The organism is Dechloromonas denitrificans (genome assembly GCF_001551835.1).
GTDB lineage: Bacteria > Pseudomonadota > Gammaproteobacteria > Burkholderiales > Rhodocyclaceae > Azonexus > Azonexus denitrificans.
The window spans coordinates 54,681-109,803 of sequence record NZ_LODL01000013.1 but is presented as its reverse complement, the minus strand read 5'-3'; the positions used below and the strand labels follow the sequence as shown (position 1 = coordinate 109,803).

The 55,123-nt window shown below is 59.3% G+C and carries 61 protein-coding genes and 1 tRNA gene (2 of these 62 only partly in view); 23 read left to right on the top strand and 39 right to left on the bottom strand.

Features of this window, described 5'->3' with window-relative positions; all coding sequences use genetic code 11:
* The 6 genes in view from prsK to AT959_RS06770 are tightly spaced (at most 29 nt apart) and all read left to right on the top strand, a layout consistent with a single transcriptional unit that may run on beyond the window.
* Positions 1–1,771, top strand: partial view of an XrtA/PEP-CTERM system histidine kinase PrsK gene (gene prsK, locus AT959_RS06795; protein WP_066881969.1) — the 3' portion only. 347 nt of this gene lie to the left of the window's left edge; only the last 1,771 of its 2,118 coding nucleotides appear in the window; its start codon lies beyond the left edge, outside the window; the stop codon is at positions 1,769–1,771.
* Positions 1,768–3,126: a PEP-CTERM-box response regulator transcription factor gene (gene prsR / locus AT959_RS06790; RefSeq protein ID WP_066881967.1), complete on the top strand. Its 1,359-nt coding sequence runs from the start codon at positions 1,768–1,770 to the stop codon at positions 3,124–3,126. The genes prsK and prsR overlap by 4 nt, the downstream gene beginning before the upstream one ends.
* A 23-nt stretch (positions 3,127–3,149) precedes the next feature.
* Positions 3,150–5,921: an XrtA/PEP-CTERM system TPR-repeat protein PrsT gene (prsT, locus tag AT959_RS06785; RefSeq protein WP_066881965.1), complete on the top strand. Its 2,772-nt coding sequence runs from the start codon at positions 3,150–3,152 to the stop codon at positions 5,919–5,921.
* Between the two features lie 29 nt (positions 5,922–5,950).
* Positions 5,951–7,231, top strand: coding sequence for a nucleotide sugar dehydrogenase (locus AT959_RS06780; protein ID WP_066881963.1), 1,281 nt, complete (start codon positions 5,951–5,953; stop codon positions 7,229–7,231).
* An 11-nt stretch (positions 7,232–7,242) separates the two neighbouring features.
* Entirely contained in the window at positions 7,243–8,133 is an 891-nt protein-coding gene (locus AT959_RS20410; RefSeq protein WP_083518254.1) for a transglycosylase SLT domain-containing protein, read from the top strand.
* Entirely contained in the window at positions 8,133–8,897 is a 765-nt protein-coding gene (locus AT959_RS06770; protein WP_066881959.1) for a S1 family peptidase, read from the top strand. Before AT959_RS20410 ends, AT959_RS06770 begins: the two co-directional genes overlap by 1 nt.
* A 1-nt stretch (position 8,898) precedes the next feature.
* Here AT959_RS06770 and AT959_RS20405 read toward each other — a convergent pair whose 3' ends face one another.
* The 6 genes from AT959_RS20405 to AT959_RS06740 form a co-directional block, all read right to left on the bottom strand.
* A complete protein-coding gene (locus tag AT959_RS20405) occupies positions 8,899–10,038 on the bottom strand; it encodes a nucleotidyltransferase domain-containing protein (protein ID WP_083518253.1) in 1,140 nt (379 codons plus the stop codon).
* Positions 10,007–10,858: an HprK-related kinase A gene (locus AT959_RS06760; RefSeq protein WP_088178951.1), complete on the bottom strand. Its 852-nt coding sequence runs from the start codon at positions 10,856–10,858 to the stop codon at positions 10,007–10,009. The genes AT959_RS20405 and AT959_RS06760 overlap by 32 nt, the downstream gene beginning before the upstream one ends.
* Positions 10,859–10,923: 65 nt before the next feature.
* Positions 10,924–11,214: an HPr-rel-A system PqqD family peptide chaperone gene (locus AT959_RS06755; protein WP_066881953.1), complete on the bottom strand. Its 291-nt coding sequence runs from the start codon at positions 11,212–11,214 to the stop codon at positions 10,924–10,926.
* A 35-nt stretch (positions 11,215–11,249) separates the two neighbouring features.
* The gene (locus AT959_RS21055; protein ID WP_157651233.1) at positions 11,250–11,960 is read right to left on the bottom strand and encodes a hypothetical protein; all 711 of its coding nucleotides are present in this window, start codon (positions 11,958–11,960) and stop codon (positions 11,250–11,252) included.
* Between the two features lie 340 nt (positions 11,961–12,300).
* Positions 12,301–13,311 (bottom strand): UDP-glucose 4-epimerase GalE, encoded by a 1,011-nt coding sequence (gene galE / locus AT959_RS06745; protein ID WP_066881949.1) that lies wholly within the window; start codon positions 13,309–13,311, stop codon positions 12,301–12,303.
* A gap of 176 nt (positions 13,312–13,487) precedes the next feature.
* Positions 13,488–13,564, bottom strand: a tRNA-Arg gene (locus tag AT959_RS06740).
* 6 nt (positions 13,565–13,570) lie between these two features.
* On the opposite strand from AT959_RS06740, the gene AT959_RS21050 reads away from it, so the two are divergent.
* Entirely contained in the window at positions 13,571–13,780 is a 210-nt protein-coding gene (locus AT959_RS21050; protein WP_157651232.1) for a hypothetical protein, read from the top strand.
* A 74-nt stretch (positions 13,781–13,854) separates the two neighbouring features.
* On the opposite strand, the gene nifS is transcribed toward AT959_RS21050, so the two are convergent.
* The 12 genes from nifS to nifE all read right to left on the bottom strand — a co-directional run bounded on the left by nifS (position 13,855) and on the right by nifE (position 22,111).
* Positions 13,855–15,063: a cysteine desulfurase NifS gene (gene nifS / locus AT959_RS06735; RefSeq protein ID WP_066881947.1), complete on the bottom strand. Its 1,209-nt coding sequence runs from the start codon at positions 15,061–15,063 to the stop codon at positions 13,855–13,857.
* 44 nt (positions 15,064–15,107) lie between these two features.
* Positions 15,108–16,004, bottom strand: coding sequence for a Fe-S cluster assembly protein NifU (gene nifU / locus AT959_RS06730; protein ID WP_066881945.1), 897 nt, complete (start codon positions 16,002–16,004; stop codon positions 15,108–15,110).
* Positions 16,005–16,016: 12 nt separating this feature from the next.
* Positions 16,017–16,340 (bottom strand): HesB/IscA family protein, encoded by a 324-nt coding sequence (locus AT959_RS06725; RefSeq protein WP_066881943.1) that lies wholly within the window; start codon positions 16,338–16,340, stop codon positions 16,017–16,019.
* Between the two features lie 121 nt (positions 16,341–16,461).
* Positions 16,462–16,878 carry a hypothetical protein gene (locus tag AT959_RS06720; protein WP_066881941.1) on the bottom strand — a complete coding sequence of 139 codons (417 nt, stop codon included), beginning with the start codon at positions 16,876–16,878 and terminating at the stop codon, positions 16,462–16,464.
* 3 nt (positions 16,879–16,881) lie between these two features.
* The gene (locus AT959_RS06715; RefSeq protein WP_157651231.1) at positions 16,882–17,229 is read right to left on the bottom strand and encodes a hypothetical protein; all 348 of its coding nucleotides are present in this window, start codon (positions 17,227–17,229) and stop codon (positions 16,882–16,884) included.
* Positions 17,230–17,334: 105 nt separating this feature from the next.
* Complete coding sequence (fdxB, locus tag AT959_RS06710) at positions 17,335–17,604, bottom strand: ferredoxin III, nif-specific (RefSeq protein WP_066881937.1); 270 nt, start codon at positions 17,602–17,604, stop codon at positions 17,335–17,337.
* The gene (locus AT959_RS06705) at positions 17,601–17,819 is read right to left on the bottom strand and encodes a CCE_0567 family metalloprotein (RefSeq protein WP_066881935.1); all 219 of its coding nucleotides are present in this window, start codon (positions 17,817–17,819) and stop codon (positions 17,601–17,603) included. The genes fdxB and AT959_RS06705 overlap by 4 nt, the downstream gene beginning before the upstream one ends.
* A 12-nt stretch (positions 17,820–17,831) precedes the next feature.
* Entirely contained in the window at positions 17,832–18,281 is a 450-nt protein-coding gene (locus AT959_RS06700; RefSeq protein ID WP_205629847.1) for a NifX-associated nitrogen fixation protein, read from the bottom strand.
* Positions 18,271–18,741, bottom strand: a complete 471-nt coding sequence (locus AT959_RS20400; RefSeq protein ID WP_083518281.1) for a SoxR reducing system RseC family protein — start codon at positions 18,739–18,741, stop codon at positions 18,271–18,273. The genes AT959_RS06700 and AT959_RS20400 overlap by 11 nt, the downstream gene beginning before the upstream one ends.
* A complete protein-coding gene (locus tag AT959_RS06695) occupies positions 18,738–19,223 on the bottom strand; it encodes a NifB/NifX family molybdenum-iron cluster-binding protein (RefSeq protein ID WP_066881931.1) in 486 nt (161 codons plus the stop codon). Before AT959_RS06695 ends, AT959_RS20400 begins: the two co-directional genes overlap by 4 nt.
* Positions 19,186–20,595: a nitrogenase iron-molybdenum cofactor biosynthesis protein NifN gene (gene nifN, locus AT959_RS06690; RefSeq protein ID WP_066881929.1), complete on the bottom strand. Its 1,410-nt coding sequence runs from the start codon at positions 20,593–20,595 to the stop codon at positions 19,186–19,188. The genes AT959_RS06695 and nifN overlap by 38 nt, the downstream gene beginning before the upstream one ends.
* Before the next feature lie 115 nt (positions 20,596–20,710).
* Positions 20,711–22,111, bottom strand: coding sequence for a nitrogenase iron-molybdenum cofactor biosynthesis protein NifE (nifE, locus tag AT959_RS06685; protein WP_066881927.1), 1,401 nt, complete (start codon positions 22,109–22,111; stop codon positions 20,711–20,713).
* 226 nt (positions 22,112–22,337) lie between these two features.
* Between nifE and AT959_RS06680 the strand changes: the two genes are divergently transcribed.
* Positions 22,338–22,772 (top strand): universal stress protein, encoded by a 435-nt coding sequence (locus AT959_RS06680; protein ID WP_066881925.1) that lies wholly within the window; start codon positions 22,338–22,340, stop codon positions 22,770–22,772.
* Positions 22,773–22,824: 52 nt separating this feature from the next.
* Here AT959_RS06680 and AT959_RS06675 read toward each other — a convergent pair whose 3' ends face one another.
* From AT959_RS06675 to rsxA, 12 genes are all read right to left on the bottom strand, one after another.
* Positions 22,825–23,898: a ComEA family DNA-binding protein gene (locus tag AT959_RS06675; RefSeq protein ID WP_157651230.1), complete on the bottom strand. Its 1,074-nt coding sequence runs from the start codon at positions 23,896–23,898 to the stop codon at positions 22,825–22,827.
* Between the two features lie 187 nt (positions 23,899–24,085).
* A complete protein-coding gene (locus AT959_RS06670; RefSeq protein ID WP_240481768.1) occupies positions 24,086–25,399 on the bottom strand; it encodes a citrate transporter in 1,314 nt (437 codons plus the stop codon).
* Between the two features lie 69 nt (positions 25,400–25,468).
* Positions 25,469–26,839: an NAD(P)(+) transhydrogenase (Re/Si-specific) subunit beta gene (locus AT959_RS06665; RefSeq protein ID WP_066881919.1), complete on the bottom strand. Its 1,371-nt coding sequence runs from the start codon at positions 26,837–26,839 to the stop codon at positions 25,469–25,471.
* Positions 26,840–26,841: 2 nt separating this feature from the next.
* The gene (locus AT959_RS06660) at positions 26,842–27,123 is read right to left on the bottom strand and encodes an NAD(P) transhydrogenase subunit alpha part 2 (RefSeq protein WP_205629859.1); all 282 of its coding nucleotides are present in this window, start codon (positions 27,121–27,123) and stop codon (positions 26,842–26,844) included.
* The gene (locus AT959_RS06655; protein WP_066881915.1) at positions 27,123–28,250 is read right to left on the bottom strand and encodes an NAD(P) transhydrogenase subunit alpha; all 1,128 of its coding nucleotides are present in this window, start codon (positions 28,248–28,250) and stop codon (positions 27,123–27,125) included. The genes AT959_RS06660 and AT959_RS06655 overlap by 1 nt, the downstream gene beginning before the upstream one ends.
* Positions 28,251–28,255: 5 nt before the next feature.
* Positions 28,256–28,528: an RnfH family protein gene (locus AT959_RS06650; protein WP_066882325.1), complete on the bottom strand. Its 273-nt coding sequence runs from the start codon at positions 28,526–28,528 to the stop codon at positions 28,256–28,258.
* Positions 28,529–28,538: 10 nt separating this feature from the next.
* Positions 28,539–29,273: an electron transport complex subunit E gene (locus AT959_RS06645; RefSeq protein ID WP_083518252.1), complete on the bottom strand. Its 735-nt coding sequence runs from the start codon at positions 29,271–29,273 to the stop codon at positions 28,539–28,541.
* Positions 29,270–29,884, bottom strand: a complete 615-nt coding sequence (locus AT959_RS06640; RefSeq protein ID WP_066881913.1) for an RnfABCDGE type electron transport complex subunit G — start codon at positions 29,882–29,884, stop codon at positions 29,270–29,272. The genes AT959_RS06645 and AT959_RS06640 overlap by 4 nt, the downstream gene beginning before the upstream one ends.
* A gap of 1 nt (position 29,885) precedes the next feature.
* Positions 29,886–30,983 carry an RnfABCDGE type electron transport complex subunit D gene (locus AT959_RS06635; RefSeq protein WP_066881911.1) on the bottom strand — a complete coding sequence of 366 codons (1,098 nt, stop codon included), beginning with the start codon at positions 30,981–30,983 and terminating at the stop codon, positions 29,886–29,888.
* A complete protein-coding gene (gene rsxC / locus AT959_RS06630; protein WP_066881910.1) occupies positions 30,980–32,515 on the bottom strand; it encodes an electron transport complex subunit RsxC in 1,536 nt (511 codons plus the stop codon). Before rsxC ends, AT959_RS06635 begins: the two co-directional genes overlap by 4 nt.
* A 7-nt stretch (positions 32,516–32,522) precedes the next feature.
* On the bottom strand, positions 32,523–33,050 hold the full coding sequence (locus AT959_RS06625) for an RnfABCDGE type electron transport complex subunit B (protein WP_066881908.1): 528 nt from the start codon (positions 33,048–33,050) through the stop codon (positions 32,523–32,525).
* An 11-nt stretch (positions 33,051–33,061) separates the two neighbouring features.
* Positions 33,062–33,640, bottom strand: coding sequence for an electron transport complex subunit RsxA (gene rsxA, locus AT959_RS06620; protein ID WP_066882323.1), 579 nt, complete (start codon positions 33,638–33,640; stop codon positions 33,062–33,064).
* Between the two features lie 293 nt (positions 33,641–33,933).
* Between rsxA and nifL the strand changes: the two genes are divergently transcribed.
* From nifL to AT959_RS06595, 5 genes are all read left to right on the top strand, one after another.
* Positions 33,934–35,463, top strand: a complete 1,530-nt coding sequence (gene nifL / locus AT959_RS06615; protein ID WP_066881906.1) for a nitrogen fixation negative regulator NifL — start codon at positions 33,934–33,936, stop codon at positions 35,461–35,463.
* 18 nt (positions 35,464–35,481) lie between these two features.
* A complete protein-coding gene (gene nifA, locus AT959_RS06610) occupies positions 35,482–37,122 on the top strand; it encodes a nif-specific transcriptional activator NifA (RefSeq protein WP_083518251.1) in 1,641 nt (546 codons plus the stop codon).
* 96 nt (positions 37,123–37,218) lie between these two features.
* Complete coding sequence (locus AT959_RS06605) at positions 37,219–38,697, top strand: methyl-accepting chemotaxis protein (protein WP_066881904.1); 1,479 nt, start codon at positions 37,219–37,221, stop codon at positions 38,695–38,697.
* A gap of 175 nt (positions 38,698–38,872) precedes the next feature.
* On the top strand, positions 38,873–39,988 hold the full coding sequence (locus AT959_RS06600; RefSeq protein WP_066881902.1) for an acyltransferase family protein: 1,116 nt from the start codon (positions 38,873–38,875) through the stop codon (positions 39,986–39,988).
* A 130-nt stretch (positions 39,989–40,118) separates the two neighbouring features.
* Positions 40,119–40,571 (top strand): bacteriohemerythrin, encoded by a 453-nt coding sequence (locus tag AT959_RS06595; protein WP_066881901.1) that lies wholly within the window; start codon positions 40,119–40,121, stop codon positions 40,569–40,571.
* On the opposite strand, the gene AT959_RS06590 is transcribed toward AT959_RS06595, so the two are convergent.
* Positions 40,543–41,883 carry a (Fe-S)-binding protein gene (locus tag AT959_RS06590; RefSeq protein ID WP_066881899.1) on the bottom strand — a complete coding sequence of 447 codons (1,341 nt, stop codon included), beginning with the start codon at positions 41,881–41,883 and terminating at the stop codon, positions 40,543–40,545. The two genes, AT959_RS06595 and AT959_RS06590, sit on opposite strands and share 29 nt — an antisense overlap.
* A 105-nt stretch (positions 41,884–41,988) precedes the next feature.
* Complete coding sequence (locus AT959_RS06585; protein WP_205629846.1) at positions 41,989–42,807, bottom strand: response regulator; 819 nt, start codon at positions 42,805–42,807, stop codon at positions 41,989–41,991.
* Between the two features lie 204 nt (positions 42,808–43,011).
* On the opposite strand from AT959_RS06585, the gene nifB reads away from it, so the two are divergent.
* From nifB to AT959_RS20395, 10 genes are all read left to right on the top strand, one after another.
* Positions 43,012–44,520, top strand: coding sequence for a nitrogenase cofactor biosynthesis protein NifB (gene nifB / locus AT959_RS06580; RefSeq protein WP_066881897.1), 1,509 nt, complete (start codon positions 43,012–43,014; stop codon positions 44,518–44,520).
* Entirely contained in the window at positions 44,521–44,799 is a 279-nt protein-coding gene (locus tag AT959_RS06575) for a 4Fe-4S binding protein (protein ID WP_066881895.1), read from the top strand.
* Between the two features lie 97 nt (positions 44,800–44,896).
* Entirely contained in the window at positions 44,897–45,376 is a 480-nt protein-coding gene (locus tag AT959_RS06570; RefSeq protein WP_066881893.1) for an ArsC/Spx/MgsR family protein, read from the top strand.
* Positions 45,354–46,625: an FprA family A-type flavoprotein gene (locus AT959_RS06565; RefSeq protein ID WP_066881891.1), complete on the top strand. Its 1,272-nt coding sequence runs from the start codon at positions 45,354–45,356 to the stop codon at positions 46,623–46,625. The genes AT959_RS06570 and AT959_RS06565 overlap by 23 nt, the downstream gene beginning before the upstream one ends.
* 15 nt (positions 46,626–46,640) lie before the next feature.
* A complete protein-coding gene (locus tag AT959_RS06560) occupies positions 46,641–46,928 on the top strand; it encodes a 2Fe-2S iron-sulfur cluster-binding protein (RefSeq protein WP_066881889.1) in 288 nt (95 codons plus the stop codon).
* Between the two features lie 162 nt (positions 46,929–47,090).
* Positions 47,091–47,453, top strand: coding sequence for a 2Fe-2S iron-sulfur cluster-binding protein (locus AT959_RS06555; protein WP_066881887.1), 363 nt, complete (start codon positions 47,091–47,093; stop codon positions 47,451–47,453).
* Positions 47,454–47,460: 7 nt separating this feature from the next.
* The gene (locus AT959_RS06550; RefSeq protein WP_066881885.1) at positions 47,461–48,033 is read left to right on the top strand and encodes a nitrogen fixation protein NifQ; all 573 of its coding nucleotides are present in this window, start codon (positions 47,461–47,463) and stop codon (positions 48,031–48,033) included.
* Complete coding sequence (draG, locus tag AT959_RS06545; protein WP_083518249.1) at positions 48,012–48,992, top strand: ADP-ribosyl-[dinitrogen reductase] hydrolase; 981 nt, start codon at positions 48,012–48,014, stop codon at positions 48,990–48,992. The genes AT959_RS06550 and draG overlap by 22 nt, the downstream gene beginning before the upstream one ends.
* Positions 48,993–49,336: 344 nt before the next feature.
* Positions 49,337–49,780 carry a hypothetical protein gene (locus AT959_RS06540; RefSeq protein WP_066881881.1) on the top strand — a complete coding sequence of 148 codons (444 nt, stop codon included), beginning with the start codon at positions 49,337–49,339 and terminating at the stop codon, positions 49,778–49,780.
* A gap of 49 nt (positions 49,781–49,829) precedes the next feature.
* Positions 49,830–50,705 (top strand): GIY-YIG nuclease family protein, encoded by an 876-nt coding sequence (locus AT959_RS20395; RefSeq protein ID WP_205629845.1) that lies wholly within the window; start codon positions 49,830–49,832, stop codon positions 50,703–50,705.
* 199 nt (positions 50,706–50,904) lie between these two features.
* Here the strand turns inward: AT959_RS20395 and AT959_RS06530 are convergent, their stop codons facing one another.
* The 7 genes from AT959_RS06530 to ureC form a co-directional block, all read right to left on the bottom strand.
* Positions 50,905–51,288 carry a bacteriohemerythrin gene (locus AT959_RS06530; protein ID WP_066881877.1) on the bottom strand — a complete coding sequence of 128 codons (384 nt, stop codon included), beginning with the start codon at positions 51,286–51,288 and terminating at the stop codon, positions 50,905–50,907.
* Entirely contained in the window at positions 51,288–51,845 is a 558-nt protein-coding gene (locus AT959_RS06525; RefSeq protein WP_066881875.1) for a hypothetical protein, read from the bottom strand. The genes AT959_RS06530 and AT959_RS06525 overlap by 1 nt, the downstream gene beginning before the upstream one ends.
* 27 nt (positions 51,846–51,872) lie before the next feature.
* On the bottom strand, positions 51,873–52,709 hold the full coding sequence (locus AT959_RS06520) for an SIR2 family protein (RefSeq protein WP_066881873.1): 837 nt from the start codon (positions 52,707–52,709) through the stop codon (positions 51,873–51,875).
* A 152-nt stretch (positions 52,710–52,861) separates the two neighbouring features.
* Positions 52,862–53,479: an urease accessory protein UreG gene (gene ureG, locus AT959_RS06515; protein ID WP_066881871.1), complete on the bottom strand. Its 618-nt coding sequence runs from the start codon at positions 53,477–53,479 to the stop codon at positions 52,862–52,864.
* Between the two features lie 4 nt (positions 53,480–53,483).
* The gene (locus AT959_RS06510) at positions 53,484–54,170 is read right to left on the bottom strand and encodes an urease accessory protein UreF (RefSeq protein WP_066881868.1); all 687 of its coding nucleotides are present in this window, start codon (positions 54,168–54,170) and stop codon (positions 53,484–53,486) included.
* Positions 54,167–54,697 (bottom strand): urease accessory protein UreE, encoded by a 531-nt coding sequence (gene ureE, locus AT959_RS06505; RefSeq protein ID WP_066881866.1) that lies wholly within the window; start codon positions 54,695–54,697, stop codon positions 54,167–54,169. The genes AT959_RS06510 and ureE overlap by 4 nt, the downstream gene beginning before the upstream one ends.
* Position 54,698: 1 nt before the next feature.
* On the bottom strand, positions 54,699–55,123 hold the 3' portion of the coding sequence (ureC, locus tag AT959_RS06500) for an urease subunit alpha (RefSeq protein ID WP_066881864.1). The gene runs 1,282 nt beyond the window's last position; only the last 425 of its 1,707 coding nucleotides appear in the window; the start codon falls outside the window, past its right edge; the stop codon is at positions 54,699–54,701.

Below are 55,123 nucleotides of genomic sequence, written 5' to 3'. Positions count from 1 at the left end.
CGTCATCAGCGGCATTGCATTGCATCTGGCGATAGGTTTTGGCCTGATCTCGATAGAACATTGGGCCAGGACAGTACTTTTCCAAGCATTGTTGATGATACTTCTCGGCCTGATCCTGGTTGAGCAATTGTTCCGCAACGTATCGGAAGACTCTCGATGGAACGTAAAACCGCTCTGCCTTGGTCTTGGCGGTCTTTTCATCTTCGACTTGTATCTTTATTCCGACGCATTGATGTTCAACCGGATTGATGCTGATGCTTTAGCCGTCCGTGGCTTTGTCAATACACTAGTCATTCCACTTTTCATAGCCTCCACACTACGAAGCCGCGACTGGACCTCAAAAATCCGCCTCTCACAAAAAGCCGCCTTTCATTCAGCAACACTGCTAATCGCCGGTCTGTATTTGTTATTCATGTCCGGCATTGGTTACTACGTTCGCTATTTTGGCGGAGACTGGGGCCGGGCACTTCAATTGGGTTTGCTGTTCGCCGGACTGTTAGGCCTAGGTTATTTAGTAGTTTCCGGATCGATGCGCGCCAAATTGCGCGTATTGGTCGGCAAGCACTTTTTCAGCTATCGCTATGATTACAGAGAGGAATGGCTACGCTTCACACAAACGCTATCCACCCAGGACTCGCCGCAAGCCATGGGACAGCAAGTCGTTCGCGGCTTGGCCAACATGGTTGAAAGCCCTGGTGGCGGACTCTGGTTACTCGATTCCGGACGCACCATTTTTTGCCAAGCTGCTCGCTGGAACATTCCTGTTGAAAGCAGCAGAGAAGGCTTCGAGTCTCCTCTAGTCCAATTTCTTTTGACCAGTGGCTGGGTCATCAATCTAGAAGAGTACCGTTGTTTTCCTGGCCGCTACGGTCAGCTCGATATTCCGGCTTGGGTGTCAAACATTCCGAACGCGTGGCTTATTGTTCCGTTAATGGTGGGCACCGAGATCAATGGCTTTGTGATCCTGACAAGTTCTCGAACCCGAATCGACATCAATTGGGAAGTCAACGATTTGCTACGCACGGCCGGCTGTCAAGCAGCGGGCTTCCTCGCCAAGATGCAAGCAACCGAAGCACTGCTGGAATCAAAGAAATTTGATGCGTTCAACAAGATGTCAGCCTTCGTTGTACATGACCTGAAAAATATCGTCACCCAGTTGTCCTTGATGCTGCGTAATGCTGAGCGCCATCGAGACAATCCCGAGTTCCAACAGGATATGCTGATGACGGTGGAGCACTCGGTCGAGCGTATGCGTCAACTTATGATGCAATTAAGAGAAGGGGCAACGCCACCGGGTACTCCATGTGGCGTAAACCTTCCAGATGTCATTGAACGTATACAACGCGGTAAAATCAACCAAGGTCGACTATTGGAAATACGCCTCCATGAGCGGCTAACCACTCGCGGCCACGAAGAGCGCCTCGAAAGGGTCATCGGCCATCTAGTTCAAAATGCGCTGGATGCCACCGATCCGAGTGGTCGGGTTTGGATATCCCTGGAAAAACGAGGAGACCGGGCTGCCATAGAAGTTGGTGATACAGGTCACGGCATGAGTCAGGAGTTCATCCGAAATCGTCTCTTCAAACCATTTCAAAGCACTAAACAATCGGGAATGGGAATTGGTGCCTTTGAAAGTGCGCAGTACATTAAAGAACTAGGTGGGGAAATGCTGGTTGATAGTGAAGAAAACCGTGGGACAAGAATCACAATGATTTTGCCCCTCTTCGATCTGCGAACCGAGTCCGACTTGAAAGAAGGGGATGCTTCGTGAGCACCGAAAAGCGCCGCCCTTTACTTATCGTCGAAGACGACCCGGCCCTTCAAAAACAATTGCGCTGGTCTTTTGATCAATTTGAAACGTTGACCGCAGATGACCGTGAAAGTGCGCTACTGCAGATTCACCGACACAGTCCACCTGTCGTAACCATGGATCTTGGGCTCCCACCTGATGCAGACTCAGTCTCCGAGGGATTTCGTCTACTGGAACAGATCGTATCCACTGCGCCCGAAACTAAAGTAATTGTACTAACCGGACAAAATGACCGGGCCAATGCATTGCGTGCAATAGCCCTCGGTGCCTATGATTTTTTTGCAAAACCATTCGAACCCGAATTACTTACGCTAACGATTGAGCGCGCATTCCGCCTATTTGACCTTCAGCAGGAAAACCGGCGTCTGCAGGAAATGCAACATCCTGCTGCTCTTGCCGGGTTGATTACTCGTGATGCTGAAATGCTGCGTGTGTGCCGTACCATTGAAAAAGTGGCGAACAGCAATGCAACTGTCCTCTTACTAGGCGAAAGTGGGACCGGCAAAGAAGTTCTGGCGCGAGGCTTGCATGATAGTTCGCCACGAAGAAAAGAGCGCTTTGTAGCCATAAATTGCGCAGCCATTCCTGACAATTTGCTTGAAAGCGAACTTTTTGGTTACGAAAAGGGGGCATTTACCGGAGCCGCCAAGACCACGCCAGGGAAAATCGAAACAGCCCATACCGGCACCCTGTTTCTGGATGAAATCGGTGATTTGCCACTCCCCTTGCAATCCAAATTGTTACGATTCCTTCAGGAGCGGGTCATTGAACGTATCGGTGGACGCCAGGAAATTCCTGTCGACGTCCGCATTGTCTGCGCTACCCATCAAGACCTTGACACCCTAATAAAAGAAGGTCGCTTCCGCGAAGATCTCTACTACCGGCTTGCGGAAATAATTATTACTATCCCCCCGCTCCGGCTACGCAAGGGTGACCCTGCATTACTCGCACATGCCTTTGTCAGGCGTTTTGCCGCAGAGCAAAATTGCGGCAACATGGCACTTACTGAAGATGCTGTTCGGGCAATAGAGGCTCATCCATGGCCAGGCAATGTACGAGAGCTTGAAAACTGCATAAAACGTTCAGTTATTATGGCTGATGGCTCCCAAATTACGCGCGAAGACATTGGCCTCAATCAAGCAGCAGAAGACGACAGTGAGTTTATTGACCTACGCCGTGTACGCGATGAGGCAGAAAGACGCGCCATTGTTACAGCGCTTGGGCGAGCTAATGGCAACCTCATGCGAGCATCAGAAATCCTAGGGATCAGCCGCCCTACTCTGTATGACCTGATGCATAGACTAGGCCTGAAATAATCACCTTTAGCGAGACCACGATTATGAGTAAAAGAAACCTTTTTCGGTCTGCAGCAATCTCGACGGTCTTGCTGACAGCCTTAGCTGGCTGTAGTGGCGACAAGCCGGAAACGCTTATTGCATCCGGGCGAGACTATCTTTCCAAGAACGATAGCAAAGCAGCTGCAATCCAATTTAAAAATGCTCTTCAACAAAATCCGAATCTCGGTGAGGCTCGCTTCCTATTGGGTAAAGCCCTGCTTGAAAGCGGCGATGCAGCAGGAGCCGAAGTCGAACTTAGAAAAGCTTTGGAACTCAAGTTCTCGCAAGAAGAAACCGTACCCTTGCTTGCTAGAGCCTTGCTCGGCACCGGGCAAGCAAAAAAAATCACCGATGAATTCTCAAAGCTAGAACTTTCCTCAACGGAACCATCCGCCAACCTAAAGACTACATTGAGCGCAGCTTATCTAGTCCAGGGAAATCGAGAGGCCGCTCTTGCAGCATTGAAGGCTGCATTAACAGCTCAACCAGATTACGCACCAGCGTTGTTGGCAGAAGCCCGGTTAAAAGCTGCGAACAGCGATTACGCAGGCGCTCAAGCCATCGTCGACAGTGTTCTGGCCAAAGCATCCAATAATCACGAGGCGCTTTTTCTCAATGCCTCGCTCGCTACGGTTCAGGGTAATCAGGAAAAATCGCTTGAGCTGTATCGCAAGGCAACGGAAGTCAAAAATGACTTTCTGCCAGCTCACGCCGCGATTATCTCGATACTCATGCAGCAAGGGAAAGTAGATGATGCAAACAAGCAACTTGATGCACTAAAGAAAATAGCTGCGAAACATCCGCAGACTATCTATTTGGACACTCAACTCACCTATCAGCGGAAGGACTACAAAGCCGCTCGTGAGTTGGCTCAACAACTCTTGAGGCTCACCCCGAACAATCCGAATGCTCTACAAATTGCAGGGGCCATCGAATATCAACTTCGCTCCTACATACAAGCTGAGTCATATTTGAACAAGGCACTGCAACAGGCGCCGGACATGCTTCTTGCTCGTCGCCTCCTTGTCTCGAATTACTTGCGGACAGGACAAGCTGCCAAAGCCATGACCACACTCTCGCCGGCACTCGGACGAATCGATAAAGATCCCGCCTTGCTTACACTGGCTGGACAAACATTCCTCCAGAACGGTGACGCCAAGAAGGCAGAAGAGTTTTTTGCCAAAGCAAACCAGCTTGATCCTAGCGACCCAGCGAAGAGAACATCGCTAGCCATTGCCCATATGGCTCTTGGCGACATAAATACCGGTTACACCGAACTGGAAAAAATATCGGCATCAGACAAAGGCATAACTGCGGACCTGGCGTTAATTGCAACCTACTTGCGACGTAATGAACTGGACAAGGCTCTCAAGGCCATCGACAGTTTGGAACGCAAGCAACCTGACAATCCAGCCACCTACAATTTGCGAGCCCGCACGCAATTGGCTAAGAATGATCCCGCTGGAGCGCGCATTAGTTTTGAAAAATCGCTATCAATCAATCCAGCATTCCTTCCTGCAGCGGTCAGTCTTGCAGCAATGGATATGGCGGACAAAAAACCTGATGATGCCCGTAAGCGCTTTGAGAGAGTGCTTGCTACGGATCCCAATAACCTTGGAGCGCTAATCGCTCTGGCTGATCTTAAAAATGCATCAGGGGGCAAACCAGAAGAAGTTGTTGCCCTAATTAACAAGGCGATTGAAACCAATCCGGCAGAACTAGCCCCCCGTTTAGCCTTAATCGAGTTTTATCTGCGCAGCAAGGAAACAAAAAAAGCGCAGACAGCAGCTCAGGATGCGCTGGCAGCGATGCCCGACAAACCCGAGTTGCTTGACGCTGTAGGCCGCACGCAAAGAGCTGCAGGCGATTCCAATCAAGCATTGGTAACCTACGGAAAGCTGGCGGCCCTGCAGCCAGCTTCGCCAGTTGCGTATATGCGCATGGCTGAAATTCACATCGCCAACGCCAACAAGGATGATGCATCAAAAAGTCTGCGCAAGGCTCTTGAAGTCAAGCCAGATCTTCTTGAAGCTCAGCGAGGCCTGATCCTGTTGGCTCTGGACAACAAAAAACCTGAAGATGCCTTAGCGCTAGCGCGAGAAGTGCAAAAGCAGCGCCCCAAGGAGCCGAGCGGTTTCATTCTGGAAGGTGATATTCATGCATCAAACAAGCACTGGCCGGAAGCCATCGCAGCCTATCGTGCAGGAATAAAGCAAGGAGCAGCGCCAGAACTCGCTGTAAAACTTCACTCAGTACTGTTAGCTTCTGGCAACACCATTGAACAAGAAAAATTCTCAAATACTTGGGTAAAAGAGCATCCGAAAGATACTATCTTCCGTTCCCATTTAGGTGATGTAGCGACTGCGAGGAAAGACTACCCAAGCGCAGTTCAGCACTATCGCGCTGTACTTGAGATACAACCCAACAACCCTTTCGTACTGAACAATCTGGCCTGGGTTTCGGGACAAATAAAATCTCCAAAAGCATTGGAGTATGCGGAAAAAGCCAATCAATTGGCCCCCAACCAACCGCCATTCATGGACACCTTGGCGATGCTTCTGGCGGAAAAAGGCGAAACAGCCAAAGCCATCGAAATTCTGCGCAAGGCGTTGGTCATTTCCCCTAATGCGGCTGCGATACAGCTTAATTTAGCAAAGATACTGATCAGTTCAGGACGAAAAGAGGAGGCACGTGCTGAACTAAACGCGCTAGCCAAACTCGGTGAAAAATTCCAAGGGCAAGCTGATGTAGCCCGCCTTCAAAAAGAACTTTAACTATTTCCCTTTATTCCAAGAGCTCAAAGATGAAAACAATCGCTGTCGTTGGACTTGGTTATGTCGGACTCCCGTTAGCAGTCGAATTTGGTAAAAAATTTCGTACTATCGGCATAGATTTATCTGCAGAAAAAATTGCGAGCTATAAACAGCACATTGATCCAACAGGCGAAGTCAGTAACCAAGACCTGAAAGAAGCTACTTTTCTTGAAGTTGGCACTGATGCAACTGCGCTGAAAGAAGCTGACTTTGTCATCGTTGCAGTCCCCACTCCAGTAGACGATGCCCACCAGCCGGATTTCAGCCCCTTGGTCAGCTCCTCCCGTGCAGTGGGCCAAAACCTTAAAGAGGGTGCGATCATTGTTTTCGAATCGACCGTATATCCCGGGGCTACGGAAGAAGTCTGTATTCCTATCATCGAGCAGCACTCTGGCAAGAAATGGAAAAAGGATTTCTTTGTCGGCTACTCGCCTGAGCGGATCAATCCAGGTGACAAGGAACGCACTGTAACCAAGATCGTCAAGGTCGTTTCTGGTGACACACCGGAAACCCTTGCCACCGTTCAGGAGATATACGCCAGCGTAATTACCGCCGGCGTATTTCCGGCATCATCAATCAAAGTAGCCGAAGCAGCAAAAGTGATTGAGAACACTCAACGCGATCTCAATATTGCACTGATGAACGAGTTAGCCATAATATTTGACCGAATTGGCATTGATACTCTTGAGGTCCTGCAAGCGGCTGGAACCAAGTGGAATTTCCTGCCATTCAGACCAGGCCTGGTCGGCGGTCACTGTATTGGCGTTGACCCCTACTACCTTACCCATAAAGCACAAAAATTAGGATATCACCCTGAGGTTATCCTTGCCGGCCGTCGAATTAATGACGGCATGGGAAAATTTGTTGCTGAGCAGACCATCAAGCAACTGGTGCGCAAAGGACACCCCATCAAAAACAGCCCGATCATCATTCTAGGTCTAACCTTTAAAGAAGATTGCCCTGACCTTCGAAACTCCCGTGTCATTGACGTTATCCGGGAACTCGAATCCTACGGTGCTCGCGTTGTAGTTCATGACCCGGTCGCTGACGTAAAAGAGGCACACCATGAGTATGGTGTTGACCTCGTCTCTTGGACTGATCTTCCCAAAGCGGCTGCCATCGTTGCCGCTGTAAATCATAAAGAATTCAAAGAACGTGCTACCGCTGATTTCTTGTCTAAACTAGAGACAGATGGGGTGATCACCGATGTGAAAAGCATGTTTGAATCAGCAGCTTTCAGCGCTGCAGGAATAAGCGTCTGGCGACTCTAGGGGAGCATGACATGACACACCCAAGGTTAATTTACCGTAACTCAAAACCTTGGGTGTTGTTTGCTTTAGTTCTAGGTAGCATCATATTCAAGCCGGCATTCGCAGAAAATCGCAATGCAGAGCTCGCTATCGCGTTAAGGCTTGAAGGGCGCACTTATGAACACGGTGACGGCGTAAAGCGCGATGCCGAAAAAGCCATCCAGTTGTACTGCGAGGCTGCACGCCTTGGCGATGTTGAAGCGCAATACAATCTTGGTTGGATGTACGCCAATGGACGAGGTATTCAGCGGGATGACGCTACTGCTGCCTACTTTTTTAGCATGGCGGCAAAACAAGGGGATCCTCTTTCCCTACGCATGCTCCGCCAAGTGGGCGACCCAGTCTCAAAAGCACCTGAATGCCTTTTTGATAGCGATGGTCATGACATTTTGGCCAAAGCGACTCCTGAACACAAAAAAGTCATGGATCTGGTGCTTAAGCTTGCCCCTGAATATGGGGTCTACCCTAGACTTGCGATGGCAATAATCCGTGCTGAATCAAATTTTAACCCAGTTGCCGTATCACCAAAGAATGCGCAAGGCCTAATGCAACTGATTCCGGAAACAGCTGAACGATTCAACGTCAGAAAGCCGTTCGACCCCGAACAAAATATCCGAGGAGGACTCGCCTACCTGCGTTGGTTATTGGCCTACTTTAAAGGTGATGTGACACTGGTTGCCGCGGCATACAATGCAGGCGAAGGAGCGGTAAACCGATTCGCAGGTATTCCTCCCTATCCAGAAACTCAAGGCTACGTAAAGCGGATTAGAGACATATTCAAACGAGAGGATCACCCCTTTGATCCAAGCGTTACAGGCCCTTCGCCTGAGTTACAAAAAATTGCTTCACGCAGGCTAATGTGATGAGACTGAACTCATCGGCGAAACGGCTTTTTTTTGCATTTGTCTTGATGCAGCCAATACTCGCTACCGCTGAAATTGCTGACTTGATTGAGCACATAAAACCTTCGATCGTTGTTGTTGGCACCTACAAAAAAACCAATAGCCCCCAATTTGTTCTACGTGGCACCGGATTCATCATCGGCAATGGAAACCTGGTAGCCACCAACGCTCATGTTGTACCAGAGAGTACAGACCCTGACTCAGCCGTACTTGCGGTCCAGGTAAAAAATGCCAACGGAGTTTCACAGCTTAGGCAGGCTTATTTGTCGTCTCGCGATCGCGATCATGACTTAGCGATTTTGCGAATCGAGGGTTCCGCCCTCCCCGCTCTCAAACTTAGGAACTCCGACTCAGTTCGCGAAGGACAACTCATCGGTTTTACCGGTTTCCCTATCGGAGGAGCTCTCGGCTTCTCACCGGTTACGCACCGAGGGATGATTTCCTCAATCACCCCGATCGTGCTGCCAGGAGGGAACGCACAGCAACTCAATGAAAAAGTAATCCGTCGCATAAAAAGTGGAACATTTAATATTTTTCAGCTTGATGCTACCGCCTACCCCGGAAATAGTGGCAGTCCAGTCTTTGACATTGAGCATGGTGAAATCATTGGCATCATTAACATGGTCTTCATCAAGAGCACAAAAGAAGCTGTTTTGAGCCAGCCTTCCGGCATAAGCTATGCCATTCCAGCCAATCATCTAAAAAACATGCTGGAATCTCAGTAACTTATTGAGCGTCAATCTTCCTATTTTGAGTATTAAACTCACTCTCTTTTGACGGTGTTTTTATTGCCTTATGCAACAAATGCCAGACCAACAACGGCATTGGCATTTTTATCCAATGCGATCTTATGTACAGTGCTTTCCTTGCCAACCATGCACCTCTGGTATGAGTACTAGCATGATTCGGGCGCAATGCCCTCGTGTAGCAAGCATCCATCAGCCATCTGACAAGCCATGGTGGAGATATTGCCTTCAATTCAGCGACGATGCTCTTGGGGCATGGGGTATTAAAAATACGCATAGAGAACACCAGGGCGTAATACAGAGGGCGGTGCAATCCCAATTCTCTGGCCCTTGGGATAAGCCCAAGCCAAAAACTATGCTCAGCGCCAAAATGACGCAGCATTGAATCCAAATCCGCAAGATCGCGTAAACCGTTGTCAAGCTCCCCCTCGTGGAACAAGTGGGTCGCACTATGCAAAACCATGTCAATAGGTTTGAGAACGAAAACATTGTGAAAGCCTTCTACAGGCAAGGGGTGATCCAGCAACGCTTGCGTATCGACTTGAATGCGAGCGGTTTCCGGCAAAATCGTATGATGAACGTCGATAGTTGTTCCGCGACGAACATGCAACATCGGTGGAATTTCGTGCATCCACTCCCGGTAATACCGCTGGTCATACTCATCATGATGGCTTCCCTGCCAACCATGAATCATCAACGCACTCTCGACATCGACAATCTCGCTCTTCCGAACCAGAATATCCACGTCTGAAAACGTACGCCCTCTTGAAGACGGCAGCCCGGCCAAGACATAGGCAGCCCCCTTCAAAAGAATAATATCCACACCGATTGAGCGTAACGCCTCCGAAATACGAGACACCTCCCAATGAATAGCAGAATTCTGACGCTCAGCCATTTTCAGAGCGGAAAGTAGATGCGCCTTCGGTGACGCAGGGAGCAATGCCATCAAGCCTGAATCTGAAAGCAGAACAGCAAGTTTCCCAAGCAAGTTCGCCCTACGTCCTTGGCGAATTAGCAGATCCCAGCCACTGGGCCCCAGCGACAAAACCGCCCGGGGATCCCGCAAACATTGAACAAGCACGCCTTTGTCACCCCTTGATCTGACTGGCCAGTAAATCATCAAAAACACGCTCGGCATCACTTAAACGACTATAGGTAAATTCAAAGCATTCACAGCTATCAACAAGGTCACCAACTGCCTCAAAGCCCTCACGACCATGGACGTTGTAGTTGAAGGACTGCTCTGCAATCAACATGAATGCCTTACCTTTGTTCAGCGACTCAAGGGAAGCCTCCGCATCAGCCTGATAGCGTGGCAAAACTATCCAGGTTGGTCTGGCCGGAGTCTTAACCTGTTGCACACTTTCCGATGGTGGCCGAAGCAAGGCTACCGTGCCTTTGGTCGTATCAGGCACAGGTAACGTGATTTCTGCCGCCGGCGTATGAGCCTGTATCACCGGGATCGACTGGTTTTTTAAGCTGACCGGGCGCGCCATACCGTAGAGCTGCTTGTTTTTAGAATCATAAAGCGCCAACTCATCGGACAATAATCGCCAGCCACGATTTATCAGCGCGGCACATAAGGTACTTTTCCCAGAACCGGGGGGGGCGGGCATAACCACGGCCATCCCCTGCCGCTCAATAACAGCTGCATGAACTATCAAAAAGCTATGGCTATGGGCAGCCACACACCAGTTGATCCCCCATTCGAGCATCGGAAAGGCCTGATGCACAGGAAGCGGGATGAAAGACGGACGGCCGTCAAAATAAAACCGGGCCAGCGGCCTAACCCATCTCCGAATACCGCGTTCGTAGGAAACTTCGACATGAAAATCTGCAAAAGAATTTGGGGAAAGAACAGGGAAATCCTGGTACATCCGGCCAATGTCTTCAGCCAACTCCGAAATATCGGAACGAACTCGAACCACAAAGGGAGACATGTCTATACACAACTCTCCACACCGGAGAGTCGCAAAAAGAGCATGTTTGGAAAACTCGGAAACCTTCAATTGGCTACTATATCAATCAGGTCAGCACACTGAAGCTGAACAAATGCAGCATCAACAGCGGCGGTAATCATATCCTGATCATCGTCGGAAAAGCGCTGGAACAACGAGAATTTCAGTTCCTGCAAGGTCGCAGGTGCACTTGCCAGAAGTTGGTAGAGTTCGTGAGCGACAATACTGAATAAGTGGGTATTTCCATTGCGAGGATCATAAACAACCGCGAGATCCTCGTCTTCAAAAACACGGAAAATCAAGTCCGTGCTTTGCAAAAAAATTATCGCTTCCGGCATCCGGTTTGGAAAATGATCACTAACTGCACTGACAATTAAGGCCTGACAATCCAGTTGTTGAACAGATAGTCCTTAATCTCCATCGGCCCCCAAGTTACGCTCCCCATATTCGAGGGGGAATAAGAGCCAGTTGCCATTCTTTGAAGGTCCTGAAGCGTCAGGCACTTATCAAGATCATTCGGAGTGCCTAACGGCGCCAGAAGAATATAGTTCAACTGAGCAACGATCGTATATTTCTGAAGATCGCTACCTAGACTCAATACTTCCGTCATTTTCGTGCTGTCAGTCAAACCACTCGGCCGGGCCAAGCCAGATACCGAGGTAAATAGTTTTAATACCGTTACCTTGGTGAAATCAAAATAGGTCCTACCTTGGCTATCAGTAGACGTAGTCGAGCTATCTTTCAATGCAGGAAACTTGCTTTTGAGCTTCGCCCAAGGCTTGCCAAAATTATTTCTCGATTGATTCGACACCCAGTTTGAAATAGTCCAAGTCTCATCAGCGTAAGAATCGTGCCCGTCATTTGTCTTCAGGCTGGTATTCGGATTAATTAGTTCAGACCCCCAAGCCGAGGGCGACTTGCAGTGCCAAGCCAAAACAGGGCGACTTACCAAGGTCACCGCAATAACCGATGCACCTTTCCTGAACAGGCGGCGACGGGATTGAGCACTGTCAATTTTGCTTGGCGAATCCGACACAAGGTCAGCGGCTCCATTGTTTTCTAGTTCGATTTTTTTATCGTCCATGACCCTATCCTCACCTTTCACCCCAACCATTGCTGATTAGACCAAGGATAACAAACATCCAACCGCGTTGTTGTGAGTTACTTCACATAAAGAACACGCGATGCAGCATGTCCCATGTCTCAGTAAAGCAAATTCCAAACCAAGCAACAAAAACCAATCCAACCTATTGATTCAATGAAAAATAAAACCAAAAGTCCAAATAAACGCAGCAAAGCAACCAGGGCACTGTAAATTATTCCGACATGCCTTTTTGAATCACCAAATACAGACTGGCAGCAAAATCGTGTTAGGTGAGAATATCCAACACCACCAACCGCATGCCGCACAGGGCTTCTTGCAATTATTCGTTGTAACCCAGCGGATTCGCTGACTGCCAGCGCCAAACATCCTGACACATCGAGTCAAGGCCATGCATGGCCGACCAGCCCAGTAATTCTTGTGCACAGGAGGGATCGGCATAGCATGCAGCAACGTCACCGGCCCGTCTTGGTGCAATACGATAGGGAACGGGACGCCCGGAAGCTCGTTCAAAAGCCGCAACAACCTCCAGAACGCTATGGCCCTGCCCGGTGCCGAGGTTGATCGGAGTTGCCCCATTCAGCGATGGCAGTGCGTCCAAGGCCGCGAGATGGCCTTTCGCCAGATCTACGACATGGATGTAGTCTCTGACTCCAGTTCCATCTATCGTCGGGTAGTCATCACCAAAAACCCCCAGCTCCTGACGCCGTCCAATCGCAACCTGGGCAACAAAGGGCATCAGATTATTCGGAATGCCCTGCGGGTCCTCTCCGATAAGCCCGCTGACATGAGCGCCGACCGGATTGAAATAGCGCAGAAGAGCAATTTTCCAGCGCAAATCGGCTCGTGCAATGTCACGCAACATATCTTCGATAACCAGCTTCGAGCGTCCATACGGGTTGGTAGCCTGCAACGGAAAATGCTCAAGGATAGGCACCGTGTGCGGATCACCATAGACCGTTGCCGAAGAACTGAAGACCAAATTGAAGACATTGGCTTCAGCCATCGCTTCAAACAGGCGCAGGGAGCCAACGACATTGTTGTCGTAGTAACGCATCGGTTGCTCGACCGACTCGCCCACGGCCTTCAGCCCGGCAAAATGAATCACCGCCGATATCGGGTAATCCCGGAAGACCGCCTTCAATGATTCGCCATCGCGGATATCGCCCTCAAGCACAATGGGGCGCTTACCCGAAATAGTCTCGATCCGCTCAAAGACCTTTGGCGAACTATTCGAGAAATTGTCGAACACCACCAGTTCGTGTCCGCTGGCCAGCAATTCAACCACGGTATGAGAGCCAATATAGCCAGCCCCGCCTGTCACCAAAATCATTTGTTAGCCCTCGTTACCGACTTCCCTGAAGCGGCATCACTGATAAAGACGAAGGTCCGATTTTGCCTGAGACAGCAGCCCCAGCCAACATTTAATGCCAAATAGAAACCCGGCAAAATTTGGCAAAATGGCGCCGCAGCGCAAAAACTGAGTCAAGGAATGTCGCCACAAGAGTTTGGCGTGCCCGGAGGGACTCGAACCCCCGACCTGCTGCTTAGAAGGCAGCTGCTCTATCCAGTTGAGCTACGGGCACGTGTGCTTGAAGCAAGGAGAAGCGTGGCTCGCTTTCAAACCTTGGCGCAAAGCGTATGCAGGAACACCGGCAAACTGTTTGCGCTGCTTCAAGAATGCTGCTTTGAGGATCGCCGCCAGCCATCAGGCAAGCGGCGAAAAAGCTGCAGCGCGGATTTTACAGGGTAATTCTCAAGAACAAGAAGCCGAGGTGATCTCCGGCGCCAATCCGTCCTGAAAATGTGCCAAAAAAGAGCCCCGGAATTTCTTCCAGGGCTAACCGAGGTTACTGCAGAGAGAGACGGTTTGCCGTCAGGCGTAAGTCGGGGCGAACGCTGCCTCCGGATTGGTGGCCGGGCCCTTGTCGTTCCAGTACGGCGAAAGCTTGCGCAGTTGGGCGATGATCGGCGGTACGGCCTCGATCACCCGATCGACTTCGGCTTCGGTGTTGTAGCGGGACAGCGAGAAACGGATGGTGCCGTGGGCTGCGGTATAGGGAATGCCCATGGCGCGCATGACGTGCGAGGGTTCCAGCGAGCCGGAGGTACAGGCCGAACCGGAGCTGCCGGCAATCCCCATTTTGTTCAAGAGCAGCAGGATGGCCTCGCCCTCGATATATTCGAAGGCGATATTGCTGGTGTTGGGCAGCCGGTTGCTGACGTCGCCGGTTGGGAAGCAATGCGTGATCTGGCTCAGGATGCCGGTTTCCAGCTTGTCGCGCAGGCGCTTGACCGTGGTGTTCTCCTCGGCCATATGCTGCATGGCCAGTTCGCAGGCCATGCCGAGGCCGACGATGGAGGCCGAATTCTCGGTACCGGCCCGCCGACCGCGTTCCTGATGGCCGCCGCGCAACAGCGGGCGGAAGCGGCAACCACGACGCAGGTAGAGCACGCCGATCCCTTTCGGGGCGTGCAGCTTGTGCCCGGAAAGCGACAGCATGTCGATCTTGGTGTTCTTCAGATCGATGGGGATCTTGCCGACGGCCTGTACCGCATCGGTGTGGAACATGATGCCCTTGGCTGCCGCCATTTCGGCCATCTGCTCGACCGGGAAGATGGTGCCGGTTTCGTTGTTGGCCCACATCACCGAAACGATGGCGACGCGGTCGTTCAACAGGGAACGGTACTCGTCGATGTCGATGCGTCCCTTCTTGTCCACCTTCAGCTTGTGGACGATGTAGCCTTCCTTTTCCAGCCATTCACACAGCGTCAGGATGGCCGGATGCTCGACGACGGTGGTGATCACCGTATTGCGGTCCGGCTGCGCCTTCAGCGCCGACAGGATGGCGGTCGAGTCGGACTCGGTGCCGCAGGAAGTGAAGATGATTTCCGAGTCATGTTCGGCGCCGAGCAGCGCCTGCACCTGGCCCCGGGCCTTCTTCAGGGCCTTGCCGACTTCGCTGCCGAAGGCATGAATCGACGAGGCGTTGCCGAAATGCTCCGTGAAGAACGGGAGCATGGCTTCCACCACTGCAGGGTCGCAGCGCGTGGTGGCGTTGTTGTCCAGATAGATGGGGTCCATGGCGCTGTCCTTTGCGTTTTCTGTCGGGATTGGGGGCTTGGGGATCAGACTTCGGCCGGCATGTGCGATGACGGCAGCACCTGCACCAGTTCGCCCAGGGTTTCGATCATCTTCTGCTGGATGCCGCCCAAGGTCGCTGCTTCCATCATGCAACCGGAGCAGGCTCCCTTCAGATGGACGTAGATCTTCTTGCCCTGCACGTCGGCCAGTTCGACATCACCATGGTCGCGCTGCAGCATCGGGCGGACCGACTCAAGCACTTCCTCGATCTTCTTGATCTTCTCGACGATCGACAGCTTCTTGGCCGGCGGCTTCGGGGCTTCCGGCGTTGCCGGGCAGGCCGGCGGCGGCGACACTTCGCCCGGGCCGGCACGATCGGCCATGACCTTGGCGAGAATTTCCTCGATCCCCTCGTGGCAAGCCGCGCAACCGCCACCCGCCTTGGTGTAGAAGGTCACTTCCTCGACCGTGTTCAGGTTGTTGGCCTTGACCACGTCCTCGATCATCACGGCGTCGATGGCGAAACACTTGCAGATCAGCGCGCCCTCTTCGTGATCATCCGACCACTCCTCGCCGCGGTAGTTGGCGATGGCGGCCTGCAGGGCTTCGCGGCCCATCACCGAACAGTGCATCTTTTCCGGCGGCAGACCGTCGAGGTAGTCGGCGATATTCTGGTTCGAGACTTCGAGCGCCTGGTCCAGCGTCATGCCCTTGACCATTTCGGTCAGCGCGGAAGAGGAAGCGATGGCCGAGCCGCAGCCGAAGGTCTGGAAATGGGCGTCGAGGATGATCTCGGTTTCCGGCTCGACCTTGAGCATCAGGCGCAGTGCGTCGCCGCACTGGATGGAACCGACATCACCGATACCGTTCGCCTCTTCCAGCGGACCGGAGTTGCGCGGGTTGAAAAAATGTTCGCGAACCTTGTCAGAGTATTCCCACATGGCGTGCGCTCCTTAAACCGAGAATGAAGAGCCGCAGGAACACTGCGAGCTGGCGTTGGGGTTGTCGAATTTGAAACCGGTGTGGGTCAGCGTGTCGACGAAGTCGATATTGACGTTGTCGATCATCGGGAAAGTCATCGGGTCAACCAGCAACTTGACGCCTTCGACTTCCAGCTCCCAGTCGTCGTCAGCCTTCTCGGCTTCGAGCTTCATGCCGTATTGCAGGCCGGAGCAGCCGCCACCGGAAATGACCAGGCGCAAGCCGGCGACCGGCGTTTCGGAACCACGGATAAAGCGTTGAACAGCTTTTACAGCAGCGGGGGTCAGATTGATCATGGCGATTCTCCCAGAGTAGATGGGCTATTCATTGCAAGCCCTGTGCCATGTTCAAATAAACAACTAAGCGACTGAATTCATTGAATTGTTGCAGCGCAGCGCTTTGTCGCTTTTGCGACAATCACCCCAAAACGTGTTCGTAGGCCCGACGCAGCAGGTTACGTTCGAGCTCGCTCAACTGGCGCGATTCGGTAATTGCGATAAAGCGGCCGCCGCTCTGCTCGGCCGCGGTAAAAGGCGGATCGATACCGGTGAAGGCAGCGAGCAGTACCGGAACATCGCCGGCCGGGGTATCGACCCAGGCTTGGAAGTCGGCGACCGGCTCGATACGGCCTTCCGGCAGCCCGAGATGGATTTCCGCCTCGCGGATAAGCGCCGTCGGATGGAACTGCAGGGTTGGCGAATAGCCCTCGTCGCGCAGCGCCGCCAAGGCCGGCAGCGGCAGGAAGGCAACGACGCCCGAGCTCAGGCAGAGGAAACGGAGACGACCGCTGGTGCCATGTTTATGGAGCAGGATCAGGCGGGGCGAGGCGGGCATCGCTTAGGTCGCGTACTCGGCCAGCACGGCCTCGCCGCGCAATTGCTGCGGTCGACCCCAGATTTGCACGGAATCCACGTAGCTGCCCGCCTTTTCAGGATGCGGCAACAAGACCTGGTACTCGGCAAAGATCCGACCATCGGGAAAGAAGGTCGCCTTGCCGAAACGCGCCCCGCCGCGCCAGTAGGCGATCACGCTGATCTCCTGCGAAAACGGATCGGTCGTTTCCTCGAATGCCGCCTCGGCCCAGACCGGCTCGTCACCGATCGTCAGGCCGAGTTTGCCCACCTGGCTGCGCAGCGCGCTACAGACAGCTTCGCCGACGGATGAATCAGGAATGCCTTGGCTCATCTTTGCCTCCATTTGCCTTTGTCCAGGCGCCGCCCACGCCGAGGCCCGGGGCGTCCCGCCCGAGCGGGAGCCCCGAAACCCACGCGAGTAGCAGCGCCCGCCGACTCAGGCCGGCGCGTAGGTGTAGCAGTCTTTCGGACAGACGCGGCCACAGGAGCCGCAACCGATGCAGTCCATGGCATTGGCCAGGGACATCACCATCATGTTGTCGTCTTCGTCGTCGTTGTCATCATCGAGTTCGCGCTCGACCAGATCGAGGACATTGCGCGGGCAGACCTTGTAGCAGCGGCCGCAGCCGATGCACTTGGACTGGTCGAGATGGGTGGCGAATTGCGGCGTCCATTCGGCGCCGCCGCGGGTGAGTCCGGTAATCATGCGGGGAGTCCTTTCTGTGCGGCGGCCAGGCGAGTGCTGGCCTCGGCCCAGGCCTTGCAGGCGTCAAAGGTGGATTGGGAAAGTTCTGGAATCTCGTGGTAGGCCGCCGGCAGGCGGTCCTCCACCAGATCGTGCATTTGCGAGGCCCATTCGGAAGCGATGCGCTTCAACTTCTTCACTTCCTTGTCGAGGGCGGCGAGTTCTTCATCGGTCATGCCGCCCTCCCCTTACAGACCGGCGACGGCCGAGTTCTGGCCGATGCGTTCGATGGCGACGCCGAGGATCTTGTCGGCTTCGTCCTTCATCTTGGACAGGCTGGCAAAGCCGAAGCGATGCACGTCGCGCAGGGTGCGATCGACGGCGACCAGCTTGCCGACGGTAATCAGCGCCCGACCGAAGCCTTCGTGGGTCAGATGGACCAGCGGCACGGCCAGCAGCTTGCATTCCTTCTCGATCAGTACGGCGATGGCGTTGTAGAACGCCTTGACGCGGGAAATGGTTTCATCGTCCGGGTCGCCGATCAGCGGAATTTCCGCCTTGCGTTCCTTGGTCAGGACATACGGATCGAGAATTTTCTCGACCGTCCAGCCGGTGTAGGTGCCGTAGGTGTCCAGCGCGCGCATCTGGCGGGCCATTTCCTTGACGAAGTCGGTTTCGAAGATGGGATCAGCGCTCATGGTGGAACTCCTGTTGTGAAGCATTGGATTGGTTTGAAACGGGAATCAGTTGGGGGGCCGGCAGCAGCCCGGGAATCAGGCCGATGACGACGCGGGCGATGGCCAAGGCCCCGAGGAAGCCGGCAATGCCGCCGACCGCCGTCGCCGCATCGCTGCCTTGCAGCGTCGCGCCGAGTCCGGCGCCGAGCAGCATGGCAAAGGCCGGGAAGAGATAGCCGAGCAGCGCCGAAAGGGTCAGCCGGCTTTGCGGCAAGGTAATGCAGACGACGTCGCCGGCCTTCAGATTGGCCGTCGCCGGCAGCGACAACAAGGTGGCGGCGCGACCGCTGGCCATCTTGCCGATGCCGCAGTTGCCGCCCTGGCCACAGGACGAGCAACCGGCCGTTTCCATGGCGACAATCGCCTTGCCGCCCTCGATGCGCTGGACGATGCCGCGGTGTTCGATCAGATGGGCGCTCATCCTTCCCACCCCTCTTCTTCCATACTGGCGAAGCGGTCCTCGGCCTTGGCCTTGGCCTTGGTCTGGGCGGCAATGGCACGGTCGATCCAGGCCACGCCGCCTTCGCTCATCGCCTTGGAAATCTCGCCCAGCAGGTCGTCGACCGCATCAACCTCGTTGATCCGGATCGGCTGGACGCCCTTGGCCATCAATTTCTTGATCGCCGAGGCGCCAATCGCCATGACATAGACGGCGGCGCAGCCTTCGAGGAAGTCCACCTTGACGGCGAGCTTGTCTTCGTTGCCGTCCATCGCCTCTTCGGCGAATTCGGCGACGCCGACCAGCGTCGCCTTGTCCGGCGTCACGTCATAGACGACAAAACCCTCGGCGGCACCGAAGTGCTGATTGACCCGGGTCCGGTCGGTCGAGGCGAAAGCGACCTTGATCACGGCTTCCGGCTCCTGCTTAATGGACCAGACCAGTTGCAGACGACGAGAGGACATGTTGTTTGCCGGCGCCGAGTTCATCCCGGTCAGCGGCCCAGTAGATTGATCGATAGGGTTCGAGTTCATGGTGTTGTCCCAGCATCAGGTTGGCGAGATCGAACAGGGCTTGCCGCGTGCCGCGGTAACCCACCCAGGTGCGGGCATAACCGCCCACGTGGTCGTACTGCGGGAAGCCGGCGCGCAGCAGCGGCAGGCCGAGTCGGTGCGCTGTTTCGGCGGCGTGCGAGTTGGCGATGATGAATTGCGCATCAGCCGCCCTCGCCTGCTTTTCCATGTCTTCCAGATCGCCGATGACGACTTTCTCGATCGGCAGGCTGGCCAGGCTTTCGTGTTTGTGCGGGCTGACCGCGCTGACCACTTCGGCTCCCATGCCGGTCAGGAAACGAACCTGCATGCCGAGCAGATCCGGGTCGGCGGCCAGCGCGACGCGGGCGAAACCGACCATGAAATGGCAATCGACCATCGCATCCTGCAACTGGGCACGATGGCGCTCGACCTTCGCCGGCACCGGCTTGCCGGAAATCTCGGCCAGCGCCTGCGTGAAAGCATCGCAATCGTCGAGGCCGAGCAGGCCGGCGAAACGGTAATCGGGCACCCCGGTCCGCTTCTTCAGGATGTCAGCCGCCTTGTTCAGGGAGGGGCCGACCACCAGGCTTGCGGTGGACTCGCCCATGATCTCGATTTCCGAGCGTGGCGTGCCACCGAGGGTCAGCGAAGAGGTCTCGGCTTCGACCAGATGGCCATCGAGCGAATCGCCGATGTCCGGCACGACGATCGGGCGCAGTCCGAAGGCTTCGACCCACTCCTTGATCGCCTCGATATCGCCCGGCGTCAGCATGGCCGAGGCCAGTACATTGACCTGCTTCGGCCGCTTGCCGACGCAATTGCTTTCCGGGACCAGCGTTTCGATCAGCGATTCGATGGCCAGCGCATAACCGCTTTCCAGGCAACCGACGTAATCCGGCGTGTTGACCGGAACGACGGCGACGTGGGCGAATTCCGGGTGCGCCGTGCGGAAGTCGCGCAGTGCCCGGCGAATGTCGGTGCCCTGGGTTTCCGAGAGACCGGTGGTGACCAGGCCGATGATGTCCGGCTTGCTCTTGTCGGACAGCGTGCGCAGCGCCTCAATGATGTTCTCGTCGGCACCCATGATGGTCGATACCTGATCCATCGCCGTCGTCTGCAGCGGAATCGGTTCGCGGAAGTGGCGCACGAAGAAGACCTTGCCGAAGGCCGTGCAGCCCTGCGAACCATGCATCAGCGGCAGGCTGCGGGCGAGGCCGAGGAAGGCGAGCGAGGCGCCGATCGGCTGGCTGACCTTGAGCGGATTGACGGCCAGTGCTTTCTTGGAAACAATGATTTCAGCCATGAGACTTAGCGTCCAATACGACCGGTCATCCCCGCGCAGGCGGGGATCCAGGCCTTGTGTTTTCTGGGTTCCCGCCTGCGCGGGAACGACGAACTAACAGGCTTCAGCATTTTCATCACGCCGCCAGCACGCTGCCCGGACCGCTCTGTTTGGCCCACGGCGCCGGCTTGCGCACCGCCTGCCAGACCGGGCTTTCCATCGACAAGGCCAGTTGCCGTGCCAGTTCGACCATGCCGCTGTAGCCGGCGTAGCCGAATTCGCGCTCCTGGTTGATGTCGAGGAAGGGAATCCGCGCCTTGAGCGCCGTGTAGAGATTGCGGCCACCGGCGATCAGGATGTCGGCCTGGTACTCGTGGTAGGTCGCCAGCAAGGCTTTCGGGCTGCCGTCGGTAATCATCTTGGTTTCCTCGCCCATCAGTTCGCGGATGCGTGCCTTGTCCTCTTCGGTCGACTTGTTGGTGCCGGTGGCGACAACCTTCAGACCGAGATCCTGCAAGGCCGAAACGATGGACCACGACTTGACGCCGCCGGTGTAGAGCAGCACCCGCTTGTCCTTCAGGCGGGCGCGCCAGGGTTCAAGGGCAGCGTGCGCCTTGGCTTCCTCGCGGGCGATCACCGCCTCGGTCCGCGCCGTCAGATCCGGGTCGCCGATCAGGCGGGCGAAGTCGCGCAGCGCGTTGGAAACGTCCTGCACGCCGTAGAAACTGCCTTCGAAGAAAGGGATGCCGAAGCTGTCTTCCATCTTGCGCGCGACGTTGAGCAGGGCCTTGGCGCAGACCACCATATTGACCCGGGCCCGATGCATGGTCTGCACTTCATGGAAGCGCGAATCGCCGGACAGCGTGCAGAGGATGCGCAGCCCGAGTTCGTCGAAGAGCGGCGCCACGTGCCAGAACTCGCCGGCAATGTTGTACTCGCCGATCAGATTGACGTCGTAGGTCGGCAGGCCGTCGGCACGCGGTGCGGCCGGCGCCGGTTCGGCGGTGCCGATAACGTGCTTGAACATCGCCTCGCCAGCCAGTCGGTTGCCGAGATTCTTGGTGCCGTAGAAACCGGCTGCATCGACCGGCACGACCGGGATACCGCTCCGTTCAGTGGAGGCGCGGCAGACGGCCTCAACGTCATCGCCGATCAGCGCGGTGACGCAGGTGTTATAGACGAAGACGGCGGCCGGCGAATAGCTGTCGATGGCCTGCTTGATGGCATGGAACAGCCGCTTTTCGCCGCGCCCCATGACGACATCGGTTTCCGAGAGGTCGGTGGTCATGCCGATGCGGTACAGCGTGGCGCCGGAAGAGCGCGTACCGCGGTTGTCCCAGGACGAACCGGCACAGGCGATCGGGCCATGGACGATGTGGGCCACGTCGGCAATCGGCAGCAGCGCGATCTGCGCGCCGTCGAAGGAGCAGCCACCGGCCGTGGCACCGGGTTTGGGCTTGGCGCACCCGGACTTTTCCTTCTTGTTGTGGCTACAGGCTGGCTCGTCGAGCAGAGCCTGGATTTCGCTGGCTTTCATGCTGTTCTCCAGAGGTCTGGTTAGCAATTAGCAAGACGAGTGCCACCTTTAATTCATTGTTTTATTTGAATAATAATTTGTCGCAAACGCGACAAGGGGCGAACCCAGCGACAATTCCGCCCGGCCGGGTCGGGCCAGGAAAACAACTATCGGGCTGCCGACCGGCGTTCTACAGTGAGAACAAGGGCTGGGCAATTTGCCAGCACGCCCGGATCAGGAGGACAACATGCGCAAGGTGCTATTACCGGTTGATGGCTCAAAGCACTCGTTTGCCGCCGCCCGTTACCTGATCGATTTCGTCCAGATGCACGGGCCGCTCGACGTGCATGTCGTCAACATCGAGCCCGAGCCACATAAAGGGCAAGCCTACGGTCTGGAACCGGAGGCTATCGAAGCCCAGCTTGCCGCCCGGGCGAAGATGGCCATGAACAGCGTGCGGCACGCACTCGAAGCAGCCGGCATCGCCCACCATGTCCATGTCAGGCTGGGCGACACGGCAAGGAGCATCGTTGCGCTGGCCAGCGAACTCGGCTGCGACAGCATCGTGATGGGCACCCGCGGCCTGGGCGGGATTGCTGGCCTGGCGCTCGGCTCGGTGACCCGAAAAGTGCTGCAAATGACCAGTGTCCCGGTCATTTGCGTGCAAGCCGACAATCCATGATTCGCCCTGCCCCGCTACGCCGTGCAGCCAGGACGGGCATTTCAGCCAGCTCCTAGAGCACCAGCAGGTCGCGCAGCTTGGCCAGCATCTTCGGCCCCATGCCCTTGGCCTTGCACACCTCGTCCAGCATGGCAAACGGGCGGGCGGCGATGATGGCGCGGGCAACGCTGGGCGGCAGGCCCTTGACGGCAAGCAGTTCGGCCTCGCTGGCGCGGTTGACCGAGACCGACTTGGCGGCCGGCTTGCTGGCCGCGGCTTTGCGGGCCGGCTTCTTGACGGCTTCCTGAACTGGCTTTTCTGGCTTGGCTGCCGGGGCCGGGGTCTTTGCCGCCGCCTTCTCGACCGGTTGCGGTTTGGCTTTTGCCGTTTCGGCGACGTCGACCGCAGGCATCGCCGTTTTTTCGACTTGAAGCGGCGGCGCAGCGATATTGCGATAGTCACGCGTCACGTAACCGGCCGGCGTCCATTCGCGCAGCATCACGGTCAGCGCAGCCCCCGTCGCTGGCAGCGCGGCCGGGACGTTGAACAGGCAGTTCGTCCATTCGTTGCCGCCGGCCAGCACGCCGACAATGACGCTGGCGACCGGGCTACCCGTCCAGGCGCCGCCGGCATAAGGCGCATCCAGCGCCCAGACTTCCAGGGCCAGCGTGCCGCTCAGGTTGTCGGCGGCACGCGGGTTGGCGATGGTGTCGATGGCGATGACCGCCGCACCATCGGCCAGCGTGCAATCGACCTGACCGCTCAGGCGTGGCTGGTAAAAACTTTCGCGCGTCGCATAAACCGCCAGATCGCGGACTTGCGGCAGCGCATCGGCGGCGTAACTGACCAGCGCCAGCGCCAGCGTCTGATCGACCGCCCCGGCCGGCGGCATGGCATGGCAGCAGGCCGTCGCCAGCACCCCTGCCAGCGGCTGAATCGCCATTTCGGCCACCTTGACGCCGCTCAGTTCGCCACAGGCAAAACCATTATCGCTGGCCCACAACTGCACGGCCCAAGCCTGGCCGGCGTCCAGATCTGCAGCGGAAAAATCGACTTCGGCATTGAGATGGACGAAATCGCCGTCAAAGCGGTAACCATGGTTGGCACCGAGACGGCTGGAAGTATGGGCGGGGGAAATGTATGTCATGAACGCAGCCTGTTTTGCCGTGGAAAAGGCGCGCATTATAGGAGTTATTTTTCGTTCTTTATCATATAGTTAGTTATTAATTTCAAGGCACCGTCATGGTGCAAAAAGGCATCATTTTTTGTCGCAAACCCGACATGAAAAAGGGGCTCTGACGAGCCCCTTCTGGTCATGCCAAGGCGTCAGGAAATCAGTGCGCTGGCGCCACCACCGCGACCGGTGCAGCGACCTTCTTGTGCGATGCTTCCGGATGCCAGCCCAGGGTGCCCAGCAATACGGCGAAACCAACGACGTAGGCCAGCACGACGTGCCAGCCATGGCGCAGCCATTGAACGGCGGACTTGGCCTCCGGGAACATGCTGGACAGTGCAACACCAGCCGACGAGCCGAACCACAGCATCGAACCGCCAAAACCGACGGCATAGGCCAGGAAGCCCCAGTCGTAGCCGCCCTGGCGCAAGGCCAGCGCGGTCAGCGGAATGTTGTCGAAAATGGCGGAAATGAAGCCGAGGGCCAGGGCCGACTGCCACGAGGCTTGCGGCAACTGCTCGACCGGCATCATCGAGGCGCAGAGCACGAGCGAGAGCAGGAAGACCGAGCCCTTGATGGTTTCCGGCAACAACTCCCAATCATGACGGCGTACCGGAATGGTCAGGATGATCGCTACCCAGACGGCAACCCCGATGAAGGGGAAATGTTCGGCCAGTTCTGGGAACTTGACGTTGATGGTAACGTTGGTCACCACGGCAAAAACCAGCATCAGGCCGACGATGAAGATGCGGCCCCAATCGACGTGGGTGTGCTGGTTGGCGTTCTTGATGATCGGCGAATAGGCATGCTGCTGCTTGGCCCCGAAGTAGCCGATGATGAGCAGGGCGACGAAGGCAGCCACATAGGCATCGAGCACGACCAGCGGGCTGATGCCGTCGATCCACATCATCGTCGTCGTCGTATCGCCGACCACCGAACCGGAACCACCGGCATTCGAAGCAGCGACGATGGCCGCCAGGAAGCCGATATGCACCTTGGCCTTGAACAACTGGTGGGCCATGGCGCCACCGATCAGCGCCGCGGCGATGTTGTCGAGGAAACTGGAAATAAAGAAGACCATGACCAGCAGCACGAAGCCGCCCTTCCAGTCGTCCGGCAAGAACTTGGGCAGGATGACCGGGACATGGCTCTTTTCGAAATGCCGGGCGAGCAGCGCAAAGCCGGTCAGCAGGCAGAACAGGTTGGCCAGCGTCACCCACTCATGGCCGAGGTGACCGGCAAAGCCGGCGATACCGACGCCGGTCTTGAAGCCGGTGAACAGGATCTTGTACAGGCTGATCGTCGCCAGGCCGGTCAAGGCGACATACAAGGTCGCGTTGTGAAAGAGGGCCACACCGAGCAGGGTCAGGCCAAAGAGAATGAAATCGACGGGAATACCACCGACCATCGGCAACGTATCCGCCGCCTGAGCGGCGGCCGGAAACAGGACAAGCAAGGGCAATAAGCGATACATGCTGGATGATCCACAAAAAGAAAATCTGTAAAAAACCCGGCCAGGCCGGGCTTTTCGAGGGGCCGGAGTTTAGCCCATGGCCTTCAGTTGCTGGATGATTTCCCCGGCCATCGGCTGGGCATCGCCATACAACATCCGACAATTGTCCGTGTAGAACAACGCATTCTCAACCCCGGAATAACCCGTACCCTTGCCGCGCTTGATGACGATGACGTTTTGCGCCATGTCGGCATTGAGGATGGGCATGCCGTAGATCGGGCTCGACTTGTCGGTACGTGCCGTCGGATTGACCACGTCGTTGGCGCCGATGATCAGCGCGACGTCGGCCTGGCCGAATTCGCCATTGATTTCCTCAAGGTCGAAAATCTTGTCGTAGGGCACGCCGGCTTCGGCCAGCAACACGTTCATGTGGCCCGGCATCCGCCCCGCTACCGGGTGGATGGCGAACTTGACCTCGACCCCGGCTTCTTCGAGCAACGCCGTCATTTCCCAGACCTTGTGCTGGGCATGCGCCACCGCCATGCCGTAACCCGGCACGATGATGACCTTGCTGGCGTAGCGCATCATCGCCGCCGCATCGATTGGACCGACTTCCTTCATCGTGCCGGAGATCGCCTCGCCCGGACCGCTCGCCACCATCGGCGTGAAGAGAATGTTGGTCAGCGGCCGATTCATCGCCTTGGCCATCAGTTGGGTGAGCAGCGTACCGGCTGCACCAACGACGATACCGGCAATGATCAGCGCCGGGTTGCCCAGCACGTAGCCTTCGAAACCGACGGCCAGGCCGGTGAAGGCATTGAACAGCGAGATCACCACCGGCATGTCGGCACCACCGATCGGCAGCGTGACGATCAGGCCGAGCACCAGAGCAACGGCGAAGAAGGCGAAGATCAATTGCGGTTGGGCCGGGGCCATGGCGACCATGGCGGCACCGAGACCGATGGCGACCAAGGCCAGCACGACATTGACGGCATTCTGGGCCGGCAGGCGATGCGCTTTCTTAAGCACGCCCTGCAGCTTGGCCCAGGCGACGCAGGAGCCGGTGAAGGAAACGGCACCGATCAGCGCACCGACCACCGCCAGGATGGTGGTGACCACGCTGTGCGCATCACCCTTAGCGAACTCGATGGCCGCAATCGCCGCCGCTGCACCGCCGCCCATGCCGTTGTAGATGGCGACCATCTGCGGCATATCGGTCATTTTGACCTTCTTGCCGGAGATCCAGGCCACCGCCCCGCCGACAACCAGCGCCAGAGCCATCAGCGCCAGGTTCTGCAGGCCGGGAATCAGGAAAGTGGCGGCAATCGCCAGCAGCATGCCGTAGCCGGCGATGACGATGCCCTTGCGGGCGCTGGCCGGCGAGCCCATGCCTTTCAAACCGAAGATGAAAAGTAGTGCGCCGAGGTACCAGGCGCCTTGAACGTAGATCGGCAACGTCATGATCAAGCCTCCTTCTTCTTGAACATGGCGAGCATGCGCTCGGTGACCACGTAGCCGCCAGCCGCATTGGCCGCGCCCAGTGCCACCGCGAAGAAGCCGATGGCCTGCTGAACGACGGTGTCGGCGGTGCCGAGCATCAGCATGGCGCCGACCACGACCACGCCGTGCACGAAGTTGGAACCGGACATCAGCGGCGTGTGCAGGATGACCGGCACCTTGGCGATGATCTCGTAGCCGGTGAAGGCGGCGAGCGTGAAGATATACAAAGCGAGCAAACCATCCATCATGCGTCTCCCAGAACCTGTTTCACGGTGGCGTGCACCGTCGCGCCGTCCTTGCACAGCAAGGTGCCGGCCACCACTTCGTCGCTCCAGTCGAAGGCGAGCTGGCCGTCCTTGATCCACGGCGACAGGAAGTTGTAGAGGTTTTTGGCGTACAGCTCGGAAGCATGCGTCGGCATGCGCGAAGGGAGATTCAACGGGCCGTGGATATTGACGTCGTTGGCGACGACGTGCTCGCCGGGCTGGGTCAGCGCGCAGTTGCCGCCGGATTCGGCGGCCATGTCGACGATGATGGCGCCGTATTTCATGCGTTTGATCATGTCGACCGTAATGATCACCGGCGCCTTCTTGCCGGGGATGGCCGCCGTGGTGATCACGACATCGGCCATGGCGACCGCCTTGGCCAATTTTTCAGCCTGCTGCGCCTTCTCTTCGGCGGACAACTCGCGGGCATAGCCCCCTGCCCCGTCGGCCGAGACGCCGGTATCGACGAACTTGGCGCCGAGCGATTCGATCTGCTCCTTGGCGGCGGCCCGCACGTCATAGGCTTCGACCATGGCGCCGAGCCGCTTGCAGGTGGCAATCGCCTGCAGGCCGGCGACACCGGCCCCGACGACCAGGACGCGGGCCGGCCGGATGGTGCCGGCGGCAGTGGTCAGCATCGGGAAGAACTTGGTACAGCGGGCGGCGGCGATCAGGCCGCACTGGTAGCCGGCGCACGAGCCCTGCGACGACAGCGCATCCATGCTCTGGGCGCGCGAGATGCGCGGCAGCAGTTCGAGGGCGAAGGCAGTGATCTTGCGGGCATTGAGCGCGGCAAGACGGGCCTTGTCTTCAAACGGCTTGAGCAGGCCGATCAAAACCGAGCCTTCCGGCATTTCGGCGATTTCTTCCGGCGTCGGCGGGGCAACGCGCAGAATCAGGTTCGAATTGCGGTAAATCCCCGATTTTTCCTGGTCGAAAGTCGCCCCTTCATAGGTTGAATCCATGAAGTGGCTTTCCAGCCCCAGGGTATTCTCAAGGACGAGTTTGGCCCCGAGGGCCTGAAACTTCTTGGCCGTTTCCGGCACAAGCGCGACGCGATGTTCTCCTGGCGCGCTTTCGCGCACCACACCTATCGTTAAAGACATATTGTTTATTCTTCATCATCCATGTCCCGACGCGGGACGGTTGCTGGGTCGGCAATGATTGCCCGGTATATTTCAATACGGTCGCCCGGTTTCAAGGCGGCTTCCAACTTTACCAGACGACCGAAGACTCCGACTTTCTGTGTTGACAGATCAATATGTGGAAACTGTTTGAGCAAGCCTGAACGCTCGATGCCGTCTGCTACGGTCGACTCGTCAGGAACCTCGATATTCAGCCAGATCTGTTGTCCCGGCTCGGAATAGGCGATACCAATCTGCACGGTTTTCTCCTTAGGCGGCGACAGGTGCTGCATCACCCGTCTGTTGCTTTGCTCGTTCGTCCAGCCTCCTTTCCATGACACGCTTGCCGGCCAGCAGGAAGCCAAGAATGGCGAAGCCGCCCGGCGGCAAAATCATCAGCAATGCCCCGCCGTAGCCGGGCACCTTCATTTCGAGAAAGGCGAAGGACAGCCCAAGCAGGTTGGAAGCCTGGGCAAACAAGGTGCCGGACCCAAGAAATTCACGAATCAGACCGATGAAGGTCAGCGCTCCGGTAAAGCCGAGGCCCATCGCCAGCCCATCGACCGCCGACGCGGCCACCCCCGACTTCACGGCAAAGGCCTCGGCCCGCCCGAGAATGGCGCAGTTGACCACGATCAGCGCAATGAACAGGCCAAGTACCTTGTAAAGATCATGCAGCCAGGCATTCATCGCCATATCGACGACGGTGACCAAGGTCGCAATCAGCACGACGAAGACCGGAATCCGCACCTGCGAGCTGACCGTATGGCGGATCATCGAGACCAGGATATTGGAAACGATAAGCACTGCCGTCGTGGCCAGCCCCATGCCAAGGCCGTTGGTGCCGCTGGTGGTAACCGCCATCGTCGGACACATGGCGAGCAGTTGCGAGAAGACGACGTTCTGCTCCCACAAGCCTTCCTTCATGATGCTGCCGTAGTTGTTCCCCGAGGGGACTTCTTTCAGGGCGCCCCCCAAGGGGACTTCTTTCAGGGCGTCGCTCATGACTTGTCTCCGAGAATTTCCTTGCGATGCGCGGCATAGAAATCCAGCCCGCCCTTGACTGCCTTGACCACGGCACGTGGCGTAATGGTCGCCCCGGCGAACTGGTCGAAAATACCGCCATCCTTCTTGACGCCCCATTTCTCGGGGGCCGGATTGCCCAGGCCCTTGCCGTCGAAATCCTTGATCCACGGATCTTTCTTGACTTCGATCTTGTCGCCCAGGCCGGGCGTTTCGGCATGCTTGATGACACGGACGCCCAGGGTTTTCCCCTCGGCATCGACCGCCATCAAGACCTGGATTTCCGCCGCGTAGCCACGCTCGCCGACCTTGAAGACGGCCCCCTTGACCGTCTCGCCCTGGCGGGCGCGGTAAATGGTGACCATTTTTCCGTCACGCTCGATTTCCAGCTTGTCGTTGAGAAAATCGTTGTCGGCGAAACCTTGCGGCAGCACTTCCGACAGCGAGTCGCGCAAGTCCTTGGCTTCGGCGGCGGCAATCGCACCGCCGGTGGCATTCGAGGCCCAGGCCAGCGCGCCGCTGGCGAGCAGCGCGAAGGTGCCGAGCAGGATGGGCTGGTAGCCCATCTTTTCGCGGAAGGATTCAAAGTTCATCTCAGGCTCCCTTGTTTTCCGGAATATCGAGCGGCTTGCCCTTGCGGTCGCGACCGAGGATGCGCGGCTTGGCGAAACGGTCGATGACCGGGGTCAGCGCATTCATCAGCAGCACGGCGAAGGCCATGCCCTCCGGGTAGCCGCCGTAGCTGCGGATGATCCAGGTCAGCAGGCCGACGCCCAGGCCGAAGACGATCTGCCCGCTGCCGGTATTCGGCGAAGTGACATAATCGGTGGCGATGAAGAAGGCGCCGAGCATCGCCGCGCCGGACAACAGGTGGGCGGAAACGCTCAGGTAATGCGCTGGATCGACGGCATGGCCGATCGCCGCCGGGATCGCCAGGCCGGCCAGCACCGCCAGCGGGGTGTGCCAGGTGATGATGCCGCTGACCAGCAGGTACAGGCCGCCGCCGAGGATCAGCAGTGAGGCCGATTCACCCAGGCTGCCCGAGCGGGCGCCGATCCACGACATGGCCGGGGCATGGGCGCCGGCCAGGGAATTGAGCAGGTCGATGCCGCGCGACATTTCGGTCTTGGTATAACCGAGCAGCGAGGCGCTGGCCATCGCATCCGGCAGCGGCAGACTGGTCAGGAAGATGCGCAGGCCATGAACAAAATCAGGCGCCCCGACCGACATCAGCGGCAATGGTGTCACCCACTGGGTCAGCGGCACCGGGAAGGAGACCAGCAGCGCCACCCGCGCCACCATCGCCGGGTTGAAGACGTTCTGCCCCACTCCGCCAAAAACCTGCTTGCCGATCACGATCGCGATGAAAGCGCCGATCACGGCCACCCACCATGGCGCCCAGGGTGGCAGCGTCAGGGCCAGCAACCAGCCGGTGAGCAGCGCCGAGCCATCCCACAAGGTGCCCTTGATGCGCCGGCTCCCCATCAGCTTCAGCGATAGCAGCTCGAAACCGAGGCAGGAAAGAATGGTCAGCAGCCAGAGAAAGAAGGCCGGCCAGCCGAACAGCCAGAAACCGAAGGCGGTGGCCGGGACCAGTGCCATCTGGACCCGGAACATCGTCCGCGTCACCGAATTGCCGCCATGGGCATGCGGCGAGGCAATTGTTTCGACAGCGAGCGTCGCGCTATTCATGCCGATTCTCCTTGTTTTACGGTGTCGACCGCAGCAGTGGTGGTTGCCTGGGCTGCCGCCGCAGCGGCCGCCTGTTGCGCGGCCCGTTCCGCCTTACGCTTGGCGGCAGCCTCGGCCTTTTCACGGGCTTCGCGCTCCAGCCGTTCCTGGCGTTGGGTGGCGAGTTTCTTGGTTGCCTCGGTACGCAACTGGGTGCGCTGCCGCGCCGAGAGTTCGCCCTTGGCGTGATAGAAATACTGGACCAGCGGAATATGCGACGGACAGACGTAGGCACAGCAGCCGCAGGCGATGCAATCGGAGAGACCGAGATCGACCGCGGCATCCATGTCGTCGTTGCGGATGCGGGCGCTCATTTCGAGCGGCAGCAGCCCCATCGGGCAGGCCTTGACGCAACTGCCGCAACGGATGCAGGCCTCCGGCTCCAGTTCGGCCGCCTCGCCGGCATCGAGCAGCAGAATGCCGCTGGTGCCCTTGATCACCGGCACCCGCAGGTGCGGCAGCACGGTGCCCATCATCGGGCCGCCCATCACCAGCTTGGCAGCCGAAGTCTTGAGGCCGCCAGTGAATGCCACCAGATCGCTGATCAAGGTACCGAGCGGCACCTCGTAATTGCCGGGCATCGCCGCCGCCCCGCCGTTCAGCGTCATCAGCCGGCTGACCAGCGGCCGGCCGAGACAGACGGCCTGCTGTACCGCATAGGCGGTACCGACGTTATGAACAATCACGCCGACATCGGCGGCACGAGCGTCGGACGGCACCTCGCGACCAGTCAGTTCGACGATCAACTGGCGGTCGGAACCCATCGGATAACGGGCCGGCACGGGCACGATGCTGACCTTGTCGAAGCGCGCCGCCGCCTCCTGCATCGCCGCAATCGCTTCCGGCTTGTTGTCCTCGATGCCGACCTTGGCGACCTGAGCGCCGGTCGAGATCAGCATCAGCCGGATGCCGATCACGATATCGGCGGCACGGTCGCGCATCAGGCGATCGTCGCAGGAAAGATAGGGTTCGCACTCGCTGCCGTTCATGATCAGCGTGTCGATTTTCGAGCGGCGCCCGAGGTTGAGCTTGACCGATGAGGGGAAGGTCGCTCCCCCCAACCCGACTACCCCGGCCGCCGCGACACGGTTGGCGATTTCCTCGGGGCTCAGGGCAAAGGGATCGGCGACCGGCTCGCTGTCCAGCCAGGCATCTTCACCGTCGCTATCGATCGAAATCGCCATGCCGGGCAAACCGGAGGTATGCGGCGCGGTGATCTCGCCGATGCCGCTGATCGTGCCGGAGGTCGAGGCATGCAGCGGTGCCGAGATATTGCCGTGGGCAGCGGCGATCAGCTCGCCCTTCTTCACCTTCTGACCAACCAGCACGACTGGCCGTGACGGTGCCCCGACGTGCTGCGACAACATCAGATGGAGCCGCGGCGGAATCGGCAGCTTGCGGGTCGGAGCAGCGGCGGCCGGGTGCTTGTGGTCGGCCGGATGCACGCCCCAGTCGTTACCGAGGAAGTGCTTGAAGAGGTTCATGAATCCCATGGTGATCTCACGCGGCAAGAGGTTTGGGCATGACCCAGTGTTGCAGGGTGACCGGCACCGGCGTCATGACCAGCGCCTCGGTCGGGCATTTTTCGACGCAACTGCTGCAGCCGGTACAGGCTTCGCGCAGCACGTTGTGGATCTGCTTGGCGGCACCGAGGATGGCATCGGTCGGACAGACCTTGCTGCACCGGCAGCAGCCGATGCACAGTTCTTCGGCCACTGTGGCGATCTTCGGACCATCGTCGGCCAGGGCCGAAAGGTCGATGGTGATGCCGAGCTTGGCGGCAATCGCCGTCGCCAGCGTCTTGCCGCCCGGCGGGCAGCAGGCCGGCGACGCGGAACCATCGGCAATCGCCGAGGCGGCGCCGGAACAGCCGGGAAAACCGCACTGCCCGCAGTTGGAGCCGGGCATCATGGCGATCAGTTCGTCGACCAGCGGGTTGCCTTCGACCTGCAGGAACTTATTGGCGACGCCGAGGATGATGCCGAGCGCGGCACCGAGAATGGTCAGGCTAAGAATGGCGGCGATCATCGTTTCTCCCCTTAAACGTTGAGGCCCGAGAAGCCCATGAAGGACAGCGCGAGCAGGCTGATGGTGATGAAGGCGATCGGCGCCCCGGCGAAGGCGGCGGGCACGCGGGCCAGCGCCACCCGTTCGCGCAGGCCGGCGAAGATGAGCAGCACGATGGTGAAGCCGAGCGCCGAGCCGAAACCGTAGAGCAGGCTCTTGAACAGGCTGAACTTCTGTTCGACGTTGAGCAGCGCAACGCCAAGCACGGCGCAGTTGGTGGTGATCAGCGGCAGGTAGATGCCGAGCGACTGGTAAAGACCGGGGCTGGCCTTCTTGATGAACATCTCGGTGAATTGAACGACGGCGGCGATGACCAGGATAAAGGTCAGGATGCGCAGGTAGCCCAGGCCGAACGGGGCGAGCAGCCAGTTGTCGAGCATCCACGAGGCACCGGCGGCGAGCGTGATGACGAAGGTGGTGGCCAGGCCCATGCCGAAGGCGCTGTCGACGCTCTTCGACACGCCCATCACCGGGCAGAGGCCGAGGAACTTGATCAACACCACGTTGTTGACCAGCGCAGTGGAGAGAAGCAGCAGGATAAATTCGCTCATGGCGGTAAGGAGTTCGAGTTGACCTGCCGCCTTCATTGCACAAGCCGTGCCAAACCGGGCGAACACCCGGCAAACCCGCATCGATGCACGTTCCGGCGGTCGACGCACCAAAACAGGGCAAAACCAGGAATGGCGCAATGTCGCAAACGCGACAGGAATTTCGTCGCATTTGCCCCGAAAGCCTGACGGCTGGCCGCCGCCGTCTGGTCATTCGGCAAAAGGCACGGAAGCTGCTTTAACTAGACACAAGGAACTACCACAACCCGCCCAACGTACTACTCAGGAGCAAGTCCATGTCGGCTGTTAACCGCGCCCCAGCGCCCACTGTTCAGCAGAAAACAGAGCTGCCATCCGAAGCCTACCGCCAGGCGGTAGACCAGGCCGACCTGGCGATCTCGATCACCGACCCCAAGGCGAACATCCTGTTCGCCAACGAAGCCTTCACCCGCGTCACCGGTTACGCGGCCGATGAGATCATCGGCCAGAACGAAGCGGTACTCTCCAACCACACGACGCCCGACGAGCTCTACCGGACAATGTGGGGCGAACTGTCCAACCAGCGACCGTGGTCGGGCAAACTGCTCAACCGCAAGAAGGATGGCGATCTCTACCTGGCCGAACTGACCATCTCGCCGGTCGTCGATAACACGGGCCAGACCACGCACTTCCTCGGCATGCATCGCGACGTGACCGAGATGCACCGCCTGGAACGCGTCGTCCGCAACCAGAAACACCTGATCGAGTCGGTCGTCGATGCGGCGCCGATGGCCTTCGCACTGCTCGACCGGAACGGCCGCCTGGTCCTCGACAACCAGGAATACAAGAAGCTGGTCAGCGACCTGCACCTGAAGGAACCGGCCCACACGCTGCTCGACAGCCTGCTGCCAGCCTGGGCCAGGACACTGGCCGAAACACCGGAGAAATGCAGCTTTACCAACCGCGAAGCGCGCATCGACCGCGCCGCCGGGCGGCCGCGCTGGCTGTCGGTCAGCGCCTCGCTGATCGACATGCACAGCGACTGCGCCGACAGCTATTTCTGCGCCGAGGGCCAGCCCGGCCTGCTGCTGGCCATCGCCGACATCAGCTCCCTGCGCGAGGAACAGGAACGGGCCCGGGCCGCTGCCCTGCAGGCGGTGCTGGCCGACGAGGAACGTACCGCGGCCATCCGCGAGGGGCTGTCGGCCGCCATTTTCCGGCTGGAAGAGCCGATGAACGTGATGGCTTCGGCCGCTTCGGTGCTGCAACGGCGCGACCCGGCCAGTGCCGGCGTCCTGACGCAGGCGCTGGCGGCCAGTCGCGAGCACATGGAAGCGCTGCGCCAAGTGATTCCGCAGAGCCCGCAGGAGATCGTCGTCAGCATCAACCTCAACGAAATCCTGCGCGACGTGCTGGAAATCTGCACGCCGCGCCTGCTCGCCGCCGGCATCGTCGTCGACTGGCAGCCGGCTGCCACCCTGCCGGCTATCCTCGGCCGACCGCTGCAACTGCGCATGCTGTTCAAGGCGCTGGTCGACAACGCCATCGAGGCAATGAACATCAAGGGCTGGAAGCGTCGCGAATTGAGCTTGACCAGCGCGGTCGACCACGACTGCATCATCGTTTCGGTGCTCGACAGCGGCCCGGGCATTCCGCCGGACTGGCGGCACAAGGCCTTCGAGCCTTTCTTCACGGCCAAGAACGGCAGCGGCCGCCATATCGGCACCGGCCTGTCGCGCGCCCAGCAGGTGGTGGCCGACCACGGCGGCATCATCGACCTTGAAGAAAGCCCGAGCGGCGGCTGCGCGGCGATCGTCGAATTCCGCCTCGACGGCGACCCGATCTAAGAACAAGACGAGAACAGCATGCACGAACACATCATCCATTCCGCAGACGAGTGCGTTCCGGCCAACGGCTACTGCCGAACGCACGAGTTGAACATCCTGCTGCTCGCCGCGTTGTACGCGGTCAGCCGCGTCCTCAGCCGCTCGCTTGCCTTCAATGAGACGCTGCGCGACGTGCTGCGCGTCCTGCACGACGAAGCCGGCCTGAGCCGCGGCCTGATCGGTGTCGTCGACGCCGAGACCGGCAAGCTGGCCATCCACACCATCTACAACCCGGACGGCCCGAACTCGGACGACGCCCAGTACGGCCCGGGCGAAGGGGTGATCGGCCTGATCCTGGAAAAACCACGCACCATCAAGCTGCCGCGCGTCGCCGACGAGCCGCGCTTCCTGAACCGAACCCAGCTTTATGACCCTGAACTGCCCTTCATCGCCGTGCCGATCAAGGTCGGCGGCAACCTGCAGGGCGTCCTCGCCGTCCAGCCGGAAGGACCGGAGGACGGCCTGCTCGAAGAGCGCGCCCAGTTCGTCGAAATGGTCGCCAACCTGATCGGCCAGAGCCTGCGCCTGTCGCTCGAAGTGGCGCAGGAAAAATCGACCCTGCTCGAAGAGCGCGACTTGCTGCGCCGCACCGTCCGCCACCAGTTCGGCTTCGACAGCATGGTCGGCCGCTCGGCGGTGATGCGACGCGTTTTTGACCAAGCGCGGCTGGTCGCCAAGTGGAACACCACAGTGCTGATCCGCGGCGAAACTGGCACCGGCAAGGAGCTGATCGCCAACGCCATCCACTACAACTCGCCGCGCGCCAGGAATGCGATGGTGCGCCTGAACTGCGCGGCGCTACCGGAAAACCTGCTCGAATCGGAACTCTTCGGCCACGAACGCGGCGCCTTCACCGGCGCCGTCGAGTCGCGCAAGGGGCGTTTCGAACAGGCCCATGGCGGCACGCTGTTCCTCGACGAAATCGGCGAAGTCTCGGCCCCCTTCCAGGCCAAGCTGCTGCGCATCCTGCAGGAAGGCGAATTCGAGCGGGTTGGCGGCAGCAAGACGATCAAGGTCGATGTGCGGATCATCGCCGCCACCCACCGCGATCTGGAAACCGCCGTCGATATGGGCGATTTCCGCGAGGACTTGTTCTACCGGCTGAACGTCATGCCCCTCTTCCTGCCGCCGCTGCGCGAGCGGATCGAGGACATCCCGGAAATTGCCCGCCACCTGCTCGGCAAGATCGGCAACGATCAGAAACGCAAGCTGAGCCTGACCGACATGGCGCAACGCCGGCTGGCCAACCACGAATGGCCGGGCAATGTCCGCGAACTGGAAAACTGCCTGGAACGCGCCGCCGTCCTCTCCGAAGACGGCAAGATCGACGTCGATCTGATCCGCTTTCCGAGCGCCCGCGAGCGGACGCCACCGCGCGCCCAGCGCAGTCTGGCCAATCCGGCGGTCAACCCGGTTTTCAGCCCACTTTCCGGATCGGCGCCCGGCGCCCTGTCTGAAGTCGATATCGACGATCCCAACCTGTCGGAAAAGGAACGGGTCATCGCCGCCCTCGAACAGGCTGGCTGGGTGCAGGCCAAGGCGGCCCGCATCCTCGGCATGACGCCGCGCCAGATCGCCTACCGGATCCAGACCCTGAATATCGAGGTCAAGCAGTTCTGAGCGTCCGTCCAAGGCCGTTGGTCAAGGCAATTGACCAACGGCTGTCACATTGCGTCCGAATAATCCCGGACTTTTATCAGCCATCGCGAAAACCCCATGCAGCGTTCCCCGTTTCTCTCCAGTGCCGTCCTTGAAGTCATTTTCCTGAACATCCTGCTCCTCGTCGCCGGCCTGGTCGGCATGGCGACGCACGGCTGGCAATTGCTCGACGCTATCTGGATGATCCTGCTGATGTGCTTCGGCATCGGCAGCGGCCTGTTCTACCTGCACAAGCTGAAAGTGGCGCTGACGCCGCTGCAGCACATCGCCCGGATTTCCGGTGAAATCGCCAGCGGCATCATCGGCGCCCGCATCCCGGCAACGGCACGGCGCGACGAACTGGGCCAGGTCTGCACCAACGTCAATGCCATGCTCGACCAGATGGAAACCTGTTTCCAAGCGCAGCGCGAAGCACTGGCTGCCGCCAGCAGCAACCAGTTTCAGCGCCACATGGAGAGCAGCACGTTGCAAGGCGTCTTCCGCGAGGCGGTGGAGCGTGGCAATCAGTCGCTCGACATCCTGATGGCCAATTACCACCGGGAAATGCGCAACAACCTGCTGTCCCGCCTCGGCCAGTTGAATGCCGAAAACCTCCTGAAAAACATGCGAACCAGCCAGCAGGACATGCTCGGCATCGTCGCCTCGACCGACGAACTGACCGAACTGTCCAGCGCCAATGCGGCCGCCGCCGAGCAAAGCAGCGCCGCCATCGCCCAGGTCGTCGGCGGCATGAACCGGCTGGTGCAAAAAATCGAGGAAACCGGCCGGGCGATCACCGAATTCAATGGCCATCGCGAAGAAATCGCCCGTTCGGTCAGCCTGATCGCCACCATCGCCGACCAGACCAACCTGCTCGCCCTGAATGCCGCCATCGAAGCCGCCCGTGCCGGCGAACACGGGCGCGGTTTTGCCGTCGTCGCCGACGAGGTGCGCAAACTGGCCGAGCACTCGAAGGATGCTTCCTCGGCCATATCCGGCGTCATGCTGACCCTGCAGGAAGATGCCGAGAAAATGCTGGTCAATTCGGAGGAAATGCGCGGCATCGCCTCCGAGTCCCGGCAGACCATCGGCGATTTCGATCAGCGCTTCGCCGCGGTCGCCGCATCGTCGGCCACCGCCATGGCCCAGATTCGCTTCGTCCATGACGTCAGCTTCGCCTCGCTGGCCAAGGTCGATCACTTCATCTATAAGCAGAACGGCTACATGGCGATCAACCGGGGGGCCGATTCCGATAACGCCCAGGCCATCAAGGTCAGCGAAACCGGCTGCCGGCTCGGCAAGTGGCTGGGCAGCGAAGCCACCACCGAGGTTTTCGGCAAGCTCGGGGCATTCAAACAAATCGCCGCCCCGCACCGCGAAGTGCATCAGAACATGCACCGCGCGCTCGATTTCATGGGCCAGGGCTGGGAAACCGACTTCGATGTCCAGGCCAAACTATTCTCGGCCTTCGAGGAAGTGGAACGCGGTAGCGACGGCGTCATCCACGCCCTTGACCAGATGGTGCGCGAAAAGCACGCCGCTCAGTCCGGCGGATAAGCGGCCGGGGGGGCAGTCCTGCGGTCAACGGTGGTTTTCGGCCAATTAACCACTTGCCTGCCCTGAAAATCCCAAATTCCAGGTATTCGAAACAAGCTGGATGCAGGGCACACTGCTCCCTGCTGCCAATGAACACAGGCGGAACTCGACAACCCAAGAGACGGAGTGCGCCGCCATGCACAGGACGATCAAAGGATTCGACGGCATACGCGGCCTGGCGGTGATTGCCGTCGTTCTGACCCACCTCGGCGTTTTTGGCGCGTTGCTTGAGCTGAAGCTGTTCCCCCCGGCGCTGATGCCGATGATCCATGGCGGCACCGGCGTCCAGGCTTTCTTCGTGCTGTCGGGCTTCCTGATCACGACGCTGCTGATCAACGAGTTCAACAACACGGGCTGCATCTCGATCAGGCATTTCATCCTGCGCCGGACGCTGCGGATTTTCCCGCTCTACATACTTTTCCTGATCGTCGTCAGCCTGCTCCACATCGCCGCACCCAACATCACTTCGTGGGATTCGCTGTTCTACGCCTACATTTACTCCTACAACTTCATCCCGACCGGGATCTACACCTCCTTGATCGGCCATACCTGGTCGCTCGCCGTCGAGGAACACTTCTACCTGGTCTGGCCGACGGTCTTTCTGCTGCTCTTCGGCCGATACCGTCTCGCCCTGCTCGGACTGGTCCTGACTTTCATCGTCAGCGCGCCGCTCCTTCAACTCTATCTGGTCAGGACCGGGCTGGCGGCTGGCTATTTCGTCGAGCGCTGGTCCTTCATCGCCGGCTACGCCATCGCCATAGGCTGCCTGAGCGCCCTCCTGATCGGCAGCCCGCGGACAGCCCGAACAGCCCGCGGGCTTGCCGCACAGCCCGCCTGCCTGGCCCTTGCCACCCTGCTCTACGCCAACTCCCTGTATCTGACGGGCGACTCATGGTTCCTGCAAAACATTGGCGGCAACTTCCTGCGCACCATCGGCATCGCGCTGGGCCTGGCCTGGCTCTACTTCAACCAGGACAGCCGCCTGACCAGGGGCCTGGAGTTTCCGCCGCTCAAGTACATCGGGCTCATTTCCTACGGCATCTACATGTATCAGGGACTTTTCCTCGACACCGGACCCGATCGCATTCCCGGCCAGACCTGGCCCCCCGACCCGGGAGTCGGCCTCGTACTGCTGGTACTGGTCGCCCCGCTTTCCTATCAATATTTTGAAAAGCCTTTTCTCCGCCTGAAGAATCGCTACTCGCCATCAAAGACAGAGGCCAATCTGGCAACAGGCAAAGCACCGGCCTGAATTACTTTGGCATAAATATTCATTGGCGGCAGTTTTGATCTGGCAATTTACCGTTCGATCTCTATACTGAAAAATCAGGAATCTCCGCTGTACGACCGGACCTCGCCAGCCGATAGAAAAGGAGCCATTGATGAACCAAGAAACCGCTGCTTTCCTGCCCAGCACGCTGGTCATCAATATCGAGGAAATTGACGACCAGCATGCAGCGCTCTTCTCCAGGCTGGCCGCCCTGAAAGTCCTGTGTCTCGACACGCCGGATCTGCCGCTGGCCGAGGCGGAAGCCTTGATGAACCAGTTGCGCGAGCATTGCGCCACCGAAGAACGCCTGGCCGGCGAAAACGGGCTGAATTTTTCGGCCCATGCCCGCAAGCACCAGAAAATGCTCGATGCCATCGCGAAGGCCATCGATGAAGTGCACCAGCAAAAAATCGATGTCTTCGGCGTCCTGCGCTATATCGAATACTGGTTCGAACGGCATATCCGCGAAGAAGACCTGAATCTCGGCCGCAACCTGCAGCAGGTTTCGTCCGGCCTGTACGACCCGGAAAAGCCGTTCACGCTAGCGCGCGCTGCAGCAATGTAGCGACGTGCATCGCCTGGCGGCCAGTGCCGTCGAGAATCTGGTGGCGACAGGAAAACCCGTCGGCGATGATCGGCGCGTCGCTCGCCGCCGCCCGCACCGCCGGCAGCAAAGCCAGTTCGCCCATCTGCACCGAGGCCTCGTAATGCTCGGCCTCCAGCCCGAAACTGCCGGACATGCCGCAGCAACTGGCATCGACGATCTCGAATTCGAAATCCGGAATCCAGCCCAGCACCTTCTTCACTGACTTCATCGCGCCGAAGGCTTTCTGGTGGCAGTGCCCATGCACCAGCGCCTTGCCGCCCGGCAGCGGCTTCAGGTTCAGCTGCAAGCCCTTGTTGGCCTCGCGCATCAGGAATTCCTCGAACAGGAAGGCCTGCTTGCCCAGTTGCCCGACTTCCGGCCCCAGCCCCAGGCTGTAGAACTCGTCGCGCAAGGCGAGCAGGCAGGAAGGTTCGAGGCCGACAATCGGCGTCCCTTCCGCCAGGGCCGGCCCGAGCGCTGCCATCACCCGCCGTGCCTCGACTTTGGCCGCTTCGACCAGGCCCTGCGACAGGTAGGTGCGACCGCAACACAAGGGCCGCGCCGGTTCGGCATCGCCCGCCGCCGGGCGCAGCACCTCGACGCGGTAACCGCCGGCTTCGAGCACGGCAATCGCCGCCTCGGCCACTTCCGGCGTGTAGTAATGGCTGAAGGTATCGACAAAAAGGGCCACTTTGCCGCGTTGACCGGCGGACTCGGTTTTCGCCTCGCGAAACGGCCGGCTGACGATCTCCGGAATCGGCCGCCGGGCCGAGATGCCCAGCCAGCGTTCGACCAAAGCGGCCAGCCACGGCGAGGCGTTACGCCAGCGGACGAGTACGGCGAGCGACCGGCGGTATCGGTGCAACCAGGCCGGCAGAACGGCAAACAGCCGGGTCCGGCGCGAGATGCCGAGGCGCTCGTTTTTCTGGGCCAGATACTCGGTCTTGATCAGCGTCATGTCGACGGCGCTCGGGCATTCCTTCTTGCAGCCCTTGCAGGAGACGCAAAGATCCATCGCCCGCGCCAGGTCAGGATGGGCGAAGGGATCGTCGCCCAATTCCCCGTTCAGCGCCGCCTTGAACGCCTTGACGCGGGCCCCGGTCGAATGGGCCGGGTCGTGCGTGATGCGGTAACTCGGGCACATCACGCCCTTGCCGTCGCGCTGGCACTGGTGATTGTTCATGCAGACGGCAACCGCCTTGGCGTAGTTGCCGCCGGTGGCGGGAATGCCGGCGTAGGCATCGCCCACGCCATAGGTGTCGTAAGCCGACCAGTCGAGATGGGTTTTCATGGTCTAGCCCTAGCAAGAGCGGCGCCAGAGAAACCTGCTTAATTATCAAGACCTTGAAAAAGCCGGCTTTGTCGCAAGCCCGACAAGCATGAGCCTCGGCGGCAATCAGGGCCGGGCCGCCGGCCCCAGCACCAGCACGCGGCCCTGGGTCGCCGCATTGAAGCCGATCCGCTGATAATTGACCGGCCAGTCGAGCCCGCCCTGCGCCCAGCGATGCTCACCGACCGCGCCGCCGATGATGTCGAGCAGGGCCGGCGGCAGCACGGCCTGGGCGAACGAGCCGATCAGCGGCGCGCCCTGGCCGAACAGCCGGTCGGCCTCGGCGTTGGCGAAAACGACCATGTCGTCATCGTCCAGACCGATGATCGGCAGCGGCACCAGTTGCAGGATTTCCTGGCCGATACCGAGCACGACTTCGTCGCGCTGCAACTGGCGCTGTTTCTCGTCGAGCACGACGCGCAACTGCTGGTTGGCGAGCAGCAACTCGTCGCTCAGGCGCCGGTTCTCGTCGGCCAGCGCCTTGATCCGGAAGGCTTCCAGGATGCTGGCCCGCAACTGCTCGTCGTCCCACGGCTTGGTCAGGAACTTGTAGATCGCCCCTTCGTTGATGGCGTCGGTAATCGACTGGAACTCGGTGTAGCCGGAGAGAACGAGGCGCACCGTATCGGGGTAAAGCGTCTTCACCCGGCGTAGGAATTCGACCCCGGTCATGTTCGGCATGCGCTGGTCCGAGATGATCACATCGACCGCGTTGGCCGCCAGGATCTCCAGCCCGGCCTCGCCGCCGCTGGCGGTCAGGATGCGATAGCCGTCCCGCCGCAACAAGCGCTTCAGCGACGACAGGATGTTCTCTTCGTCATCGACCAGCAGGATGGTGCGCGAATCGGGCGACTCCGGCAGCGGCGTGTTCAGGTTTTCATTCATGGTGCTCTCCCCGTCTGCTTCCCAGTTTAGTGCCAGCCAAGGCCGGGAGCCACTCCCCGCGTGAAACAGTGCCTTGTCGAGTTCACGACAAGGCACCAACAAGGGCCCGGCCAAAAAACGACAAGCGCTTGTTTTAACAAGGCTTTAGCCCCTGGCATACCGATTGCTGAAAAGACCCCGCACAGCTATCGAGGAGCCTTCATCGTGGAACTTCCAGTCATCAGCAACACCCCGTCGGAATCGGAAGGCGGCGGCTGCTCATCCAGCGGCTGCGGTACGGCCCCGGATGCATTGGGCCATCTGCCGGACCACATCCGCGCCAAGGTGCAGGACCACCCCTGCTATTCGGAAGAAGCGCACCACTACTTCGCCCGCATGCACGTCGCCGTGGCACCCGCCTGCAACATCCAGTGCAACTACTGCAACCGCAAGTACGATTGTTCGAACGAATCCCGCCCCGGCGTCGTTTCCGAACTGCTGACGCCGGACCAGGCGATCAAGAAGGTGCTCGCCGTCGCCGCCGAGATTCCACAGATGACGGTGCTCGGCATCGCCGGTCCCGGCGACCCCCTGGCCAACCCGGGCCGCACCTTTGAAACCTTCGAACAGCTCTCCGCGCGTGCCCCGGACATCAAGCTGTGCGTGTCGACCAACGGCCTCAGCCTGCCGCAGTACGTCGACGAAATCGCCAAGCACAACATCGACCACGTGACGATCACCATCAACTGCGTCGATCCCGAAGTCGGCGCCAAGATCTATCCGTGGATCTACTGGGAAAACAAGCGCATCTTCGGCATCGAAGGCGCGAAGATCCTGATCGAGCAGCAGCAGAAGGGTCTGCAGATGCTGACCGACCGCGGCATCCTGGTCAAAGTCAATTCGGTGCTGATCCCCGGCGTCAATGACGAGCATCTGAAGGAAGTTTCGAAGATCGTCAAGGCCAAGGGTGCCTTCCTGCACAACGTCATGCCGCTGATCGCCGAACCGGAACACGGCACCTACTACGGCATCATGGAGCAGCCGGAACCGACCCCGGAAATGCTTCAGGACCTGCAGGACGCCTGTGCCGGCGACATGGCGATGATGCGCCATTGCCGCCAGTGCCGGGCCGATGCGGTCGGCCTGCTGGGCGAAGATCGCGGCGACGAGTTCACGCTCGACAAGATCGACGTCATGGATGTCGATTACGAAGCCGCCATGGTCCGCCGCAAGGAAGTGCACGACTCGATCATCGAGCAGCTCGAAGCCAAGCGCGGCAACGCCAAGCCGAAAGCCGAGGAACTGGGCATTCCGGCCGAGTCGCGGCCGGTGCTGATGGCGGTGGCCGGCAAGAACGGCGTCGTCGCCGAGCACTTCGGGCATGCCAAGGAGTTCCTGATCTACGAAGCCTCGCCAGCCGGCGTCCGCTTCATCAGCCACCGCAAGACCGAGCTGTACTGCGGCGGCATGGACTCCTGCGGCGATGGCGACGTGGTCGATGCGGGCGCTACGGAATCCCTGCTCGACAGGAATATCCGCATCCTCGAAGGCTGCGAGGTCGTTCTCTGTTCGAAGATCGGTTACGAGCCCTGGGCCAAGCTGGAAGCCGCCGGCATCGCGCCGAACGGCGAACACGCGATGGAGCCGATCGAGGACGCCGTGCTGGCGGTGTACAAGGAAATCGCGGCGACCGGCAAGTTGCTGCCCGCGGTCGACAGCAAAAAGGTGGCATAAATGGCTCTGCAAATTACCCAATCCTGTGTCAACTGCTGGGCTTGCGTCGATGTCTGCCCGAACGATGCGATCTATAAGGACACCCCGCATTTCCTGATCGACGACGGCAAATGCACCGAGTGCCTGGGCGATCACGGCGTGCCGCAGTGCGCCGCGATCTGCCCGATCGAAATGGCCATCGTCGATGAACTGGGCGAGTTCCTGAACCCACCCGGCTCGCTGACCGGCATCCCGATTGAGAAGCTGAAGGAGTTTGGCTTGTGGCGGGAAGCGGCATGAGCGCCCGGTTGCCGTCATTCCCGCGTAGGCGGGAATCCAGGATGTGCGCCTCTGGATTCCCGGTCAAGCCGGGAATGACAAGCATGGGAGCCCACTGATGGCCGTCGTCACCTTCTACGAGAAACCGGGCTGCAAGGGCAATCTTCGCCAAAAGACCCTGCTCGCCGCGGCCGGCCACACCGTCCAAGCCAAGAGTCTGAAAACCGAAGCCTGGACGGCTGAACGGCTGCTCGCCTTTCTCGGCAAACTGCCGGTCAGCGCGTGGTTCAACCCGGCGGCGCCGGCCGTCAAGTCGGGCGAGATCGTGCCCGAGAACATCAGCTTCGAGCATGCGCTGCGCCTGTTGCTGGAGAACCCGCTGCTCATTCGCCGCCCCCTGATGGAAATCGGCGAGGAACGGCTGGTCGGGTTCGATATTGCTGCGGTCGACGCCTGGATCGGGCTGAAAAACGTCGACCTGCCGGAAGGCAATATCGAAGCCTGCGTGCACGGGCCGGAAGGCCACGGCAGTTGCGGCAGCCATGCGCATGACCACGCGGAAGAGGAAAGCAGCCATGGTCGCTGCGGCAATCACTGACCACGCCGTAGAAATCGCGCCGGGCGTCCACTGGGTGGGCGCCCTCGACCCGCATCTGCGGAGCTTCGACATCATCCTCAAAACCGCCAACGGCACGAGCTACAACTCGTATGTCGTGCGCGGCGAGAACGGCGTGGCGATCATCGACACGGTGAAGGAGAACTTCGCCGACGATTTCTTCCGCCGTCTCGAATCGGTGGCCCGCTACGACGAAATCACCACCATCGTCCTCAACCACCTGGAGCCGGACCACAGCGGCGCCCTGCCCGAATTGCTCAAGCGCGCCCCGCAGGCCCGGGTCTATCTCTCCAGCCGCGCCCAGATGATGTTGAAAGCGCTGTTGAAACCCTCCGGCGAAAAGCCGCCCGAATACATCCCGGTCACCACCGACGATACCGTCGACCTCGGCGGCCGCACGCTGCGCTTTCTGCACACGCCCTACCTGCACTGGCCGGACACCCAGTGCACCTATCTCGAAGAAGATGGCCTGCTGTTCACCGGCGACATCTTCGGCTGCCACTTCTGCGACAACCGGCTGTTCAACGACACGGTCGGCGATTTCCGTTTCTCGTTCGAGTACTACTACGCCCACATCATGCGGCCCTTCCGCGAGTACGTGCTCGACGCCATCGCGCTGATCGAACCGCTGCCTATCAAGCTGATCGCCCCGGCCCACGGCCCCATCCTGCGCCACCAGCCGCGCGACTATGTGCACCGCTACCGCGAACTGGCCACGCCGCGCCTGTTCAACGAGGCGCGTAGCGAAAAGACGCTGGTCGTCTTCTATCTCTCGGCCTACGGCAACACCCGGCGCATGGCCGAGGCGCTCGCCGCCGGCGCCGAGAGCCTGGGCGGCGTCCGCGTTTCGCTGTACGACCTCGAAGGCGGCGAAGCCGAAATCTTCACCGACCTGGTCGAGGAAGCCGACGGCCTTGCCTTCGGCAGCCCGACCATCAATGCCGACGCCGTCAAGCCGATCTGGGACCTGCTCTCGTCGCTGACCACCGTCAACGTCAAGGGCAAGCTGGGCGCCGCTTTCGGCTCCTACGGCTGGAGCGGCGAAGCCGTCCGGCTGATCGAGGACCGCCTGCGCGGCCTCAAGCTGCGCGTCCCGGTCGACGGCCTGCGCATCAAGCTGGTGCCGGATACCGGCGAACTCGAAGCCTGCCGGAACCTCGGCGAAAACCTGGCCCGTCACCTGACCGGCCGGGTCGAACACCGCGAGATCGACATGGCGACACTCGCGTAAATCAGGGAGATAAAAATGCCAAAAGCCAAAGTCACCTTCGAAGATATCGGCGTCTCGGTCACCGTACCGGCCGGCACCCGCCTGATCGAAGTATCGGAAAAAGTCGGGGCCGGCATCACCTACGGCTGCCGCGAAGGCGAATGCTGCACCTGCCTGACCAAGATCGTCTCCGGCGGCGAAAACCTTGCCCCACCGAGCATCCTGGAAGACCAGGTATTGAAGGACAACATGGCGCCGCGCGGCCACCGCCTGGCCTGCCAGGCCCAGATCATCGGCGGCGAACTGGTCGTAAAACCCGCCTAGCTTCCGCATACGTCATTCCCGCGCAGGCGGGAATCCAGGTGCAAAACCTCTGGATTCCCGATCGAGTCGGGAATGACGAGCAAGTACCGAACAAGATTAAAAGCAATCACCCAACCCCGACAGAGAAATTCAAATCAACCCGCTTATCAGGAGAACCGAATAATGGCCCTCATTACTTTCAGCAGTCCGATGCACAAGGACAAAACCGTCTACGCCGTCGCCGGCAGCCACACCCAGACCATCCTCGATCTGGCCAAGGAACATCACATCCCGATCGATTTCGGTTGCCAGGAAGGCAACTGTGGCACCTGCCTGGTCAAGGTATCCTCGGTCGACGGCAAGCGCCGGCCGATGGGTGGCCCGCTCAATGTCCGCGAAGTCGCCGCGCTGACCGAACTCGGCCATATCACCAAGGCTGAAATCGAGCAGATGTACGTTGACGACATCCCGCCGACCCAGTGGCGCCTCGCCTGCCAGATGATCGTCCGCGACGAGGACATCCTGGTCGAATACCCGAGCAAGTGAGGCTGCGATGAACGGCCCTGATCGCCTGCCCCGTCGGGCATTGCTGCTGGCCGAACTGCTGGCGACGCCGGCCGTCGGCCTGGCGGCGGGCGATCCGAACCGTTCATTGCTGGCCAGCATCGTCGCCGGCCAGGCTGCCGGCGACGGTTGCCTGCCCGGCCATCTCGGTCTGGGCGAGGCTGCCTGCAGCCATCTGCACCACGCCTATTTCCCGGCCTGCGACATCCAGCCCGAACAACGCGAGATCGAAGCGATCCCCGAATGGGAAGACCTGCGCAAACTGCTGCTCGACCATCGCGCCCGTCAGGCGCCCAGCGAACTGCTGGTCGCCAACATCCTGGCCACCGCCTGCGCCGGCCGCGACCATCTCTGGCAGGATCTCGGCTTCGCCAGCCGCGAGGAACTGACCCGCCTGATGTGGCTCAACTTTCCCGAACTTGCCCGCGCCAACACCGGCGACATGAAGTGGAAGAAATTCCTCTATCGCCAGTTCTGTTCGCGCGAAGGCATCTACGTCTGCCCCGCCCCATCCTGCGGGGTTTGCCAGGACTACGCCAAATGTTTTGGACCGGAGAACTAATCGCCCGTACCGCCCCTGTTCGTCGGCGCGCCGCCCCGCCGAGTTGGGCCTTGCCGCAACTCGACAAGGCGACGGCCGCCTATATCGGTCTGGCGATCGGCGATGCGCTGGGCGCCACCGTCGAGTTCCTGACCCCCAACGAAATTCGCGACCAGCACGGTGTGCACCGCGACATCACCGGCGGGGGCTGGCTGCGCCTGAAGGCCGGCCAAGTCACTGACGACACCACGATGTCTCTGGCGCTTGGCGAAGCGATCCTGAGCAGCGGCGGCATCGACGCCAAGGCTGCGGCCAGCGCCTTCGATGCCTGGATGCGCGCCAAGCCGGTCGATATCGGCAATACCGTGCGCCGCAACCTGATCCACTTCCGCAAGACCGGCAATCCGGAGGCGCTTGCTTCCGAACACGATGCCGGCAACGGCGCCGCGATGCGTGCGCTGCCGGTGGCGCTGGCCTGCTACGGTCAACCGCCGGAAAAGGCCATTTTTGCCAGCCGCGCCCAGGCCCATGTCACGCACCACAACGTCCTCTCGGATGCCGCCTGCGAAACCCTGCTTTTCATGGTGCAGGACTTTCTCGACGGCCGCGACGCCGGTGCGGTACAACGCGATCGAGCGGCCGTGCTGGTCGAAAAGCATCCGGTATTCGCCTACGACAAAAAGCGCTGCGACAACCCGAGCGGCTATGTCGTCGAAACCATGCAGGCTGTGCTGCAGGCCTGCTTCGACACCAGCAGTTTCGAGGATTGCCTGATCGACGTCGTCAACCGCGGCGGCGATGCCGACACCACCGGCGCCATCGCCGGCATGCTGGCCGGCGCCCGCTACGGGCTGGAAGGCATCCCCAAACGCTGGCTGCGGGCGCTCGATGACACGACCCGCCGACAGTGCGAGGAACAGGCGGCCAAACTGCTGAAGCTGGCCCTTTCCCATACCCCCATCGCACCAGCCAGCCGCTGATGCGGAATATCAACTGAGTTGACCATAGATTCTCACCAATGCTGACCAGGTAATATCAGGACCATGACCAGGTCGGCACAGTGACTACACAATTGTCATCAGGTTGAGTTCGGCCAATAGCGGTCCTTCAAGAAACTGCTCAACAGCTACCATTCGCCAGAACCTTCTTGCCGTCGGCATACCGACTTTTCGCCGGTCCGTACTATCATTGCATACGCGGACAGTCTGCCGGAGTCGCCCCCAAATGAATCAATCAGTTGCTTGGAATTTCGATGTTTTATGATTATCAATATGCGGACCGGTGGGTCCGTTGAATAACTGCTATGCATCATAGGAATGTCCGCATGGATATGTCTGTCATCGAAAAATTCAAGAACAACTTTCTGGCCTTCCTCGTTGGAGCCTTAGCATCAGGGGCTACCGTCTGGTCAGTCGCGGATGGCCTGCACAAGAAGGAAGTCACGATTATTGAAAGAGAGAAGGCCGAACTACAAAAACGACTCAATCAGGCGGAGACAGTTCTTAAAACTCAGATAGTCTTGCCCAAGGCCTGTGTCGCGGATGCAGAAGAAAATCCTAGACGAAAGCAAGATGTAGAGGCGCTAATTCAAAGCCTCGACGCAGAGATAAAGGCAAAGAAGGTGGAGCTTGCTAGGAACGTACCGATGATGGTGGACAGCCCGAAAGATGAAGGCTACATGCGTGTGGAAGTTGAGCTCAGGTCGTTGCAGCAACAACGAGACAAAGCAAGACTATTGCTAATTGAGGTAACGGGTGGTAAGTCATGATGCATAACCTCTCATTCCAGCAGACCTGCGCGAAAAGCCACGCAGGTCGGTGAATTCAAACGTTATACTTTTTAATCCTATGCCAAGCGCAACTATCAAAATCTTCCTCGTCCACGGCGATGCAAAGCGCCTTCGCACCGCAGAGCTCTCAAACTGGACCGGCAAAGCTGTAGCCGCGCCACGCAACGAGTTTGATGGTCTTCTGGCCCGTGACGAAGCAGCTGGGTCAGGTGTGTATTTTCTCACCGGACTAGATCCAGAGACTGGGAGGAGTGCTGTCTATATTGGTGAGGCGGAGGCAATACGAGATCGTTTAAAAAGTCATTTGGAAAAAGACTTCTGGAACCATATTGTGTTCTTTGTAAGCAAAGACGAAAACCTGACAAAGGCCCACATCCGTTACCTTGAGGGGCGTCTTATCGAGCAGGCAAAACAAGCAGGGCGCGCTGTAGTAACTAATAGCCAAGGGAGCGGGGCGAAACTCCCTGAATCTGACAGAGAAGATATGGAAATTTTCCTTCAGAAAATCCACCAACTTATGCCAGCACTCGGCACAGACTTTCTTGTTCCAACAACGGTACATCAGGAAGCAACGGCGAAGAAAGACATCCTGATTTATGAACTCAAGGGTCTTAAAGCTACAGCGACGCAAAACGCCGCTGGCTTTGTTGTATTTAAAAACTCTCAGGCAGCTCTCGAAGAACGACCCGCTGCACACAAATATCCTTGGGTTGTAAATTTCAGAAAACGTCTAATTGATGACGGAACGTTAGTTGCAAATGGCAAAGCCCTCACGTTTTCAAAAGATACCGAGTTTCCTAGTCCAAGCACCGCCGCCGCCGTTGTCTGTGGTGGCACGGCGAATGGGCTTACCGTCTGGAAGAACAAAGATGGAAAAACGCTCAAAGAGCTCGAATCGGTATAACCCATCTATCCACCTGAGCAGCACAAAAAAACGCTCAGGCTGGTGATTTCAGGAATTCCCGATCGTCTGCTTGCCCGAGCCACCTACTTCTGCTTAGGGCACCAAGTTGCCGTTCAACTGGGATCGGTCAAGCTGATGATTTCCTCTGGTCAATGCCGATGCGATTTAGTGGTCTGTACATTGCGATTCCGTAGCTGATTCAGGCTGGCATTTTCTGCTTCAGGCAAGCAGCCAGTGCCGAATCCATCGTCGCCAGATGGCTGCCGAACCAGTCCGGCAAGCCCTTGGCGTAGGCCCGGGCACTGCCTAGGCGACCGGCCGCCACGCCGCGGGCAAAGTGGGCCAGTTCGCCGAGCACACGCAGGTGTTCGCTGTTGTGCTCGCCGATGGCGGGAAAACGGCAGGCTTTCATCAGCTTGCCTTCATGCTCGAAATGCAGCCGGGTATGCTCGTGCAGCTTGGCGAAAAGCGGCGGGAACTCGTCGTCGCTGGCCGCCTGCAGGGCATCGGCCAGCGCGACGAATTCGTGATGGGTGGCATCCATCTCCGCCACCCCGAGCGTAAAGCGCTCGTTCCAGGGCATCAGATCGCTCCGTGGTTCTCGCGCTTGGCGTTGTTGGTCTTGCTCAAGGCCTCATCCAGGCTGACTTCCGGATACTTGAACTTGGTGTCCTTCAGCGCGTGGTAGACCGTGACCACCTTGTCGGCCGAGCTTTGGCCCTTGAAGTCGCCCTTTTCCAGCGCGACGAGGTCGATCAGTTCGTTCCAGGCCATGCCCTGGACCAGCGGCACGAAGGCGACCGGCACGCCATTGATCGTGGACACGAAGGGCTTGTCGATATTGACCGTGAAGAAGATGCCCTGGGTGCCCGGCTTGATGTCGGCGCCGTATTTTTCGAGCAGCGACGGGAAGTGCTGCAGGGCGTCGAGCGAGCCGGTGATCAGCTTCAGCTCGTCGCCGGCCGTCAGCAGGGCGGCCTGCTTGAGGATTTCATGCGGCGGCTTGCGGCGGCCCTGGGCGTCGGCGACCTCGCCTTCCTTGAGGACCAGTTCGCCCCGGTAGGCGGCCCAGCCGGCTTCGCTGGCGGCTTCCTTGAAGTTGGCGTTGAAAAAGAGCGATTCGTAACGATCGAGCAGCATGGTTTTACTCCCTGTTTTATGGATGGTTCAGGCCGGCTGTGCCGCGCCAATGAATTCGAAGACGTCAGCGTCGATGATCTGCAGGCCGATCTTCTTGCAGTAGCGCTTTTCCTTTTCGGTCGGCTCGCTGATGAAGACCCAGCCGGCCGGCTGGCTGGCGCTGTAGATGATGTCGGCCATCACCATGCGCTCGGTGTCACGGTTCAGGCGCAGACCCATCAACAGGTATTGCTTGCCCTTGCGCAGTTCCTTGATGGCCGGCGGAATGGAAAAGCCGCCCATCAGCTCGGTGATGAAATCGACGTAATCAGCGTCGGAGGCGATGTAGGTCGGCTCCGGCTTCGGCGTGCCCATCGGCTTGAAGAGGACGGGGATGGCCGGATTGACGGCATCGGTTTTCTGGTAGGCCGTGCCGTCCCAGAAATACAGCTTGTAGCGGAAATCGGTGCCGCCGAGGCGGGCGATGCCGACGATCAGGTTGTGCGGCACGGCAGCGTAGGAATCCTGCAATTGCGTATCGCGGTTGATGTCGATGACGTAGTGCGGACAGATTTCTTTGAGCCAGTCGTGCACCGCGCCGCGCGTCCAGGCGGTGTCGCCGTAGGTGCGGGTCAGGAACTTGGTGACGGCGCTGCGCCCGCGCTTCAGTTCGACATTCATCGCGGCGCGCGGGAATTCGTACATCAGCTTCGGCGCCATCGGCTTGCCGTCGTTCATCGCATAGATCAGCGAATTGCTGTCGGCGGGAATCGGGGCGCCGGTCGCGGCATTCTTGACGTCGGCCAGCACGCCCGGGCCAAGGTAGGGAACGATGCTGCCGTCCTTGAGGCCGGCAATCAGCGAAGCACGCAGTTCTGGGGTCATGTTGTTTGCTCTGAAGTGGGGTACGAACCCCTCACAGCAAATTCCACGCCCGAGATGAAAGCCTGCACTGGTGGGCCTTTCGGCGCGCACCAGTGGGCCATTGTCGGGTTTCCTACAGCATTTTTGGCGGTTTGCCGGCCAGCGGTGGGTGCTTAGGCGGCGCGGCCGAGCATGCCCTGTTCAAGGATGAAGTCGATCACCGTCTGCAGGCCGTGGCCGGTTTTCAGGTTGGTGAAGACGAAGGGGCGGTTGCCGCGCTGCACCTTGGCGTCGGCCGCCATCACTTCGAGCGAGGCGCCGACCATCGGCGCCAGGTCGATCTTGTTGATGACCAGCAGGTCGGACTTGGTGATGCCCGGCCCGCCCTTGCGCGGGATTTTCTCGCCGGCGGCGACATCGATGACGTAGAGCGTGAGGTCGGAGAGTTCCGGCGAGAAGGTGGCGGCCAGGTTGTCACCGCCGGATTCGACGAGGATCAGCTCGACGCCGGGAAAAGCGCGTTGCAGGCGGTCCACCGCTTCGAGGTTGATCGAGGCATCCTCACGGATGGCGGTGTGCGGGCAGCCGCCGGTCTCAACGCCGATGATGCGCTCGGGTTCCAGCGCCGAGTGATTGACCAGGAACTTGGCGTCCTCGGCAGTGTAGATGTCGTTGGTGACGACGGCCATGTCGATCCTGTCGCGCAGGGCCTGGCACAGGGCCAGGGTCAGGGCGGTCTTGCCGGAACCGACGGGGCCGCCGATGCCGACGCGCAATGCTTGTTTGCTCATGTTTTTACGATCTGAATAAACGGGAATATTGAGTTTCGTGCCGGGCACTGGCAATGGCGAAGGCCGGCGTGAAGTTGGACCATTCGGTTTCGGGCAATTTCAGGGCGTCGACCGCAGCACTCGGGATCGCCGCCCCCAAACTGGCCAGCAGACGCTGACCGGCGGCCTGGCCGAGCGGCACGGCTTTCAGTGCCGCCATCACCTGGTTTTCGGCCCACGACCACAGGTAGGCAGCAACCGCCGCTTCCGGATCGATCTGCCAATAGGCGGCAAGGCCGGCCCAGCCAGTCGGGAAGGCGATTTCACCGAGCCCGGCCAGCGTGCTTTCGACGCCCGCCAGACCGGGATCGCGCAAGTCGCGGACCAGCCGGTGCAGCGAAAAACCCATCTGTGCCGTTTCGGCCCGCAGTTCGGCGGATTCGCGGCTGGCCAGGAATTCTTCGTTGAGGCGGGCGATCTCGCTAACGTTGCCGGCGGTCCACGCCCGCACCAAGGCAAAAACCAGCGGCGCCTCGTAGCGGCCGATACCGTGGTGCAGCAGATCGCCGATCCAGCGCCCGGCACTCGCTTCGTCGCGGATAACGCCGCTTTCGACCGCCCACTCCAGGCCCTGCGAATAGGTGTAGGCGCCGACCGGCAGCGCCGGGCTAGCCAGTTGCAGCAGGCGGGCGAGTTGCAGGCTGCTGCTCAACGCGGCTTGAACTCGTGGATTTTCGGGACGGAGCGGTGCGGGCCGTGACCGGGGTTGTGCAGGTCGTCAGCGGCTTCATCGCCATGCTGGTGATGGCCACCGCCGTAGGCGCCGGATTCCGGCTGGAACGGCGCTTCGGTCTCGCTGACCGCGCAGCCGAGGCCTTTCACCATCTCGGCCAGCACGTGGTCGGTCTGAAAACGCAGCTTGCCGCCGTTATCGGTCGGCAGGATCTGCACCGGCACGTGGCGATTGCCGAGGTGGTAAGCGGCACGGGCGAAGAGCAGCGGACTGTCGGCCACCGCCTCGATCAGCTTTTCCGGCGCGGCAAGGATTTCGACGACAGCACTTCCCTCCTCCGCCAGCAGCTTGTCGCCGCCGTGCAGATGGTCGCCGCGTTCGAGGAAGATGCCGGCCTCCAAGCCGGAGGCCAGCCGGACCTTGAGGCGGCTGCGCTTGCGTTCGTCGTAGGCAAGTGCCACCGAGTCGGTGGCAGGGGCTAGGGTGCGTTGGTTGAGGATCAGCATGTCAGAAAAGGAAGTAGCGTTGGGCCAGCGGCAATTCGGTCGCCGGCTCGCAGACCAGATGCACGCCGTCGGCCTTGACGACGTAGGTTTCGGGATCGACGGTGATCTCGGGCGTGGCGCCGTTGTGCACCATGTCGGATTTCTTGAGCGTGCGGGTGCCGGACACGGCGACCAGCGGTTTTTGCAGTTGCAGCGCGTGGACCGCCGGATTCTGCAGCGCCGCCTGTGAGACAAAGGTCACCGAGGTTTTCAGCGCCTTGCCCAAGCTGCCGAACATCGGCCGGTAATGCACCGGCTGCGGCGTCGGAATCGAGGCGTTGGGGTCGCCCATCGCCGCGGCGGCGATCATGCCGCCCTTCAGGATCAGCGACGGCTTGACGCCGAAGAAAGCCGGCTTCCACAGCACCAGGTCGGCCAGCTTGCCGA

Excerpts from the sequence above, each read along its gene's own strand:
- AT959_RS06645 (WP_083518252.1), bottom strand. The coding sequence starts at position 29,273 with ATGAGCGACGCCCTGAAAGAAGTCCCCTTGGGGGGCGCCCTGAAAGAA.
- AT959_RS06585 (WP_205629846.1), bottom strand. The coding sequence starts at position 42,807 with ATGAATGAAAACCTGAACACGCCGCTGCCGGAGTCGCCCGATTCGCGC.
- AT959_RS06635 (WP_066881911.1), bottom strand. The coding sequence starts at position 30,983 with ATGAATAGCGCGACGCTCGCTGTCGAAACAATTGCCTCGCCGCATGCC.
- AT959_RS06760 (WP_088178951.1), bottom strand. The coding sequence starts at position 10,858 with ATGTCTCCCTTTGTGGTTCGAGTTCGTTCCGATATTTCGGAGTTGGCT.
- nifU (WP_066881945.1), bottom strand. The coding sequence starts at position 16,004 with ATGTGGGAATACTCTGACAAGGTTCGCGAACATTTTTTCAACCCGCGC.
- AT959_RS06715 (WP_157651231.1), bottom strand. The coding sequence starts at position 17,229 with ATGAGCCAAGGCATTCCTGATTCATCCGTCGGCGAAGCTGTCTGTAGC.
- nifA (WP_083518251.1), top strand. The coding sequence starts at position 35,482 with ATGCACGAACACATCATCCATTCCGCAGACGAGTGCGTTCCGGCCAAC.
- AT959_RS06590 (WP_066881899.1), bottom strand. The coding sequence starts at position 41,883 with ATGAAAACCCATCTCGACTGGTCGGCTTACGACACCTATGGCGTGGGC.
- AT959_RS20400 (WP_083518281.1), bottom strand. The coding sequence starts at position 18,741 with ATGAGCGCCCATCTGATCGAACACCGCGGCATCGTCCAGCGCATCGAG.
- AT959_RS20405 (WP_083518253.1), bottom strand. The coding sequence starts at position 10,038 with ATGATTTACTGGCCAGTCAGATCAAGGGGTGACAAAGGCGTGCTTGTT.
- rsxA (WP_066882323.1), bottom strand. The coding sequence starts at position 33,640 with ATGAGCGAATTTATCCTGCTGCTTCTCTCCACTGCGCTGGTCAACAAC.
- AT959_RS06560 (WP_066881889.1), top strand. The coding sequence starts at position 46,641 with ATGCCAAAAGCCAAAGTCACCTTCGAAGATATCGGCGTCTCGGTCACC.
- AT959_RS06605 (WP_066881904.1), top strand. The coding sequence starts at position 37,219 with ATGCAGCGTTCCCCGTTTCTCTCCAGTGCCGTCCTTGAAGTCATTTTC.
- AT959_RS06595 (WP_066881901.1), top strand. The coding sequence starts at position 40,119 with ATGAACCAAGAAACCGCTGCTTTCCTGCCCAGCACGCTGGTCATCAAT.
- AT959_RS06680 (WP_066881925.1), top strand. The coding sequence starts at position 22,338 with ATGCGCAAGGTGCTATTACCGGTTGATGGCTCAAAGCACTCGTTTGCC.
- AT959_RS06720 (WP_066881941.1), bottom strand. The coding sequence starts at position 16,878 with ATGCCCGCCTCGCCCCGCCTGATCCTGCTCCATAAACATGGCACCAGC.
- AT959_RS06725 (WP_066881943.1), bottom strand. The coding sequence starts at position 16,340 with ATGATCAATCTGACCCCCGCTGCTGTAAAAGCTGTTCAACGCTTTATC.
- AT959_RS06640 (WP_066881913.1), bottom strand. The coding sequence starts at position 29,884 with ATGAACTTTGAATCCTTCCGCGAAAAGATGGGCTACCAGCCCATCCTG.
- AT959_RS21055 (WP_157651233.1), bottom strand. The coding sequence starts at position 11,960 with ATGGACGATAAAAAAATCGAACTAGAAAACAATGGAGCCGCTGACCTT.
- fdxB (WP_066881937.1), bottom strand. The coding sequence starts at position 17,604 with ATGATTACCGGACTCACCCGCGGCGGCGCCGAATGGACGCCGCAATTC.
- ureG (WP_066881871.1), bottom strand. The coding sequence starts at position 53,479 with ATGAGCAAACAAGCATTGCGCGTCGGCATCGGCGGCCCCGTCGGTTCC.
- AT959_RS06675 (WP_157651230.1), bottom strand. The coding sequence starts at position 23,898 with ATGACATACATTTCCCCCGCCCATACTTCCAGCCGTCTCGGTGCCAAC.
- nifS (WP_066881947.1), bottom strand. The coding sequence starts at position 15,063 with ATGGACCCCATCTATCTGGACAACAACGCCACCACGCGCTGCGACCCT.
- AT959_RS06705 (WP_066881935.1), bottom strand. The coding sequence starts at position 17,819 with ATGACCGATGAAGAACTCGCCGCCCTCGACAAGGAAGTGAAGAAGTTG.
- AT959_RS06695 (WP_066881931.1), bottom strand. The coding sequence starts at position 19,223 with ATGTCCTCTCGTCGTCTGCAACTGGTCTGGTCCATTAAGCAGGAGCCG.
- AT959_RS06565 (WP_066881891.1), top strand. The coding sequence starts at position 45,354 with ATGGTCGCTGCGGCAATCACTGACCACGCCGTAGAAATCGCGCCGGGC.
- AT959_RS06555 (WP_066881887.1), top strand. The coding sequence starts at position 47,091 with ATGGCCCTCATTACTTTCAGCAGTCCGATGCACAAGGACAAAACCGTC.
- AT959_RS06755 (WP_066881953.1), bottom strand. The coding sequence starts at position 11,214 with ATGCCGGAAGCGATAATTTTTTTGCAAAGCACGGACTTGATTTTCCGT.
- galE (WP_066881949.1), bottom strand. The coding sequence starts at position 13,311 with ATGATTTTGGTGACAGGCGGGGCTGGCTATATTGGCTCTCATACCGTG.
- draG (WP_083518249.1), top strand. The coding sequence starts at position 48,012 with ATGTTTTGGACCGGAGAACTAATCGCCCGTACCGCCCCTGTTCGTCGG.
- prsT (WP_066881965.1), top strand. The coding sequence starts at position 3,150 with ATGAGTAAAAGAAACCTTTTTCGGTCTGCAGCAATCTCGACGGTCTTG.
- AT959_RS06770 (WP_066881959.1), top strand. The coding sequence starts at position 8,133 with ATGAGACTGAACTCATCGGCGAAACGGCTTTTTTTTGCATTTGTCTTG.
- AT959_RS20410 (WP_083518254.1), top strand. The coding sequence starts at position 7,243 with ATGACACACCCAAGGTTAATTTACCGTAACTCAAAACCTTGGGTGTTG.
- AT959_RS06525 (WP_066881875.1), bottom strand. The coding sequence starts at position 51,845 with ATGCTGCTCGATCGTTACGAATCGCTCTTTTTCAACGCCAACTTCAAG.
- AT959_RS06520 (WP_066881873.1), bottom strand. The coding sequence starts at position 52,709 with ATGACCCCAGAACTGCGTGCTTCGCTGATTGCCGGCCTCAAGGACGGC.
- AT959_RS06665 (WP_066881919.1), bottom strand. The coding sequence starts at position 26,839 with ATGACGTTGCCGATCTACGTTCAAGGCGCCTGGTACCTCGGCGCACTA.
- AT959_RS06780 (WP_066881963.1), top strand. The coding sequence starts at position 5,951 with ATGAAAACAATCGCTGTCGTTGGACTTGGTTATGTCGGACTCCCGTTA.
- AT959_RS06700 (WP_205629847.1), bottom strand. The coding sequence starts at position 18,281 with ATGAGCGCTGATCCCATCTTCGAAACCGACTTCGTCAAGGAAATGGCC.
- AT959_RS06570 (WP_066881893.1), top strand. The coding sequence starts at position 44,897 with ATGGCCGTCGTCACCTTCTACGAGAAACCGGGCTGCAAGGGCAATCTT.
- AT959_RS06655 (WP_066881915.1), bottom strand. The coding sequence starts at position 28,250 with ATGTCTTTAACGATAGGTGTGGTGCGCGAAAGCGCGCCAGGAGAACAT.
- AT959_RS06670 (WP_240481768.1), bottom strand. The coding sequence starts at position 25,399 with ATGTATCGCTTATTGCCCTTGCTTGTCCTGTTTCCGGCCGCCGCTCAG.
- nifL (WP_066881906.1), top strand. The coding sequence starts at position 33,934 with ATGTCGGCTGTTAACCGCGCCCCAGCGCCCACTGTTCAGCAGAAAACA.
- AT959_RS06550 (WP_066881885.1), top strand. The coding sequence starts at position 47,461 with ATGAACGGCCCTGATCGCCTGCCCCGTCGGGCATTGCTGCTGGCCGAA.
- AT959_RS06540 (WP_066881881.1), top strand. The coding sequence starts at position 49,337 with ATGGATATGTCTGTCATCGAAAAATTCAAGAACAACTTTCTGGCCTTC.
- AT959_RS06660 (WP_205629859.1), bottom strand. The coding sequence starts at position 27,123 with ATGGATGGTTTGCTCGCTTTGTATATCTTCACGCTCGCCGCCTTCACC.
- AT959_RS06600 (WP_066881902.1), top strand. The coding sequence starts at position 38,873 with ATGCACAGGACGATCAAAGGATTCGACGGCATACGCGGCCTGGCGGTG.
- nifN (WP_066881929.1), bottom strand. The coding sequence starts at position 20,595 with ATGGCTGAAATCATTGTTTCCAAGAAAGCACTGGCCGTCAATCCGCTC.
- ureE (WP_066881866.1), bottom strand. The coding sequence starts at position 54,697 with ATGCTGATCCTCAACCAACGCACCCTAGCCCCTGCCACCGACTCGGTG.
- AT959_RS06530 (WP_066881877.1), bottom strand. The coding sequence starts at position 51,288 with ATGCCCTGGAACGAGCGCTTTACGCTCGGGGTGGCGGAGATGGATGCC.
- AT959_RS06625 (WP_066881908.1), bottom strand. The coding sequence starts at position 33,050 with ATGATCGCCGCCATTCTTAGCCTGACCATTCTCGGTGCCGCGCTCGGC.
- rsxC (WP_066881910.1), bottom strand. The coding sequence starts at position 32,515 with ATGGGATTCATGAACCTCTTCAAGCACTTCCTCGGTAACGACTGGGGC.
- AT959_RS06575 (WP_066881895.1), top strand. The coding sequence starts at position 44,521 with ATGGCTCTGCAAATTACCCAATCCTGTGTCAACTGCTGGGCTTGCGTC.
- nifE (WP_066881927.1), bottom strand. The coding sequence starts at position 22,111 with ATGAAAGCCAGCGAAATCCAGGCTCTGCTCGACGAGCCAGCCTGTAGC.